Below are 57,671 nucleotides of genomic sequence, written 5' to 3'. Positions count from 1 at the left end.
GCGCCACGTTGGCGGGCATGGGCTTGAGCGCCTTCAGCATTTCCACGGTGCTGCCGAAGTAGTTGCTGGCCGGCGCCAAGGTGCCGAAGATGTACTTGAATTTGCGCGAGAAGATCTGGTCCGAGGCGCCGCCGCCCTGGACCATGGGCACTTTGTACTTTTCCGAAACCGCCGAATCGGCCAGCGCGAAATTGCTGGCGAAAGGGCCCAGCAGCAGATTGGCCTTGTCCTGCGTCACCAGTTGCGTGTACTGCCGCACGCTCAGGTTGACGTCCGACTGGTTGTCGTAGATCTTCAGCGCCAGCTTGTGGGTGGCGCCGCCGATCTTGACGCCGCCTGCGGCATTGATCTGGTCCACCGCCATCTGGTAGGCGTCGCGGTAGTAGCGGCCGGTATTGGCGACGGGGCCGGTCAGTTGAACGGATGCGCCCAGCAGGATATCGGGCGCGGGTGCCGCTGCCGAGGCGGCGCTGTGCAGGGCCAGCGCCAGGACGGGCAGGGCGAGCAATAGTCTCCGAGACATGATGATGTCTCCTGCAAGTTCTTATGCGGTCCATTCTCTGCCCCTGCGTTTACGTCTACCTGAACCGTGCCGCAGCCCGGTACTGGTTACATATTCTGACTAAGCTGATCAAATGAAACAGCGTTCCACGAACCCGTGATTTGGCTGTACATATTGTTGGCGGTCGCTTCGGGCGGCATGGCCCCCTCGAAGCCGGCAGGCAGATAGAAGACAGATAAATCCGAGGAGGAGTCAATGCGTACGTTCAATCGCAGGGCCGCCGCATGGCTGGCGAGCGGGCTGATTGCAGTGCTGGCAGGCTGCGCATCGCCCGGAGGCAAGAAAGAAACCGTAGACATGAAGGGGCTGTCCCAGCCCGTGGAGATCGTGCGCGACCGGCATGGGGTGTCGCACATCTACGCGCAGAACCAGGATGACCTGTTCTTCGCGCAGGGCTTCAGCGCGGCGCGCGACCGCCTCTGGCAGCTGGACCTGTGGCGCCGCCAGGGCGAGGGCAAGATGGCCGAACAGTTCGGCCCGCGCTTTGTCGAGCAGGACCGCGCGGCGCGCTTGTTCCTGTATCGCGGCGACATGCAGGCTGAATTTGCCAGCTACCATCCGCAGGGCAAGGCCATCCTCACGTCGTTCGCGGCGGGCATCAACGCCTATGTCGATTGGGTCAAGGCGAATCCCGAGCAGATGCCGCCGGAATTCAAACTGACCGGCACCGAACCCGGCTATTGGAGTCCCGAGACTTCGCTCATCCGCATCTACGGCCTGACGCGCAACCTCAGCGAAGAGGTCAGGATGGCGCAGCGGGTCGCCGCGCTGGGCCTGAACGCCGTGCAGGGACTCAGCACCTTCGAGCCGCCGCTGGCCCTGCAGGTGCCTGCCGGCCTGGACGTGCGCCAGATCGACAACACGGTCCTGGCCGACTACAACCTGGCGCGCAACGGCCAGAAGTTCGTCGCGGCCGACTTCCCGCGCAGCCCGCTGGCGGCCGCCGAGCGCGAGAAGCTCGCGCGCGAATTGTCGGCCAGCATGCTGGCCTCGCTGGACCCGGCTTTCGATCCTATGGCGACCCGTTATGAAAGCAATAACTGGACCATAGGCGGGCAGCACACGGCCACAGGCAAGCCCATCCTGGCGGGCGATCCGCACCGTTCCATCACGATGCCGTCGCTGCGCTACATGGTGCACCTGAACGCGCCCGGCTGGAACGTGATCGGCGCCGGCGAGCCGGCGCTGCCCGGCGTGTCCATGGGGCACAACGACCGCATCGCCTTCGGGCTGACCATCTTCGCCTTCGGCGACGAGGAAGACCTGTACGTCTACGACACCAATCCGGCCAGGCCCGACGAATACCGCTATAAGGGCCGCTGGGAGAAGATGCGGCAGGTCGACGAATCCATCCCGGTGCGCGGACAGAGCGCGGCGGTGCGCCAGCTGAAATTCACCCGCCACGGCCCGGTCATCCATGTGGATCCTGTACGCCACAAGGCCTATGCCTTGCGCGCGGCCTACCTGGAATTCCCTGGAACCGCGGCCTATCTGGCCAGCCTGCGGCTGAACCAGGCGCAGAACTGGAACGAGTTCGTCGCCGGCATGGAAAAGCACTACACGCCCAGCGAGAACATGGTCTACGCCGACGTCGACGGCAATATCGGCTGGTTCGGCGGCAGCATCGCGCCGATACGTCCGCGCGCCGACTGGTCCGGCATGCTGCCCGTGCCGGGCAACGGCGATTTCGAATGGCGCGGCGTCCTGCCCGGCAATGCGCTGCCGCGGGCCTACAACCCGCCGGAAGGCTACGTCGCCACCGCCAACGAGTACAACCTGCCGGCCGACTACCGCTATAAGGAAATGTCAGCGCGCACTTGGGCGGAACCGTATCGCGTGCAGCGCATACGCGAGGTGCTTGCCGACAGCAAGGGCCAGACGGTGCAGGCTTCGCAGGCGCTGCAATACGACAATCTGTCCATTCCGGCGCGCACCCTGACGGGCTACGCGAAATCGCTGAATTCGGCCGATCCTGGAACGTCGCAGGCCTTGAGCCTGCTGAAGGACTGGGATGCCCGGGTAGGCACCGAGTCGCGCGCGGCGACGGTCTATGAGTTCTGGCTGCCCGAGGTGGTCAAGCGCGTGACCGAGCTGTACGTGCCTGCCAACGGCCGCGCCGCGTTCGGCAATCTGTCCACCGCGAAAACGCTGGAGAAGCTGGCGACGCCGGACAGCGCCTTCGGCCCGCAGCCGCAGCAGGGCCGCGATGCCTTGCTGCTCCAGGCCTTGAACGACGGCATGCAGAAGCTGCGCGCCAAGCTGGGTCCGGACTCCTCGCAATGGCAGTGGGGCAAGCTGCACCACATCCAGTTCGAGCACAGCCTGGCCAGCTTCCTGCCGCCGGCGACCGCCAACGCCTACGGCACGCCGCGCTATCCGGTCAGCGGAGATAACGACACGGTGCATCGCGCCACCTTCCGCGCCAGCGACTTCCGCCAGATCAGCGGCTCGTCCTACCGCCAGGTGATCGACGTGGCCGACTGGGATAACTCGCGCGTGCAGAACGTGCCCGGGCAGTCGGCCGATCCGCGCAGCCCGTACTACCAGAACCTGCTCAAGGACTGGGCGACCGGCGAGTATTTCCCCATGGCGTTCAGCCGCGCCAAGGTGGATAGCGAGAAGGCCGATACCTTGAATCTGCGTCCAGCGCCGCGCTGATTCAGGCGAGACCGCCCCTGGTCGAATTGACAAGGGTGCTTACCGACGGTTGCGTGCGTGCATGGCCTGGCGCAGTTAAGGTTTCGGGGTCGCACGGAATTCCCGATCCAGGAGACTGAGGCCCCCATGCATTCCACGCAATCCTACAAAACCGTTGTTCCGCGCAAACCTGCAGCCAGCTCACCGATGGGCTGGCTGCGGGAGCGCACGCAGTTCGTGCGGGCGCTATTGTCCAATCCCGCCGCCATAGGGGCGGTGGCGCCGTCCGGCCCGGCGCTGGCCGCGGCCATTACCGCCTGCATTCCGCCCAGCGCGGGCAAAGTCCTGGAACTGGGCTGCGGCACGGGCGTTTTCACGCGTGAAATGCTGCGCCGCGGGGTGGACCCGGCCCGGCTGGTGCTGGTCGAGCAGGACTCGGCCATGAGTTCCAGCTTGCGGACGCAGTTTCCTGACGCAGCAGTGCTGCAGGTGGCGGCGCAGGATCTATCCCGCAAGAGCCATCCGGAGCTTGAAGGGATCGGCGCCGCGATTTGCGGCCTGCCGTTGCGCAACATGAGCCAGGCGCATCATCACCAATTGCTGGCCGCCGTGTTCGATGCCTTGCCTATCGAGGGATCGATGGCCCTGTTCACCTATGGCGTGCGCTGCCCGATATCCACGGGCGTGCTCGAGGCTTGCGGCCTGCGGGCGCGCAAGGTCGGTTTCGTGCCGCTGAATCTGCCGCCGGCCTCGGTGTACAGCCTGGCCCGGCAGGTCTAGAGGGCGGCCCGGCAGACTCGCGGCTTGCCCCAGCCAAATGAACTAGGGCCGCGTATTGCAAATAACTAATTGACACGAAAGGGTCGCTCAACCAACATCGCAGGCATAACTATTGGCGGCCTGGGACACGTGGGTGCGGGGTAAACAGCCACGTTGAAGCAGGCCGGCAGGGTTTGGGAACAACAACGATTCCCGACCCCAACGAGGAGACTGCGATGCGTTCATCCCTGATCGAGAGCGCGGCGCGCCGGCGCCTGTTGGCCGGCGGCGCGAGTGCCTTGGCCGCAGCAAGCTTGGGACGCGCGGCCTTGGCCGCGGAACAGAAGGCGGCCCCCGGCGCGGCTGCGCCACCGGCTCCGGCCTCCGCTGCCAAGCCATTGCCCGCCTACGCGGCGTGGAAGCAGCCCGACGCGATGATCGTGCACAGCGCCAACACCATAGAAACGCGTCGCGAGGCATTCGGCAGCGGGGTGGTCACGCCTTTGCGCCAACTCTATGTGCGCAACAACCTGCCGCCGCCGGACGAGGCGATCGTGGCCGATCGGGACGCGTGGACCATCGAGATCGCGGGAGTGGCCAAGCCCATGTCCCTGAGCGTGGGGCAACTGAAGACCATGGGCTTGCAGACGCTGGCGATGGTGCTGCAGTGTTCGGGCAACGGCCGCGGCTATTTCCCGAACAAGCCCAGCGGCACGCCTTGGCAGGTCGGCGCGGCCGGCTGCGTGATCTGGAGCGGCGTGCCGGTAAGCGTGCTGGTCGAGCATTGCGGCGGATTGGCGGCGGCAGCCGTGTACATGACCGGCACCGGCGGCGAAAAGCTGCCGGACGGCCTTGATCCGAACATGGTCATGGTCGAGCGTTCGGTGCCCAAGGAAGCGATGCGGGATGCGCTGCTGGCGTGGGAACTGAACGGCGAGCCGATTCCGCTGGCCCACGGCGGCCCTTTGCGCCTGATCGTGCCGGGCTACACCGGCGTGAACAGCGTCAAGTACATCAAGCGGCTGGCCTTCACCGAAAAGGAAAGCCCGGCCGCGATCCAGCAGACCGGCTACCGCCTTGCGCCGCCGGGCCAGAAGGGCGATCCCAGCCAGCCCTCGGTGTGGGCCATGGGCGTGAAGTCGTGGATCAATACGCCCAATCCGGCCGCTGCCACCCTGAAGGCCGGGCGCGTGGTGGTGCAGGGGGTGGCGTTTGGCGGCACCAACGGCATCAAGCAGGTCGAGGTTTCGACCGACGGCGGCAAGAACTGGCAGAAAGCGGAACTGGTCGGCCCGGACCTCGGGCGCTATGCCTGGCGCCAGTTCGCATTGCCGGTCGAATTGGCCGCCGGCGAACACGTGCTGGTCAGCCGGGCGACCGATACCGAGGGTAGGGTGCAGGACGAGGAACGGCCGCAGAATTCCGGCGGCTACATCAACAACGGCTGGCGCGATCACGCCGTGGCCGTGGCGGTCAAGGCATGACGGCGAAAGCCCTGGCATTGCCCTGGAAGCACGCGTTTTGCGCAGCATTGTTGGGCGCCAGCCTGCATGCCGGCGCGCAGGCGGCCGAACCCGACATGGAAGCGGGCCGCGCCTTGTTCGTCGGCGCGGCGCCAGCCTGTGCGCTTTGCCACACCTTGAATGACGCGCAATCCAGCGGGGCCATCGGCCCCAAGCTCGATGAGATCAAGCCCGACGCGGCGCGCGTGGAGACGGCCATCCGCAACGGTATTGGCCAGATGCCGGCATATACGACTCTGTCGGACAAGGAGATCGAGACGTTGGCGGCATACGTGGCCAAGGCTACCGGCGCGCAGCAGTGAGCCGACCCGGCCCGGCAGACCTAGAAATCGACCGACGCCGACAACATCACCGACCGCGGCGAACCCAGGCGCAGATATCCTTCGGACGCCGACGACCAATAGTCCTTGCCGAACACGTTATTGACGGTCGCGCGCAGGGTGACGGGATGGTCGAATGCGCGGGTGGCGTAGCGCATGCCCAGGTCCCAGCGCGTCCAGCCCGGAATGCGGCGGCTGTTTTCCAGGTTCTGGTACTGCCAGCTGGTCGACAGGGCGCGCGCGCTCAGGGTCAGTCCGGGCGCGAACGAGGGATCCCATTCCATGCCGATATTGGCCATCCAGCGCGGCACGCCGACGGCGCTGTTGCCATCGGTGTCGGGCTTGGCGCTGCGGATCATCGTGGGCTGGATGTAGGTGATGCCGCCCAGCAGACGCACGCCGTGCGCCAGTTCGCCGTAGACATTGAACTCCACGCCGCGGTTGCGCTGTTCGCCGCTCATGTCGTAGCGGGTCACGCCGTCACTGACCGTCGTCAGGCCGGAAGGCTGCTTGATCTGGAACAAGCCCAGCGTGGTCGTGACCGAGCCGAAATCGACCTTGACTCCGGCTTCGATCTGCTTGGTCTTGATGGGGGCGAAAATCTCGCCCGCGTTCGAGGTGCCGGCCGGAGCAATGGGGCCGGCGCTCAGGCCTTCTATATAGTTCGCGTACAGCGAGACATCGGTCCACGGCTTGACCACCAGGCCGAAGGCCGGCGTGACGGCCGATTTGTCGTAGCTGGAAGTCTCCTGGCCGGTGGTGTAGCTGTAGTTCGTCGCCTTCACCGTCTGGTAGCGCAGGCCCGCGGTGAACTGGATGCGATCATCGGCAAACGAGAGCGTGTCGGCCAGCGCGATGGTGGGCAGCTTCAGCAGGGAAGTGCGCGGCGGCGAGCTGGACAGCCCGTCGATCGAGGGTTCGGGGATCTGGGCCGGATCGTAGAGGTTGGACGGCGACATGCCGAAGATGTAGTAGTCGTAATAGCCGGCGCGCTGCTCGAAGGTGGAATAGCTCAGGCTGACTTCATGCTTGACCGGGCCGGTATTGAAATTGCCGCGCGCGCCCCAGACCGTGGAAACGTTCTGTTCATAGCTGGGCCAGTAGTACGGGCGCATCATCAGTTCGCCGTTCTGGCCGACCACGATGGGGTCGGCATACAGGTAGCGGTTGTTGCTGCGACGGTAGCCCACGCCGCCGAATACGGTCAGGTGCGGGGTGAGGTCGTACTCGGCGCGCAGCACGCCGTAGTTGTCGCGCGACTTGGCGTAGCCCCATTCCGGCGAATAGCCCTTGGACGCATCGGGCGCGCGCGGCACGGGCAGGCTGTCGCCGAAGATCAGCACGCCGGAATCGCCGGGCCCATCGATGTTGTTGGTCTGGTGGCCGGCATCCAGCGAAACGCGCAGCCGCTCGCCGCGATAGTCCAGCCCGACCACCGCCACGCCCAGCTGGTTCGATTGATGCTGGACCGCGGTATCGCCGTCGCGGTAAGAGCCATTGAAGCGGATGCCGAATTCCTTGTTCTCGCCGAAGCGCCGCCCGATGTCCACCATGCCGCCGAAGCGGGAATCGGATTGATAGGTCGCCGTCAGGCGTGTGAGCGGATCGTCGCCGGCACGCTTGGCGACGACGTTGATGCCGCCGCCCACGCTGCCGCGAGGGCTCATGCCGTTCAGCAGGGCCGTGGGACCCTTGAGCACTTCCACGCGTTCAACGCCGTCCAGCGCGATGGTGCGCAGCGGCAGCATGCCGTACAAGCCATTGAAGGACACGTCCTGGTTGCGCACCGGAAAGCCGCGGATCTGGAATTCGTCGCCGGTGCCTGCCACCGAGCCCTGGCCATCGTTGACCGTGCGCACCGAAGCGTCGTTCGCCAGCACGTCGGCGATGGAGTTGGCTTGCTGGTTCTGGATCAGTTCGGCGGTGTAGCTCGCAATGTTGAACGGCGTGTCCATCACGTCGCGTTCGCCCAGCAGGCCGACGCGGCCGCCGCGGGCCACCTGGCCGCCGGCGTAGGGTTCGGGCAACTGCGAATTTCCGGTCACCAGCACGGGCGCCAGTGTGGTCACGGCCGGCGTTTGGGCGGCGCCCGTCACGGCGTATCCGCCGCCGGGCGTGGCGGTGCTGGACAATCCGGATCCCTGCAGTAACCGCGACAGCGCTTCCCGCACTGTCATGCGGCCGGACACGGCCGGCGCCTGATGGGCGGCGATCTGGGCGCCGCCGGCCATGATGGGAGTGCTGGTCTGGCGCGACAGCATGTTCAGCGCCGTGTTCAGCGTTTGCGCGGGCAGGTCGATGGCATGAAGCTGTTCCGACGGCGTTTGAGCCTGGGCCAGTGCGGGTGCGGCGGCCAGCGGCAGGCCCATGACGCCCGAGAGCGCCAGACGCAGCGCGGAACGGCCCAGGAACGGCCGGCAAATACCGGATTGATGCATTTCAACTCCGTCTATCGAGAAATTCGCCGCCCGGTGGCGGCGCTATCGATACAGAAGACGGATGAGACGCGGAAACGGAGACACCTGACCGAAGAAAAATCAGCGCAGCCGTAATACGACATCGCCGTTCGCCTCCGATTCTGCGCGCAGCGGCAGAATCGCTTCGAGGAGAGCCGCCGCGTTGCCGGCATCGGCGCTGCGAAAGCGACCGGTCAGGCGCAGGGCGTTGACCTTCGGGTCGGCGGCCGTCAGCGGCTGCGCGCGAAAGGCGTTGATGGCCGGCAGGGCCTCGTCCAGGCGCTGGTTGTCGAACCACAGCCAGCCATTGCGCCAGGCCGCGACGCTGTCCGGATCGATGCGCCGGACGGGGTCGACTTCGCCATTGCGCCAACTGACGGCGGTATGGGCGTACAAATCCAGGGGAGGGCCGCCGCGCGCCCAGGTGTACCAGCGGGCGTCGCGCGGAGCAGGGCGGAAGCGCACATGGCCTTCCTCCACGGCGAGGGAGACGACGCCGCCGCGGTCGCTGACCGTGAACACCGTGCCGACAACCTCGACCTCGCCGCCGCGGGTACGGACCCGGAACGGCCGGCTGGCATCTCGGGCCACCGTGAACAGCGCCTCGCCATGGCTGAGTTCCACCACGCGTTCGTCGCGGTACAGGCTGACGGCAAGCCGCGTGCGGGCGGCAAGGTCGATCCGCGTTCCCAAGCCGCCGCCGTCCGGTTGATCTGGCACCTGAGCCTGGGATAGTTGGCTGGAACCCGTTTCATAGGACGCCTGATACAGCGGCCGCCGCCAGTACCAACCTGCGCCCAATGTGGTCGTACAGGCGCCTGCGGCCGCCCAGCCAAGCAGCGCGCGGCGCGACAGCCTGCGATCGCTGGTGGTGGCGATGTCCTGGTCGAACCGTGCGCGCATGTCAGGCGCTACGGCGGCAAGCAGCTGCCAGCGCCGCATGGCCTCGACGTAGGCGGCCTCGTGCTGCGGCGTGCGGGCGCGCCACGCGGTCAGCCGGGAGACTGCCTGGCGGGCGCCGCGCTCGGTGGCGATTTCAGCGGTGGCGATCAGCGTAAGCGCCTGATCGATGAGCGCCTCGTCGGGGGCTTGCTGCATGGGGTCAGTTGCCGCCGTCCGCGGCTGGCCCGCGACCAGGCTCCGGACGGTCCACGGCCGAATCGGAGTCCAGGTACAGATTGCGCAAGGCATGCGAACAATCCAGCGTCGCGCGCACCAGATGCTTGGCAACCGCGGCCTCCGTGATCCCCAACTGTTGCGCGATCTCGGCGCGGCTGTGGCCATATGCCCGGAACAGCAGGAAAACCTGCATCCGCCGCGCGGGCAGGGACGCCAGAACCGCCGCCACGCGTTCGACCATCTGGCGTTGCGACACGACTTGCTCGGCCGAAGGCGCCATGGCCTCGGCTTCTAGCGGTCCATGCAGGGCCAGCCAGTTCTGCGAGACCTTGCGTCGACGCGCCTCGTCGATGCAGAGGTTGTGAGCAACGCGGAACAGCAGGCCGCGCAATGATTCGATCGCCGGGCCGTTCTTGCGGGCGTTGTTCAGGCCATTGGCGTAAACGCGTTCGAAGCTCGCCTGGGCGATATCGGCGGCGTCATCCGGATTGCGCAATTGATAGCGGAGGTGCCGCTGCAGGTCGCGGTAGTGGCCGAGCAACTCGTCGACGAACTCGCGTATCGTCGTGGCGGCGGCGGACCGTTCGGCGGAACGAACTGGGGGGGATGCGGACATCGGGCAGGGAAAAACCGGCTTCGATCACGACAGCGCGGTTACGGGCATGGCTAATAATGATTCCCATTATTGTTAATAGGATGCCGGACTGCAAGCGATCGTTTACCCTGCGACTCAATGCGCATTCCTTGGGAGTTTGGGCTAGGAGCTCGCGTTGGCCGCCCCTTCCAGAAAGAGCTTCTGCACCATGGAAGTCATGCCGAGCGGCGCAATTTCCCCGCGCTGAGCGGCATCCATCGCCGCGTACAGCAGGGAGTCGTACGCCCTGACCAGCCACAGGGAAGGCACATCTATACGAAAGACGCCCGCCTTCTGACCGCTCAGGAAGAAGGTCTCCAAGGCATCCCCGTAGAACGAGGGTATCGGTGCGTTGACGTCCTCGTTTCTTGCATCTATCACGCGGACCCACTGGGCGTGATTCCAGAACAGGTAGTACTCCCGGCCCAGGACCATCGCTTCGGTCAGGCGCTGGAGCGCTGCCGCATGGGGCGGCGTCTCCAGGTCCGCGCGGACCAGCGCATCTTGCAGGTGTTGGGTGGCCCGCTCCATGAGCAGGTCGATGACCCCTTCGCGGGTGGGCGATATCCGGTACAGCGTCGCTTTGCTGATCCCGGCGCTGCGCGCCAGCTGTTGCAGGTTCGCCCTGGGCTGTTGGGAGACGGATAGGGCCAATGCGCGGGCGAGCTTGTCGTCGAGGGCTTCAGACATGGGGTTCTCCTGGCGACCGATATTGCTGAGTCTTTTTGAATTCATTTGTGGTTAAAAACAAACACATAAAGTCTACTACGAATCTAATGAGTCTATTAAAAATCTATTGAATCAATATTGACTCATTTAAATCCAATAAGTACTATCGGGTCCTCGATCGCCTCAGCCTGAGGCGGCATTTGGATGTCAGAGGACTAGATGACCCGATTCAGAGCCAGCGCCATGGCGCTATGCCTGCTCGCCGTTCTCGCCGGGTGTGGCGAGCAGGACCCGCAAGCGGCGCAGGTGCCGCCCGTCGAAGTGGAGCCCCTGGTGATTGCTCCCCGGCCCCAGGCGATCATGGTCGATCTGCCCGGGCGGATTTCCGCTGTGCGCGTGGCCGAAGTGCGCGCGCGGGTCGCGGGCATCGTCCAGAAGCGCCATTTCGAGGAAGGGGCCACGGTGAAGGAGGGCGATCTGCTTTTCACGATCGAGCCGGCGCCGCTGGAGGCCTCGCTAGCGCGTACCCAAGGCGCGCTGGCGCGGGCCCAGGCCCAGGTCAAGCAGGCCCAGGCGCTGGTCAGCCGGTATCAGCCCCTGGTCAAGATCGAGGCTGTCAGCCGTCAGGAATATGACGACGCGTTGGCCTCGCTTCAGACCGCGAAGGCCAATCAGCAGTCCGCCCAGGCGGACGTAAAGGCCGCGCAGCTGGACCTGGGCTACGCCAGCGTGCGGGCGCCCATCTCGGGCCGCATCGGCCGCGGCCTGGTGACCGAAGGCAGCCTGGTCGGGCAGGGCGAATCGACGCCCATGGCGCTGATCCAGCAGATCGATCCCATCTATGCGGATTTCCGGCAGCCTGTCAATGCGGTGCTGAAGCTGCGCGAGGCAGCCGCGGGCGGTCGGATGCAGACTGGCGGCCAGGCCGAATCGGCGGTGAGCGTCCGGGTGGATGGCTCGAACTACACGGCCCAGGGCAGGCTGCTGTTCTCCGACGTCTCCGTCGATCCGGGCACGGGCCAGGTGTTGCTGCGCGGCCAATTCAGCAATCCCGACGGGCTGCTCTTGCCCGGCATGTATGTGCGCGTCAACGCCGAACAGGGCGTGGACCAGAACGCGATTCTCATCCCTCAGCGCGCCATCATGCGCGGGGCGGACGGCCAAGCCAAGGTGCTGGTCGTGTCCGACGACAGCAAGGCGGAAGAGCGCGCGGTGCAGACCGGCGCGATGCAGGGTACGGAGTGGCAGATCACGCAGGGACTGGCGGCGGGCGACAAGGTCATCGTGGACGGCGTCGCCAAGATCCCCGCCGGCACGCCCTTGACCGTCAAACCAACTTGAGCCCAGGCGGTCACATCATGCCGAACTTCTTCATTCAGCGGCCCAACTTCGCGTTGGTCATTGCGATCTTCATTTCCCTGGCGGGCCTGCTCGCCATCTTTGCGCTGCCCGTGGCCCAGTACCCCAGCGTTGCGCCACCGCAGGTCATCATCAAGGCGACTTATCCCGGCGCATCCGCCGAAGTCATCAACAACAGCGTGATCAGCCTGATTGAGGAAGAACTCAACGGCGCCAAAGGCCTGCTCTACTATGAGTCGCAGAGCAATAGTTCGGGCGTGGCGGAAACCACGGTGACTTTTGAGCCGGGCACCAATCCCGATCTGGCGCAAGTCGACGTGCAGAACCGCATCAAGCGGGTGGAATCGCGACTGCCGCAGGCGGTCATCCAGCAGGGCCTGCAGCTCGAGCAAGCCAGTTCCAGCTTCCTGCTGATCTACGCGTTGACGTACAAGGATGCGGGCAAGGATCAGGTGGGCCTGGCTGACTACGCGGCCCGCAATATCAACAACGAAATCCGGCGCGTGCCGGGCGTGGGCCGGGTGCAGATGTTCGCGGCCGAACGGGCGCTTCGCATCTGGATCGATCCGGCCAAGCTGGTCGGCTACGGTTTGTCGGTCGATGAGGTCAACAAGGCCATCGCCGCGCAGAACGTCCAGGTTTCGGGTGGCTCCACGGGTGAACAGCCCAGCCCGTCGACCCAGGAAATCACAGCGACCATCATGGTCCAGGGCCAGCTCACAACGATTCCGGAATTCGAGGGCATTGTGTTGCGCGCCAACCCGGATGGTTCCACGGTTCGTCTTGGCGACGTGGCGCGCATCGAACTGGGCCGCCAGGACTATCGCTTGTCCAGCCGCCTGAACGGCCAACCGGCCGCGGCCATGGGCGTGCAGCTTGCACCCGGCGCCAACGCGCTGGAAACCGCCAAAGGCATCAAGGCGCGCCTGGCCGAGCTGTCCAAGAACTTCCCCGGCGATATGGCGTACAGCGTGCCGTTCGACACCTCGGTTTTCGTCGAGGTGGCCATCTCCAAGGTGTTGATGACGCTGGCCGAGGCCGTCGTCCTGGTGTTCCTGGTGATGCTGCTGTTTCTGCAGAACTTCCGCTACACCCTGATCCCGACCATCGTCGTGCCCATCTGCCTGTTGGGCACGCTGGCGGTCATGCTGCCGCTGGGGTTCTCCGTCAACATGATGACCATGTTCGGCATGGTGCTGGCGATCGGCATCCTGGTGGACGACGCGATCGTGGTGGTCGAGAACGTCGAACGGCTGATGGCCGAAGAGGGCTTGTCGCCGAAAGAGGCGACCATCAAGGCCATGGGGCAGATCAGCGGCGCGATCGTGGGCATCACGCTGGTGCTGGCCGCCGTGTTCCTGCCGCTGGCCTTCATGACGGGCTCCGTAGGCGTGATCTACCGCCAGTTCTCGGTGTCGCTGGCCGTGTCCATCCTGTTCTCGGGTTTCCTGGCGCTGACGTTGACGCCGGCGCTCAGCATCCTGCTGCTCAAGCCGATTGAAAAGGGGCATCACGAAAAGAAGGGCTTCTTCGGCTGGTTCAACCGGGTGTTTGCGCGCATGACCGAGCGCTATTCGGCGACCAACGCGCGCCTGCTTGCGCGCAGCGGCCGCATGATGGTGTTGTACGCCGTCCTTGTCGGCGGGTTGGGCTACGTCTACGCGAGCCTGCCGTCGGCCTTCCTGCCGACCGAGGACCAGGGCTACATGAACACGGACATACAGTTGCCGCCAGGCGCCACGCTGTCGCGCACGCTGGAAACGACCCAGCAGTTGGAACAGTACCTGGACACGCGCCCGGCCGTTTCGGACGTGCTCACGGTGCAAGGTTTCAGCTTCTCCGGGCAAGGCCAGAACGCGGGCCTGGGCTTCGTGATGTTCAAGGATTGGGCCCAGCGCGCAAAGAACGAGTCGGCCATGGCCGAGGCGGACCAGGCCAATCAGGACCTTGCGGGCGTTCCCGATGGCGTGCTGTTCTCGGTGGTGCCGCCTTCCGTGGAAGGCATGGGCAATTCCTCGGGCTTTGCGCTGCGCCTGCAGGACCGCGCCGGCCTGGGCCGGGAGGCCTTGCTGTCGGCCACCGAAACCCTGATGAAGAAGGTGTACGAGAACCCCAAGGTCTTCTCCTACATCCTGATCGAGGGGCTTTCCGACGCGCCGGAGCTGGACCTGCGCATCGACCGCAGCAAGGCCGAGGCCCTGGGCGTGTCGTTTGATGCCATCAACTCGGCGCTGTCCACCGCGTTCGGCTCGGCGCTGGTCAACGAGTTTCCCAACCAGGGCCGCATGCAGCGCGTGATCGTGCAAGCCCAGCCTGAAAGTCGCGACACGCCGGAATCGGTAGCCAAGCTGAATGTGCTCAATCGCGCGGGCGAACTGGTGCCGCTCGAATCCTTCAGCGAGATTGGCTGGAAGCATGGTCCGGTTCAATTGATCCGCTACAACGGCTATTCCAGCATCAAGCTGATCGGAGATGCTGCGGCCGGAGCCAGCACGGGCGAGGCGATGCAGGAAATCGAACGGCTGATCTCGGAATTGCCCCAGGGCATCGGCTTCGAGTGGACCGGCCTGTCGTTCCAGGAAAAGGCCACGGGTTCGCAAGCCCCCATGCTGCTGGCGCTGGCGCTGCTGGTGGTGTTCCTGGTGCTGGTCGCGCTGTACGAAAGCTGGAAGATCCCTGCGTCCGTGCTGCTGATCGTGCCGGTGGGCGCGCTGGGCGCGGTGGCCGCCGTGATCGTGGCCGGCTTGCCCAATGACGTGTATTTCAAGGTGGGGCTGGTGACCATCATTGGCCTCGCTGCCAAGAACGCCATCCTGATCATCGAGTTTGCCAAGGATCTGCATGAGCAGGGGCGTTCACTGAAGGAGGCCGCGATCGAGGCCGCCCGCCTGCGGTTCCGCCCCATCGTGATGACGTCGGTTGCCTTCATCCTGGGCGTGGTGCCGCTGGTCATCGCGACGGGGGCGGGCGCCACCAGCCAACGCGCCATAGGCACCGGCGTGCTGGGCGGCATGCTCAGCGCCACCATCCTGGGCGTGCTGTTCGTGCCCGTGTTCTTCGTCTGGACGTTATCTGTTTTCAAGCGCCCCAAGGCGCATGTCGCGCCCGGCAAGCTGGCGACCAATCAAGCAGGTGAGAAATGAAAGCGATGACCCTTACCCTCCAGCGGCTCAAGCCGCTGGCCGCGGCCGCAGCCGTCGTGGCAATGCTGGCGGGCTGCGCGCTGGCGCCGACCTATGAGCGCCCAGCGTCCCCTGTCGCTCAGCAGTGGGGAGTCGAAGGCCAGGCGGACTTCGCGTCCGGACCGGGCTCGGCCGCCGCCACGCTGGACTGGCGCGGTTTCGTGACCGACCCGTCGCTGCGCGGACTGATCGAAACCGCGCTGGCCAACAACCGGGATTTGCGCCGAGCCTTGCTCAACGTCGAAGCGGCGCGCGCGATGTACCGCGTGCAGCGTTCCGAGCAGTTGCCATCCATCGGCGCCCAGGCTGGCGGCACGCGGCAGCACAATCCGGCGGATCTGAATGCCAACGGCACGTCCGGCGTGCAGAGCGAGTGGCGCGCCGGCGTGGGCGTCACGGCCTTCGAGCTGGACCTGTTCGGCCGCGTGCGCAGCCTGTCGGAAGCGGCGCTACAAGAGTATCTGGCCACCGAGAACGGCGCGCGCAGCGCCCGCATCAGCCTGATCGCGGAGGTGATAGACGCCTACCTCACGCGCGAAGGCGCGCGCCAACGCGGGCTGCATACCGAGCGCACTTTGGCATCGCGCGAGCAGTCGCTGCAACTGATCGCCCGGCGCCGCGCCGAAGGCATCGGGAGTGCCTTGGACTATGAGCAGGCGAAGGGCCTGACGGACCAGGCGCGCGCCGATCTGGCGCGCATGGAACGGCAGTACCGGCAGTCGACCAATGCGTTGACGCTGCTGGCCGGAGTCAGTGATTTGAGCCCCTATCTGGCGCCCCATGACGGCGCCGTGCCCATGCTGGTGCAGCAACTGGCGGCGGGCACGCCGTCAGAGCTGCTGACCTACCGTCCAGACATCCTGGCCGCGGAACATCGGCTGCGGGCGCGCAACGCCGATATCGGCGCCGCGCGCGCGGCGTTCTTCCCGCGCATCTCCTTGACCGGCATGTTCGGCAGCGCCAGTTCGGACCTGTCGGATCTGTTCTCGGGCGGCCAGCGCGCCTGGTCCTTCGCGCCGCAGATCACGCTGCCCATCTTCGACGGCGGCCGCAACCAGGCCAACCTGGATCTGGCCCGGGTCCGCAAGGAAGCGGCGGTGGCCGAGTACGAACAGTCGATCCAGACCGCGTTCCGCGAGGTCATGGACGGGCTGGCGGCGACCGACACCTTGCGCAGGCAGGAGGACGCGCTGCGCGCGCAGACCGACAGCAGCCAGGCCGCGCTGCGCCTGTCCGAGGCGCGCTATCGCGGCGGCGTGGACAACTATCTGCGCTACCTGGATGCCCAGCGCAGCGACTTCGCCAATCAGATCGCGTTGATCGAAGTCCGGACCGAGCGCCAGATCGCGCTGGCCTCGTTGTTTCGCGCCCTGGGGGGAGGCTGGCGTGGCGACGGGGCAGCGGAAAAGTAGGGCGCCCATTGCGCGGCAGCCGGTCCAAATGACGGGCCTGGAAGTTTGCCCGGCCGTCCTGGACCAGAGGCGTAGGGAAGGGGAGTCATGCGTCCTGTTCCGAAGCCGTGGCCGAGCGTTTGGGCGGACGTGCTCGGGACAACTGCACGTTCATGCGCGGCATGGAAGGTTCCAGTCCGGCCTGGTCCAGCCGGCGCCGCAGGCGCATGTTGAAGGCGCGCTGGACTTCCCATTGCCGCAGCGGCGCGGTCTTGAAGCGAAAGCGCAGGATGGCCTGGCCGTTGTCGAAGCTCTCCACGCCTTGCTGTTCGATGGGCGACCACAGGAAGGGATAGATCGCCGGATCGGTGCGCAACTCCAGGGCCACTTCACGGACCAGCGCCACGGCGTCGTCGATCGGCATGGTGGCCGGCACCGGCCAGCGGAACATGGCGTAGCCAAACTCGCGCGAGTAGTTCTTGATAGTCTTGATTTCGCTGAACGGAATCGTGTGCACTACGCCATCCAGGTCTCTCAGGCGCACGGTGCGTATGGTCAGGCCTTCGACAAATCCAAGGTGGTTGCCCACGTCCACGTAGTCGTCGATGGAAAGGGAGTTCTCGATGATGATGAACAGGCCCGTGATCAGGTCGGCCACCAGCGATTGCGCGCCGAAGCCGATGGCCAGGCCGATGACGCCGGCGCCGGCCAGCAGCGGCGTGACGTTCATGCCCATGTTGGCCAGCGCGACGATCACGGCAATCACGAAAATAGTGGCAAGCAGGACGTTGCGGATCAGCGGCAGCATGGTCAGCGCGCGGACATTGGTCCGGTTCTTGCCGCTGGTGCCCAGGGTGTGCTGCAGCGCGGTGTCGGTCAGGATCCATATCAGCCAGGCTACCAGCAGGGTGCCGACGAAGCTTGCCACCTTGGGGCCGATCGCCGATCCGCTGCTTTCCATGAGCGCGATCAGAGACAGGCCCAGTACGCGCAAGCCGATTTCCAGGAACACCAGCAGGTTGGCGATCCAGAGCAGGGTGTAGCCGAAGTACCTGAGCTGTCCCAGGTAGGCCGTGCGCCGATTCGCGGCGCGGCTGGAACTGAGGTAGGCGCGGCGGATGATGCCGCTGACGGCCATGCCCGCGATTGCCACCAGCGCGCAAAGCAGGGCGCGGCGTATCACCTGATCGCTGTCGTTGGCCGTAGCCAGGGTGGTGAACAGCGAGATGCCCACCAAGATGAGGAACGGGACGAACCAAAGCGGCCCGATCAGCCGCAGCAGCTTGTGCAGCCCTTGGCGCTTGACCCGGCGCTCCTTGGGCTGGTTGCGGATCAGGTGCGTGACGGGGCGGCGGAACCGCAGGATGAACAGCGCGCTCAGCGTCGCGGCGGCTACGTTGGCGAGCAGGCCGGCGAACTGCGCGATGCCGAGTCCGAACACGCTGGTCACCTCGGGATCGTGCAAGGCGTCGCCCAGTGCGGCCAGGCTGCCTATCAGCCAAAGCGGCAGGGCGGCGCGGCGCTGCAGGATGTCCAGCGCCCGCCCGCGGTGCGCGCCGTCCAGCAGGGTCAGGGCGATCAGGCAGAGCGAAGAGAACAGCGCGCCGACGAGCAGCACGTAGGCCAGTACCAGGGCCCCGAGCCGGCCCACGGAGTCCGGCGTCAGGACGGAAAGGGAGAGCATGATCACGAAGGCGATGGCCCAGGGCGCCAACTGCCGCGCTGCCAGCCAGAGCAGCTGGCGGGTCTTCGGACGGACCGGCGCTGCGTCCGCCGGCGCCCGGCGCCGCTCGAGGCGCCGGCCTATCCAGCGCAGTGCCAGGGCCAGGCCGGCCCAGATCGCCAGGACGATCAGGAAATCGGCGATCAGCGTGGGCCATTCGCGCCATGCCGGCAAACCGGTGGCGAGTTCGGCACGCGCTTGCCGGTACAACATGCCCCAGCGGGTCAAGGCGCCTTCGGGGCCGTCCAGGCGTCTTTCCAGGCTTTCGGCGGTGTCGCGGATGAGGGCGAGGATGCCGTCCTTTTCGTTCTCCGCGCCTTGCTTGGTCGCGTCGCGCAGCTGCTTCAGCTGGTTCAGAAGATCAGCGCGTTGCTTGTCGTTTTCAAGCGTCTGGATGACCTGGTCCAGCGACTGGTTCAGTTGCGCATTGTCGACGGGTTTGCTGGAAGTCGATCCGGTCAGGCTGGGCAACGCTGCAGATGAGGTCGGGATGAAACCCAGGCTCAGCACAAGGAGTATCAACGGCAGGCATAGACGGATACCGCGCAGGGTTGAAACTCGCAAGATTGCCTCTCTGATGATGATATGGATACCTTTTAGAAGAGTCGCGGACGGGACGCAAGGTTTGGTTTTCAGGACCTCAGCAGAGCCAACTTACGGATAGTCACGTCAGGACACTGGCGAAGGCGGTTAAAGCGGTTTGCCGGTGTCCAGGGGTGTGCCTGGGTCCGGTGTTGGTGTTATACGCATAATGTATATTATGTAAAGTATAAGATTCACCCAAAGCCAGCTCTGCCGCCGGCATGTGCCGCTGTTGGCGGCGAAACTTTCTGGGGCTGTCTGGCTTCCCTATTCCCAGGCTTCCAATCCGAGGGACAGCCGCATGGGGAAAGGCAGGCACGCTGATACTGCTAAAGCGCGCCCAATCCAGCAACAAAGCATTGGAGGTCCTGTCTCGGGAGGTCCAGCTTTGCTGCCTGGCGTTCAGTCAAGTGGCTGGAAATTGGTTTTCTGAACGAATGCCTGGTAGCGCTCGGACGCAGTAGCCAGATCCTCACCGTACTGTTTGGCCTGCTTGAAGTCTGGCCGGTATTCAAGGATCCGCAAGGCGTTGAGGACACTGGCCTCTCCCATCGCCTTCTGCACGGCCTCCTGCATACGAAGAATGGTCTTCTCTGGCGTTCCCTTTCTAGCAACAATGCCGATGGATTCCTCGAAAATGAGATCGTCATAGCCCAATTCAGCAAGGGTTGGGACTTCGGGCGAGAATGGCGAACGCGTAGCAGTGCTCACAGCCAGGACCTTGACCTTGCCGGCCTTTGCAAGCTCGACAAAATTGCTCGACAGGTTGATCGCCACGTCCACTTCACCAGCAAGTACCGCCTGGGTCAGTTGGGGACCACCCCGGTACAGGATGGGCTCCAATCCTAAATCCTCGGCTTTCGAGAGCAAGTTGCCGACGAAGTCAGTCCCGCTCCCACGACTGGGTACACCGAAGGTGCCTCTCTTGGTCTCCTTGGCCCAGGCTACGAATTCCTTGAGCGTCGAGAACGGCGAATCGCTGCGCGTAACCACTGAGACGTGGTAGTCGCATATCTTGCAAACAGGAACGAAGTTGTTTGGATCGTAGGAGAGCTTCTTGTAGACATGAGGAAAGGACGCGAGCATGGCAGCCGGTGTCAGGCCAAAGGCTGATCCGTCGGCAGCCTGGTTGCCCAGCCAGTCCAGGGCAATTCTGCCTCCCGCGCCGGTCTTGTTTTGAACCACTATGGGTTGATTGAGTTCGCGCTGCCCCGCCTCGGCCAACGCCCGGGCCACCAGGTCAGGTCCACCGCCGGCGGGAAAGCCTACAACCAGGGTAATCGGTCCATTCGATTGCGCGTGCGCAGCGACCGGGCCAGTCAGCGCGGCGCCAACGCCAGCAAGGCGTACGGCAACGGCGCTGGCCCCGATCTTCGTCAAGAAATCGCGTCTTGTAGACATCTGTGTCTCCTCACAGTTAGTAGGTCACATGGGGGATGAGGCCGTTTTCAGGGCTCCACGACGTTGAAAAGCGGATCGAACGAGTCCAGTCCCGCCAGGAGAGAAAGAACAGGTCCGGCATTGCCGTCGATCCGGACGTCGCCGCTGTCGACGGCCCCTGAAAAGCCGGTTTCTGCCTGTAGCGCCTGAAATAGTCCCGCGCGCGTGGTCTGAAGCACGGCGTCGGCCGCGTCGCCGTGCGATCCCGGGCGATGGCTCAGCGCGCCATTGCTGAGTGTCACTTTGGTGCAGCTCTGCTCGTCGGTCATGTGCCAATCAAAACGGATGGTCTGCCCCTCGACCGCCTCGCCCACGACACGAATGGCGATGAAGTCAAAGAACAGTGGCATCGGCAGCTTGGACACCACGCCAGGACTGATGCGGTTGCCATCCTTCTCGCGCGGCCGCAGACCCTCGCGCAGCTCGCGCGCGCCGAGCAGATATGCGTTGCGCCAGGTGGCTGATTCCGCTTGATACCCCAATTGCTCGAAGGCATCGGCGCAGAGTTCGCGCGCTGCCCTGTTCGCCGGATCGGCAAACACCGCATGGTTCATGATCTGGGCCACCCAGCGGAATTCTCCGCGCTCAAAGTCTTCACGGGCGCGGGCAATGGCGCGCTCCGCGCCTCCGGCGTACTCAATGTATTTGGCCGCGGCGGCACTCGGCGGCAATGGGTTCAGGTTGACGGGATTTCCGTCGTAGGGACCCATGTAAAAGGCATAGATCGCCTGCACGTTGTGCACCACCGCGCCGTAGTACCCCCGGGTGTGCCATTGCTTGGACAAGTCGTTGGGCATCATGAGCTGCTCGGAGATTTCCCGAGGCGTCAGCCCGTGGCTCATCAATCGAAGCGTCTGATCGTGGATGTATCGGTACAGGTCACGCTGTTGGCTGAGATACCTGATGACCTTTTCCTGGCCCCAGGTAGGCCAATGGTGCTGAGCCAGACATACGTCTGCCTGGCCGGCGTAGAGCTCCACACTCTCGTCCAGGTAACTTGCCCAAGCCAGCGCATCGCGCACCTTTGCGCCGCGGAGGGGACAAAGATTGTGCATCGTGTGGCACGCATTCTCGGCCATGTTGAGCGCGCGCATCTGCGGGAAGTAGAAATTCATCTCTGCCGGCGCTTCCGTGCCCGGGGTCATCTGGAAGATCACCTCGACCCCATCGATCACCATGCGCTCATTGGTATGGGTGATCAGGCGCGTAGGCGGGATCAGACTGGAGGTTCCGGTGCCCATGCCCTTGCCCAACCCGCTGTCCACGTGAGCCTGCGGGCCGGGTTCCAGGTAGGTGCCGAACTGAAATTCGGCGCGTCGGCGCGATGGGATGCCGGCGAGCAGAGACTCCGACATGACCTCTTCCATGAAGCCTTCGGGGGCAATGATCTGCACCCGCCCTGCTGCCACATCTTCCTCGCTGACCACGCCCTTCACGCCGCCATAGTGGTCCCGATGACTGTGGCTATACATGACGGCCACTACTTTGCGCGGGCCGAGGTGCTTCTCGTACAACTCCAGGGCGGCGCGCGCCGGTTCTTCGAACGTCAGCGGATCGATGACGATGAGACCGGTGTCCCCTTCGATGAAAGTGATGTTGGCGAGGTCGAAGCCACGCACCTGGTAGATGCGGTCGCAGACCTTGAACAAGCCGTGGATCTTGTTGAGCCGGGACATGCGCCACAAGCTCGGATTCACGGTGAAGGGAACATATGCATTGTCGAGAAAGGAATACTCCTTTTGGCTCCAGACCACCCTGCCGCTGGCGTTGCGGACCGTTGCGTCTTCGATCGTGCCGATGAAACCCCGATTGGCATCGTCGAAATCATCGGCATCCGAAAAATCCAGCGATGAACGCAAGCGTTCCTGCATGGAGACCGTGCGCGGGTGCGCTTCCTTGTGCCGGCTGTTGGTTGTGTCGTGGTTCATGTTTGATCCGCCAATGGCATGGGTCAGGCGCTAGCCTGGGTGTGGGTGAAGTCCAGCACGGTCCGTCCGACACCGCGGTGCTGGTCCAGGTCTTGGAGAATGTTGCTGATTTCGCCAGGGGCTTTGACTGTGATCGGGGGGGCCTGCAGCTTGCCGGCCTTGGCAAGCTCGACTACGCCATGCAGGTCGCTCAAGGTCCCGACGAATGAACCGACGATGGCGATGGACCTCTGGGCCACGGGAGGCATGGGCAGAGCAACTTCGCCGCCGTGCAGTCCCACCAGTACGTATGTTCCGCCTTTGCGCAGGACGGAATAAGGCAGGTTGAAGGTCGAAGGCATGCCCACAAAATCAATGGCGGCAGCCAGACGTCCCTCCGTGGCTTGGTTCAGTGCGTCGCGCGCCTGCAGGTCGTCGCTGCGGACCGTTCGGGCAGCGCCCTGCACCTTCGCAGCATCCAGTTTTGCGTCGTCGATATCGCAGGCCACGATGTTCCGGAACCCCATGCCCTTCAACATGGAAATCGCAAGCAGCCCGAGACCGCCGCAGCCGACGACGGAGATCCAGTCGTCTGTGCGCATTTGCGGGATGGCTTTCGCAATGGCCGAATAGCAGGTGACACCGGAGCAGGCCAGGGTCGCGGCGAATGCGTGGTCAATGCCGGAGACGTCGACCAGATATTTCGGATCCGGCACGAGCAGGTGCGTGGCAAACGCGCCCGGCGTGGCGATGCCCACATTTTTAGGGGTGGCGCACAGCGTGGACTGGCCTTCATCGCAGGCCCAGCACTTGCCGCAGCCGATCCACGGGTAAACCACCCGCCTGTCTCCGACGGCCACTCCGCGAGCGTCCGGGCCAAGCGCCTCGACGATGCCCAGCGGCTCGTGTCCCAGCGTCAGCGGCGGATTCAGACCCCGGTCCTTGAGATAGGCGCGTTTGCCCTCCCCCAGATCGAAGTAGCCGTGCCACAGGTGGACGTCGGAGTGGCAGACGCCGGAATGCGTGATCCGGACCAGGATCTCGGTTCCAGAGGGTTTGGGCGTTTCGCGCAGGCGGACCTGCAAGGGTTTGCCGTGTTCGGTTACTTCATAGCTCAGCATGCTGTCTCCAATCTGTTGCGTCGTAAGGCGGCGCCATTCATAAATTCCAGTTTAAGTCACGTGACTTATAAAAATCAATCAGGTGACTTAAAAATGAAATGCGCCTTACAATCGCAACAGATCTGACACTGCGCTCCAGTCATGCCTACACCTGCCAAAGCAAGTCCGCCGACGACCAAGCATTCGTCTCGTGTGCCAGCATCGAGAGGGAAAGAGAGTGCCGCCGCCCTCATCGCTACAGCTCAACGCCTGTTTGCCGAGCGCGGCATCGATGCCGTTTCGTTCCGGGAGATCGCACGAGAAGCGGGGCAGAAAAATAATTCCGCCCTCGCCTACCATTTCGGATCCAAGGAGGCCCTGATTCAGGCCATCCTTGATGCAGGGATGCAAGAGGTCAACGTATTGCGCAATGACTACGTCGATCAGCTCTACACGTCCGGGAGATACACCGATTTGCGGGCGCTGGCCGAGGCGCTGGTGTGGCCGCTTGCGACCAAGCTCCTGACGGAGAAAAAAAAGACATACAACCGGTTTCTTGCTGCCGCGCAGTTGCATCCCGACATTGACTTGGGCGCCAGTTCCACAGAGGTGGACCGGGGCTTTCGACGGGTCTATGAACTGCTTGAGGCGGCACTGCCTAACGTTCCCGGACCGATCCTGAGACAACGTTGGCTCGCCAGCATCAGCTTCATGATGTTTGCTTTGGCCGACTATGAGCGTCTCAGCGCCAGGCGCAGCAAATCCGGGCAGTCATTCGACATTCATCGCGCTATCGAGAATCTCATCGACATGCTGACGGGAGCGTTGGCGGCGCCCGTCTCCGTGGAAGCTGCGAGTCGCCTCACGAGCCCGATTCCTCCGTCTGACAATCTGGCCGTCGACGGATAGCGCGCCTCCAACTAGGGAATTGGCGGATCGAACGCGGCCGCATAGATCGCCAAGGCGTCAGCCTGCGTAACTTCGCGCGGGTTATTCATCAGCAGGCGGGTTTGCAGCATGGCACCGCTGGCCATGCGGGCCAGGTCGTCCTGCTGTACGCCGACCTCTCGCAAGCTGCGCGGGATGCCCGTGTCGGCGACCAGCCTCTCAAAATAGCCGGCAAGCGCCGCTGTCTTGGCTTCGTCACTGCCGCTAGTGCCGGGCACGACTACCTCGGCGATCTGCGCATAGAGCTTACTGGCGGCCGGTGCGTTGAATTTCAACACGGGCGCAAGCACCAGTGAATTCGACAGTCCGTGCGGCACGTGGAAGATGCCACCGATAGGATATGCCAGGGCATGTACGGCGCCGACCGGCGAATTGGCGAAGGACTGGCCGGCAAACATTGCGCCCAACAGCATGGCTGCACGCGCTTCCCGATTCTTGCCGTCCTGGCATGCACTCAGGATGTTGCGGGACAACAGTTCCAGAGCCTTGATGGCCAGCATGTCCGATACGGGGTTCTTCAGGCGGGCTGAAGTGTAGGCTTCTATGGCGTGTACCATCGCGTCGATCCCGGTGTAGGCTGTGGCCGCGCCAGGCAGTCCGATGCTCAGCTCCGCGTCAAGGACTGCGAGATCTGCGTACAGCTGCGGCGCGACCACGCCCATCTTGGTGGTGCCTCCGGTCGTTACGATGGATACCGCCGTCACTTCCGAGCCGGTACCGGCGGTAGTCGGCATCTGCACCAACGGCAGGCGCGGGCCGGCCACCTTGCCCACGCCATACATGTCTTCCAGCGACTGCTGGCCTGGCAACAGCACGGCCAGCAGCTTTGCCACATCCATTGATGACCCGCCACCCAGTCCAAGCACCACTTCGATATCTGCCTTGCGGGCGCGCTTGGCGGCTTCGAGCACGATGTGCGCGGGGGGATCGGCGATCACATCATCGATCACGGTAACCTGCCAATGGTGCTTGGCCAGATCAGCCAGAGCCGGGGCCAGGAGACCGCTCTTGTGCAGGAAGCCATCAGTGACAACGCACAGCCGCAGCAAAGACGGATATTGCTTGCGCAGAATCGCGCCCAGCTGGCGCGCCCCGCCGAATTCGGAAATGATCGTGGGAACCGTCTGGAAGTGAAATGAGTTCATGGAACTGTGCATCAAGGTTGTTGTAGCGTTTCGCGCAGGAACGAGGCCGCCCGGATTGTCATGGTGCGCCCGGTGCCGATACGGCCCGCGGATGTGACGATGCCGTGCGCGTGCGCAGGCAGGTGGTGATGCTCGACACGCACGCCGGCGGCGATGGCTCGTGCGGCATAGGCCACTCCTTCGTCGGCCAGCGGATCAAGTCCGCAGCTGAGCAAGAACATCGGCGCTAGGGACAAGCGTGGGGCCAATAGCGGGGAAAGACGGGGATTGTCCCAGGCCGTGCCGGGCCTGACGTAGTGGTTGCGGAACCAGCGCATTGAACCAGCGGTCAGCGGGAAGCCGGAGACAATGCGGCGGTACGACGCCGTATCGCCTCGCAGATCGGTCACCGGATAGAACAGAACCTGCGCCCGCAAGCAGCAGCCTTGCGGCAACGGCTCGTCCGAGTTCGCCAGAACCGCGGCCAGGTTTCCGCCCGCGCTATCACCCGCAAGCGCCAGACGCAACGGGTCAATTCCGAGCGTCTTGGCATTCTCGACGAGCCAGCGCAACACCGCCGAACAATCTTCGAACGGCCCGGGAAACGGATGCTCGGGAGCCAGGCGGTAGTCGACGGCGTATACCGCGGCTTCGCTTTCCCTGGCCAGCAACCGGCAGACGGCGTCGTGCGTATCCAGGCTGCCGATCACCCAGCCTCCGCCATGCATGAAGAGTACCGGGGGCAGAATTTCGGCCGTGCTGCCGCGATATTCACGCACGCGTATCGTCCCCCCATGGACGGGGACTTCATGATCACGGATCACGGCGCATTCGGTACGCGGCAAGCCGTTGGCTTCACAGCCGCGCGCGTAGTTCTCGCGCGCAGTGGCCAAGGGGACATCCTGGAAGGATATCTCCCCGTTCTCGCGGTAGGCCCGGATCAGATCGCGCGCATCCGGGGCAATGGAGGACAAGGGGATATTTTCAGCGCGTTCCGCGAGGGGCTCGCTCATCTCGATGCCCCCTCACCCATCCATAGATAATCGTCCGCCTTCCAGCGTACGGCGGCCCGGTATTGATCCACTGTCCCGGACCAATTGTTGATGACTTTTCCCGCCTTGTTCTTGTACCAGCTGGAGCAATCGGATGAAAACGCCGACGTGGCCATATCCGCCTGCAGCTTGCTATTGAAGTCGTGAAATACCGGAGGTTTCACGGCCAGCGCCGCGCCCTTGAGTTCGGCAGCCCGTAATGCTTCGATGATGTAGTTCTGCTGGATTTCCAGCATGGTGATGATGGAGTTGTGGTTCAGATTGGTGTTGGGTCCATAGACCAGGAACATGTTCGGGAAGTCCGGAACAGCCATGCCGAGATAGGCTGCCGCGCCCTCTTCCCAGGCGTGCGACAGGTTGGAGCCAGCTGCGCCGCGTATCGTAAGGTCACCGTGAAACGCCTGGCTGGCGAAGCCCGTACCGAAAATAACGGTGTCGAAAGGCAATTCGTCGCCGTCGGCAGTCACTATCCCCTGCGCGTAGAAGCCCTTGATCGGGCGCGTTTCGAGCGTTACGTTGGGCCGGGCGAGCGCTGGATAGAAATCGTCGGAACGCAGGATGCGTTTGCAGCCCAATTCGTAGTCCGGAGTCAGTTTGGCGCGCAGCTGCGGATCGGCGACCTGGGCGGCCAGGTGTTGCCTGGCGATGCTGACGCCCTCTTGTTGGTCGTGGGTGCCGATTTGCGTGCGCCGGAACCCCCTCTCGCGAAAGTCGTGCAGTTGCTTGCGCGAGGCCTCGAATGTGCTGGGGTCGGCCTCGTAGGCGTCCAGCTGTTCTTCCGTAAAGACCTGCTGATTGCGCGGCATGATCCAGTTTGCCGAACGCTGGAAGACAGTCAGATGCGCAACTTCGGGAGCAATCTCGGGTACGTACTGCACGGCCGATGCGGCGTTCCCGATGGACGCCACGCGCTTGCCCCGCAGGGCTGCGCCTTCGTCCCAACGCGCCGAGTGGAAAAACTTGCCCCGGTATACGTCCAAGCCTTCAAAAGCGGGAATGGAAGGCTGGTTCAGCTGACCCCAGGCCGGCACAAAGAACGTCGCCGTGCAGCGCTCGCCGTCAGCCATCTCGAAGCGCCACACGCCGTTCTCCGTATCCCAGCGCGCCTCGGCAACCTCGCGATTCAGACGCAAATGGGCGCGCAGGCCAAAGGCGTCTGTCAGCCGGTTCATATAGCCCAGCAGTTCTTCGCGGCCAGCGTACATACGGCTGACCCGCAGGTGCGGGAAAAACGAATAGCAATAGAGATGCGCCTCGGTGTCGCAGGCGGCACCCGGATAGTTGTTATCCAGCCAGACTCCGCCAATATCACTGGAGCGCTCAAGGATGACAAAGTCTTCGTCGCCATTGCGGACCAGCTGGGCCCCCATGCCCAGGCCGCCGAAGCCGGCGCCGAGTATCAGGGTACGAAAATGCGGAATGCGTTCGCTCATGATGGTTCTACTCCAATTGAATCAGGCGCCGTGGCGCTCCAGGTGGGCGCGGTCCACCTCGTGCAGGGAAATGTTCCTGGTTTCCGACAGCAAGCCGAGCGCCAACAGCGACACCACGACGGTTCCGGCCAGGTAGACAACGATGGGACCGGTGCTGCCGAAGTCGCGCAGCAAGACGGTTGCGACCAGCGGCGCGATGGAGCCCGCGACTATCGTCGCTATCTGGTAGCAGAAGGACGCGCCCGCATATCGCATCGAGGTCGGGAAAATTTCCGAGAAATAGGCCGCCTGGGGGCCATAGCACAGCGCCTGGAAAAAGAGTCCCAGGCAAATGACGCCGAGTATCTGGATGTTGGAGCCGGAATCCAGCCCGGGAAAATACAAGAACGCCCAGACCAGCAGGCCTGCATAGCCCAGCCCGATGCACGCCTTGCGTCCGATGCGGTCAGACAGATAGCCGCCGAACAACATGGAGAAGAATTGCAGGATGTTCGCGACGAACATGATGAACATCACTGTCTGCGCAGGCAGCTTGGCATGGACGGTGAGATAGGTGATCGAGAACACGACAATGATGTAGTAGACCGTGTTTTCGCCCACGCGCAGAAGGATGCTGAAGATGGACTTTCCGGGATAGGCGGCCAATGCGTCCTTGAGCGAGGCCGCTTTCTTTTTGGCCGCCTTTTGCCGGAGATAGGTCTCCACAAAAATCGGCGCGTCTTCCACGGACCGGCGGATGTAATAGCCGACAAACACGATGATTCCGGAGAGCCAGAACGCCACGCGCCAGCCCCAGTCGAGGAATGCCTCCTTGGACAACAGGGACGAGAGGCTGAACAGCACGATCGACGCCAGAACGTTGCCTATGCACGCCGCCGATTGCGGATAGCTCGCCCAATAGCCACGCCGGTCAGGAGGCGAATGCTCGGAGATCAACAGCACCGCCCCACCCCATTCGCCGCCGACGGCAAAGCCCTGGATGAATCGCAGCAATACCAGCAGTGCTGGCGCCGCGAAGCCGATGGCCTGGAACCCGGGCAGGCATCCCATCAGAAAAGTGGAAGATCCAACCAGCAGCAGGCTGAACTGCAGCAGCTTCTTTCTTCCCAGCCTGTCACCGAAATGGCCAAAGACGATGCCCCCCAGCGGCCTGGCGACGAAGCCGACCGCGTAGGTCGCGAACGCTGCGATGATGGCGCTGAGCGGGCTGTCGACGTTTGGGAAGAACAAGGGGCCAAAAACAAGTGTGCTGGCCACGCCGTAGATGAAGAACTCATACCATTCCGCGACCGTGCCGGCCATCGAGGCCGCCACCACTTTCTTGATCCCGCTGGTCTCTGCTTTTTCTGGTGGATTTCCGTCTATGGGAGCGACGATCCCGCTGCTGCTGATGGCCATGCCTATCTCCTCCTGGTAACCGCATTTCTATGTGTTTGGGTTGAGGCGCGATCGTCCTTCTTGATCGTGCTCAAATGAATATGGAATAAAATCCATGCAGGAGAAGGAAGCGTATCGCCGGCCCAAACGCGGCGTCTTGCACCAAAGCGCAAGTGACTTGCTCCAGGCTGCAAAGAGATTCCCCCAGGAGAGACACATGCAGTTGGTTTTCGATGCTCGGCAACACGAGCTTCCGCAGCGTCGCGATCTATGGCAGGAAGCGCTATGCAGCGCCTACATAGCACTGGATGCCGAACTGCCGGGTACAAATGGTTATCAAGGCAGTTTGTGCAAGGCGGATTTCGGCCCGGTATCCATCACCGACATCCAGCTGTCTCCACATAGGATCCGGCGGCGCAAGCAGCATCTTGCTCGGCTCGACAAGGACTGCTACTACTTGCAGATACTCCAGAAAGGCCGCGCACAGCTCGCCCAAGGCGGTCACGAGCTGCCGTCAAACCCCGCGGTCGCGGCATTGTTCTATTCTGGCGAACCCTATGACCTGCAATGCCTCGCCGAGATGCGCGCGCTTTATCTGGAAATTCCAAGGGAAAGCCTGAAAAGCCGCATGGCGCGCCAGGATCTGCCGATTGCAGGCAATGTCAGTATCGGTAACGGTATTGGCAAGCTCGCCGCACAGTTGTGCGCGAACTTGGTCGCGGAAAGCCTGGCCATCGCCGCTACCGACAAGCCGCGGCTCGGTGCGGAATTGCTGAACATCGTCGCTCTCGTGCTGGATCGAGACCCGGTTCCGGACACCGATGGCGACCCGCACCGGTTAGCCCGGTTGAGCTTGATTCAATCCTGGATCGAACAGCATTTGTCGGACCCGGGCCTGTCGCTGGAAGCAATCGCCAAGCATCACCACATCTCGGTGCGGTTGCTGCATCATCTGTTCCGCGAAGTGGGCGCCTCCCCCGCGGATTGGATCTGGAGCCGGCGGCTTCAGAAGTGCCATGACCTGATCTGTTCTCAACAGGAATTGCACCGCTCGATCACGGACATTGCGTACTCGCTGGGCTTTAGCAGCTCCTCGCATTTCAGCAATGCGTTCAAGGCGAAGTTCGGCATGCGCCCCAGCGAAGCGCGGCGCAAGTAAGCCGCGGCCGCTGATCGGCTTGGGGCGCCCTAGACGCCATGGCGGTTCAACTTCAGCGCGGCCCCAACACTTCGGCCAGTTGCTCGCCCTGCGGCATGCCGTTGAACTTCTTTATCGAGCCGTCGTTCTCCCGGACCACGATGCCAGGCGTGCCGCGGAAGCCGGTCGATATCATCAGCATGTGGTTGTCTTCGAGTATCCGGAGAATCTCGTCGGGGACGCTGGCGGCGGGCTTGATGCCGCCCTGGTCAAACTTGTGTTCGTTCTCAGTCAACGCGGCCGATGGATCGGACGCGCCAAGGATCGCCGCCGCCTTGGCTGGGCTGTCTGCACGGATTACGCCTACGAGCAGATGGCGAAGTTGGACTTTGCCTGCCTGCACCCAGGGACGAGCGGCTTCCCAGAACTGGTGGCAATAGGGACAATTCGCATCGGAGAAGGTATAGATAATGCGGGGCGCGTCGGATTTTCCATCCTGCACCCAGGTAGCGGACTCCAATTGGGCCCAAGTCTTCTCGCCCATGGGCTTTTCAACCAACTCGCGAAGCTTCGCCCTGTCGATCGGCTTGCCATTGGCGTCCAGGCGCGTACCCACGATAGCGTTGCCATCGCTGGTGACATAGATCGCAACGGGGCGATCTTCTGCCGCGCCCGCGAACGCACGCAAGCCGCCTTCCACCTCGAATTCTGCGATGACGGCGAGGCCTTGCGCTTCCAATGCATGGATGGCTGGCGGCCGGTTCCCGTTCTGCGCCTGGCTGTAGCCGGCCGCCAGCATGAGCGGGATGGCTGCGATCGACGAAAAACGCATACGCAATGCAAACATGGTCATTCCTTATTTGGGTAAGTCTTGAGCGCCGTTCGAGGGAAGATCGAAACGGCGTGACATCTTGTCCTTGAGACTGGCCATGGTGATCTCGCCTAGATGCGAATCCACCAGACGTCCCTCCGCGTCAAAGAACAGGGTCGTGGGCAAGCCGCGCGAGTTCATTGCCTGCATCGACGCGGATGCCGGGTCGAGCAGGACGTCGTGCAATGCCAGGCCTGCGCTGTCGAGAAAGGCCCGCGCCAGTTGCGCGCTCTCCCCCTGATTGACCAGGACGATACCGACACCGGGGAACTCAGACTGCGCTTTTTCCAGCACGGGCATCTCACGGCGGCAAGGCGGGCACCAGCTTGCCCAAAGGTTGACGACCATCGGCTTGCCCTCGTACGACCTCAGCGAGATTGGCTTGCCATCCAGTGTCACCAACTGCACGTCAGGCAGGCGCGGCGACTCGTAGAGCAGTGAAAACACGGCGCCGCCTGCGAACCAGGCGACTACCCCGGCCAATACACCGACGTAAATGAGGCGGCGCTGCACAGACATGGACCGGGTTCGCCACCAGACGAACGCAATCGTCGCCGGCACCCCAACCCACCAGTAATATCCACCATCGCCGATTGCAATCATCGACATGGGCGCCGCGAAATAGTCTTCCCACCAGAAGGCGATGTATCCCAGGCGGGCTGCCACGACGCCCCAAAAGACCGCGTCGAGCAGTACGGCGCCGGCAAGCCGATGAGAGGCTTCCGGCAAGCGCTTGGCCAGTACGCGGGTCACCAGCCAGGAAAGCAGTACAGCCGCGACGACACCAATGCTCTGAATGGAGAACGGACCGATACCTATCATGGCGTGCCCGCCTGGTTCAGATGCCCCAGGAAGTCAGCGGCGCTGACCTCACCCACCACACGCAGGTCTCTGCGCTCCGTGCCGTCAGGCCCCACCAGGATAAGCGTGGGCGGTCCCATGACGCCCCAGTGCTTGAGCAGGGCCTGATCGGTGGCGTCGTTGCGCGTCACGTCGGGCCGCAGTACCTGCATGCGCGCCAGCCGCTGCGCCACAGCCGGGTCGCCAAACACATTGCGCTCGATCACGTGGCAACTGATGCACCAGTCGGCGTAGAAATCGATCAAGGTCCATTGGCCCTGCGCAGCCGCTTGCGCCAGGCGCTTATCGACGTCCTCGACAGACTTGGCCTGGACGTAGGCCGGTTTGGCGGTCGCTGACGCGGCCGCCGAAGATGCGGCGCGCAGATGCGCCAACGGCTGCGACGCCGACTCGCCTCCCGCGGCGGCGCCCACAAGCATGAAGATGGACCATAGGCCGGCAATGGCTCCCAGTGTGCGCAAGGCCCACATCAGACGCGGCCTTTGCGCCACCGCTTGCGCCCAGGCCAGCAGGCCGATGGCGATAGACAGTATCCAAGCCCCCCACAGCACCAGGCTTACGGTAGCTGGCAGGAAGCGGTCGAGCATCATCACCGCCATTCCGACCATGACGTAGCCGAAGGCGACGCGTACGCTATCCATCCAGGCCCCGGGCTTGGGCAGTATGCGGGCGCCGCAGACGGCGATCGCCAGCAGCGGCAGACCCATGCCCAGGCCCAGGGAAAACAGCGCCAGGCCGCCATACAGCGCGCTGCCCGTCTGACTGATATAGAGCAGCGCTCCCGCCAAGGGCGCGGTCATGCAGGGGCCGACCAGCAATGCCGACAAGAAGCCCAGCGCCGCAGCGCCGACCACGCTGCCACCAGAACGTCCCTGGTTGGCGGATCCGAGTCGGTTCAACAACGCGGACGGCAAGCGCAGCTCGAACATTCCGAACAAGGAACTGGCGAGAATCAGGAACAAGGCCGCAAACGCTCCCAGCAGCCAGGGCGATTGCAGGGTCGCCTGGAGATTGGCGCCTGCCAAGCCTGCCGCGACACCCACGGCAGCATAGGTGCCGGCCATGGCCAAGACATAGAACAGGGATGTGATGAAGGCGCGTCGCGGCTTGGCCTGATTGCCGACGACCATGCTGGAAATGATGGGAATCATCGGCAAGGTGCAAGGCGTGAAAGCCAGCAGCAGCCCGAAGCCGAAGAACAGCAAGATGCCTGCGACCGGCCCCAGCGTCGCAAGACGTTGTGCGGCAGCCTGGTCCTCGGCGACGTTGGCGCCGCCGCTTGCGCCCGCCTCCCGTGGACGGGCGCTTGCCGGAGGTGGGACAGCAGGAACGGCGGCGGCTGCAGAGGCTCCTGCCGCCGTCACGGGCAAATTCACGGCCATGGTCTGGGGGGGATAACAGATACCCCCTTCCGCACACCCTTGCCAATGCAGCGTCAACGGACCTCTCACGGATGCAGGAAAACGCAGGCGCAGCGCATCTCCGAGATAGATTTCCGTATCGCCAAAGAACTCATCATTCTTTGGCGTGCCTGGAGGAAGATCCAGGCGGACCTCCTCGCCCTGCCCGGAAACCAGCTTCAACGAGTGACGATAAACATAGTAGTTATCGGCAATGCGCCCTTGCGCCGCCAGTTCCCTCCCCTGCTGCTGCACTTGCGCCAGTTTGAATACATCGACCGGATCCAGGAATTCGGCTTCCTCCTTCCAGGAAAACAGTCCGGTACTCGCCCACGCACTGCCGATGGCGAGCAAATACAGAAAGACAATGGCCAGTACTCGCCGATATACAAACAACCTGATTCCTCCGGGCAATAGTCGGCCCCCAACCACCCTCATGCGGCGGTGAAAGGGAGCATATCCAGCGATGATGGAGGAGGTCGATTAACTGAGACTAAAGAAGGGAACGCAGGCGCGGAGAGCCCGGAAATCCGGGAGCCGACCCGCCTGGGCCAACAATTTCTGGCCTAACATATGGATCCTTGGCTGCAGCGGATTGGGATGCAAATGCGGGTATTGCTGGTAGAAGACGACGAACTGATCGGCAAGGGAATTGTGGCTGGCTTGCGCGCGCACGGCATCATGGTGCAGCACGTTTGCACGGCAGTTGAGGCTGAAGCCGCCCAAACGGAGAACTCCTTCAATGCCCTGGTCCTCGACCTGGGGCTTCCCGACCGTGACGGCATGGAGTTGCTCTCCGTTGTGCGCGCGATAGAACCGTGTTTGCCCGTGCTGATACTGTCCGCCCGGGATGCCATAGAGCACAGGATCGCGGGCCTGCACCAGGGTGCCGACGACTACATGACCAAGCCGTTTGATCTGCGGGAATTGGCAGCGCGATTGCATGCGCTGGTCAGACGCACACAGGGGCGCGCAGCCCAGATCATTGCGGCGGGACCGTTGCGCCTGGAACCCGAAAGCGGGCTTGCCTGGCTGGAAGGCCAAGCCATCTCGCTATCGCGTCGCGAGGTGGATCTGCTGGCTCATCTGGCCACTGCCGATGCGAGATGGATTTCTCCTGATCTGCTCAGTGAACGCCTGTACGGGTTGGGCGAAGAAGTAAGCAGCAACGCGCTCAATGTCCATATTCACAATCTGCGCCGCAAGCTTGGAGCTGAAGTGATTGAGACTTCGCGTGGATTGGGATACAGGCTGGGTTGGAGGCTCAACGCATGAGCTTGCGTCTGCGCGCGGTCCTGATCGCAGGAATTTCTCTGATGGTTTTATGGGCGGCGGCAGCCGCCTGGATGATGCTGGGTGTGCGTGCCGACGTTGCTCGTACACTCGACGGCCGGCTGGCCATGTCGGCTCGCATGGTCTCTGGCCTGCTTGCAGGCTCGGCCATAGATCCCAACGCCAAGCCGACGGATTTCGCGCAAGCGGTTCGTGTCAATGGCAGCGAAGGAATCGCTTGCGAGATTCGCGCGCTTCGCGGCGAAGTTTTGGCGCGCACCAACGGCAGCCCGGCCTCGGACTTCGAAAGGCTGCCTGGCGGTTACAGCACGCGCATGATAGCGGGGCAGGAATGGCGGATCTATGTGCTTCGTGACGACAGCTACCAGATAACGACAGCGGATCGTGTCGATCAAAGGAACTCGCTGATCAATGAGTTGCTGTTTGCGGCAGGCGTGCCATTCCTGATCGCGCTTCTTGGCGGACTGGCTGCTCTCTGGATCGGTATTGGGCAAGGCCTTGCGCCGCTGCAAGCCTTGCGCATGCAGTTGCGGGCCAAGGAGACGGACGACACCACGCCTATTGCCGTCGCGAGGCCGCCAACGGAGCTTCGTCCGGTCCTGGATGCGATGAACGGACTGTTGGGACGGCTGGCCCAGGCACTCTCAAGCCAGCGGGCGTTTACGGATGCGGCAGCGCATGAATTGCGTACCCCACTGACCGTGATCGACACTCACCTGCAAGTGGCCAGGCTGACTGAAGGCGAAGAAGCCGCGTCTTCACTTTGTAGCGCCGAAGAAGGCGTAAAGCGCCTGCGGCGCACCCTGGACCAAATGATGGTTCTTGCTCGTGCCGAGGCATCGATCAACCCGGAAGACAGGTGCGCATCCATCCAGGAAGTCATCTCCAGCGTCATCAATGCAACAACGGTCGAGGCACAGGTGCGCTTGGCGCTTTCCATCCATGGGTCCGATAGCGGCAGCTCGATTCCCCGCGGGATGCTGGAGGCTGCCGTCCGCAACCTTGTAGACAATGCAATCCGCTACTCCCCCGAAAACATGACTGTCGAAGTCGCGGCGCACTTCGAGTCCCCGACCCGACAATGCCGAGTCATCGTGACCGACCGCGGGCCAGGGCTCAGTGAGGATCAAGTAGCCAAAATTGGGCGCCGCTTCTGGCGCGGAGACCAAGGCCGAAGTCGCAACGACGGCGCTGGTCTTGGCATCTCGATCGTGCATGCCATTGCCGAGCGATTCGGGGGGACGCTGAATCTGAAGCCCCGGGCAGGCGGGGGTCTGATTGCGGAACTTGTGCTTCCATGTTTCCCGCAGGTTCAGTGAATTTCCATGGAGGATCGACGCTCTCTCCCCTACTCTCCGGATCCCGCCGATGGCGCGCCCGAAGCGATCAGACGGAAAGATCGACCTTGCCGGACACCAACGCGGCGACATCGTCTATGAAAGCGCGGGCGACCGGCGACAGTGACCGCCCTGCTCTCGTGACTACGCCGATGGGCCGGGTCATGACCGGCCCCACTAGGGATACCGTTGTGAGGTCCTGCGCATCGAGCAAGTTCAGGCTCAGTTGCGGGATGGCCGTTATGCCCAGTCCCGCCCGTACCATGGCGGCCACGGCGGGTATGCTCGGGTACTCCAATCCATCCGGAACTGTCTGCCGGCGGCGCAGAAAGGCTGCGTCCGTAATGGGCCGGATGCTACTGCTGCTCGCGGCTGAAAGAAACGGTTCCGCCGCGAAGGCCGACCAGTGCACTTTCTTCCTGTTGGCCAGCGGATGGTCTTTGCGGCACAAGGCGATGAACGGGTCATCCAGCAAGTGTGTGTAGCGATACGGCTCTTGCTGCTTCGGACGCATGGTGACTGCGAAGTCGGCCCGCCCTTCCATCAGGGCGGCTCGCAAGGCCTGGTCCGGACCTTCCAGCATGGTGAACCCGACCTGCGGAAACTTCTTGCGGAAAGTGGCAATCGCTGGAACCAGCCACGCGACGCCAACTGAAGGAAGCGTCACGACCGTTATATGCCCCCGGCGCCCTTCCAGAAACTGGCCGAGCTCGCTGAACCCGCTGTCGAAATCCTGCAGAATTCGCTGCGCGATGGGCAGCAGTTCGCGGCCCGAAGGCGTGAGATCGACATGGCGCGTGTCCCGGTCAAAGAGGCGCGTATCAAGCGCTTCTTCAGCGAGGCGTATCGTGCGGCTGAGCGCCGGTTGTGAAACATGTAGATTCACGGCGGCTTCGCGGAAGTTCGCCGTCCGTGCGACCTCCACGAATGCTTCCAGCTGCTGAAGCGAGAGAGGAACCCTCATGCCTGTTTGATCCACAAAGTTGATCAGAGATATCAAAATATTCTAATTCTAAAATCAACGCGCCATTCCTAGAATTTCCTCAAGAGACTACAGGTGATGGCATGAACAAGGTACTTGAAGGCATACGCGTCCTCGAATTGGGTCAGGTCCTGGCAGGTCCGTTCGCGGGGGCCATACTCGCCGATCTGGGCGCAGAGGTCGTCAAACTCGAACGGGCGAAATTCGGCGACGACGCGCGCCATATGGGCGCGGCGTTTCGCAATGACGCGGCCTTGAATTTCCATATCTTCAATCGCGGCAAGCGGTCGGTGGTCATAGACCTGAAGTCGCCGTCGGGCTTGGCGGAGTTCGAGCGGCTTGCCCAAGATACCGACATCCTGGTTCACAACCTGCGCCCGGGCGTCACGGAGCAGTTGGGCATAGACGGTGCAAGCATGTGCGCGCGGCACCCCAAGCTCATCTATTGCGGGATTTCGGCGTTCGGCCATGTCGGACCCATGGCCTTGCAGCCGGGCTACGAACCGCTGGTGCAAGCATTCAGCGGAATGTCCAGTACCAACGGCGGGCCAGACGATCCGCCCATGCGCAGCGCAACCTCGCTGTGCGATCAAGGGACCGGCATGTGGGCGGTGATCGCGGCATTGGCTTTGCTTGAACGCCGCCATCGCACGGGGCGCGGCGGAGTCGTCCACGCCTCGTTACTGGAAACGGCTTTGGCCTGGAACGCCCAAAAGACGGACGCATACCGCAACGAGGGACGTCTGCCGGACAGGCACCGGTCCGGTCATCCGGGCTTCGCACCCTATGAATCGTTTGAAACGGCAGACCATCCCATCCTGATCTGCTGCGGCAATGATCGTCTCTTTGCCAGGTTCGCCCACGAACTGGGACAAGCGCAGTGGCTGCAAGACGAGCGTTTTTCATCAAACCGCGCACGTCTGCGGCACAAGGCGGAACTCTTCAGTGAACTTGAACCCTTGCTTAGGCGGCAGTCACGCGATCACTGGCTGCGGCACTTCGAGCACGCCAGCGTTCCTTGCGCGCCGGTTCACACGATACCCGAGGCGCTGGCGCACTCGCAGGTACAGGCATTGGAGATCTATCAACCCATCGCCGGAGAGGATTTTGGCCTGACCGCCCTCCCCGTTTCGATCGATGGCGAACGGCCCCGCCTGGCGGCCATGGGGCCAAGGCTCGGCGAGCACAATGCCGACTACGGACTTGCGCCGGCGGAGGGTGTTACTTATGAATGACCTGCCAAAAAGCGTCCACATCAGCGAGGAAGGCCCGCGTGAGGGCTTTCAGTTTGAGCCGGGGCCTATCGCGACGTCCGACAAGGTGCGATTCATCGAGGCGCTTGCCGAGACCGGCCTGAAGGAAATCCAGTGTGTCTCATTTGTCGACCCCAGGAGAGTTCCGTCCATGGCCGATGCCGACGAGGTCGCTCACGCGATCCGGCGCAAGGAGGGAGTGCATTACACCGGCCTCTGGTTGAACAAGCGGGGCCTGCTTCGCGCCCGCACGACGCCGCTGGGTCTTAACGCATGGGTGGGTCTGAATGCCTCCGAGGCGTTTTCCGTGCGGAACCAAGGCAAGACCACGGCGGAACTGATCGACGCGCAACGCGAGGTATTGACTTACCTGGTCGAACATGAAATTCCGCTTGAGTTCGGGATCGTGATGACTGCCTTCGGCTGCAATCTCGAAGGGGAAATACCCATAGGCCGAGTATTGAAGCGTATCGACGCCATGCAGCGGCTCGTAGGCGAATTCGGCCTGACTCTTCCGGTATTGAAGCTCGCTGACACGGTTGGCTGGGGGAACCCCGCAAGCGTGGCCCTGCTCGTGGGCTCGATTCGGGACCGTTGGCCCGATCAACGTCTCGGCCTGCATCTGCACGACACCCGCGGCACCGCCATGGCCAATGCGGTTGCAGGCTTGCTGCTGGGGGTCGATTGGTTCGACAGTTCCTGTGCCGGCTTGGGCGGCTGCCCTTTCGCGGGGCACGCCGGGGCCGCTGGGAACATTTGCACCGAAGACTTCGCATTCATGTGCGAAGAGATGGGCATATCGACGGGACTGGATCTCGACGCTCTTGCCGACTGCGCGCAACTGGCCGAAGAGATAGTCGGCCACGCCCTGCCTGGCAAGCTGCAACGGGGCGGCACCCTGAAGCGATACCGGTCCTAGAGCCGTACCAATACTGAAAACAGAGAAAAGTTAAGGAGACGAAGGTATGTCAAGGACAATCAAATCCGCAATAGCGAGCATGTTTTCAATCGCGCTTAGCGGCGGCGCGTCCCCAGCCATCGCCGCGGACTACCCCAGCAAGCCGATCACCATCGTCGTTCCGTTCGCGGCCGGGAGTGGAACGGACCAGCAGGCGCGCATCTTCGCCAACGCGATCACCGGTGAATACGGCATCCCGGTAGTTGTCGACAACCGTGCGGGCGCCAGCGGGATCATCGCGGCCCAGTATGTGGCCAGAGCCGCTCCAGACGGGTACACCTTGCTGATGACGACGAATACCACCCATGCAGCCAATGAGTTTCTTTTCAAGCAACTGCCTTACCACCCGGTAAAGGATTTCACGCCCATCACTCTGCTCGGGAAGGGGCAGATGATGCTGGTGGTGTCGCCGGGCTCGTCCATCAAGTCCTTGCCCGATCTGCTCGCCGCGGCCAAGAAGCGTCCAGGGGAAATGAACTTTGGCAGCGGCAGTTCTTCGAGCCGCGTCGCGGGCGAAATGCTCAAGCAGCTGGCAGGCATGGACGTGGTGAATATTCCGTACAAGAGCAATCCGATGGCGTTGACGGATCTCATGGGTGGGCAAGTGGACTTTATGTTTGCTGATGGGCCTACCGCCATTCCCCTGGTAGAGGCAAAGAAACTGCGTGCGCTGGCCGCCAGCGGCTCCCAGCGTATTGCGCTGGCGCCCGACGTTCCGACGGTGCAGGAAGCCGGAGTCCAGGATTACGACATGACGTATTGGACCGCGGTGTACCTCCCCGCAGGGGCGCCAGCGGACATTGCGAAACGGCTGAACGACATGTTCGTGAAAATCGCTCACGGCCAGGCGTGGCGCAAGTTCCAGGAGTCCACGGCCGGCGAAGTCGTTACGACGACGCCTGAGGGGTTGGCGAGCTTTCAAGCCGCCGAATCCCAAAAATGGGGAAGAACGATCAAGGCTGCCGGCATCGTGCCTGAATAGGCGCAACGCGCTTTCGACCGCATGGACTGATGCCATTCATCGATAAGTAGAAGGAAGAGGAATGCCGAAACTATGGAAGGAAATGCGCCGGCCCCTGATTGCTGCGGTTCTGGCGTACGCCTTGATCGGTCACTTGACTGGTTGCGCATCGGTCAGGAACGTGGAGGCGGAACGGCCGGAGTGGTTGACGGTCGTTTCAGTCAAAAAAATGGATGGCCGCTCGGACGACTTGTTGACCGCCGGAATGGGCATGGGGCCACTGTTGGGGGAAAGCCCCGGCCCCACTTACGCGGATTCGCTGCAACCGTCCGCGAGCGAGCTGCGTCGCGCCGCGATCTACTCCCTGGGCGGGTCTGCCGCAGGTGGCTTCGGCCGCCTTTTTGGACCCAATATCGATCCCGTCACGAGAGTACAGGTAGCGGACGCCCGTATCGCCGGCGAAGAAGTGCTGGCGTTCACGCGTGATGCAGGCGTGAATCATGTGAGCTCAGCATTGCTGTTGCAGATTCCTTCTGGCTTTGAACCCAAGTCACCATGCATTCTCGCTGTTCCAACGACGGGATCCTCTCGCATATATACGGATCTGCTGCGTGTCGGAGGCTGGGGATTGCGGCGCAATTGCGCCGTCGTCTATACGGACAAGGGACAGGGCAATGGCGTGCATGACCTGGCGTCGGATACCGTGAATCTGGTCGACGGAAGACGAGCCGACGCTCAAGCTGCCGGGGCGGCATCGCACTTCACGGCGCCCATGAGTCAGGATATGCAAGAAGCGTATTTGCGCCAGTACCCCAATCGAGTGGCGTTCAAGCATGCCCACTCCCGCCAAAACCCCGATGCAAGCTGGGGCCGCGAAGTCCTTCGTTCGATACAGTTTGCGTTCTACGAGCTGAACATTCGCTACGCGGCAACAGGCCAAGCCCTCACTCGTGCCAATACGCTGGTCATTGCCACCGGCAACTCTAATGGAGGAGCCGCCGCCCTGCTCGGCGGCGAAGCGGACCGTGAAGGCTGGATTGACGGCATCGTCGCGGCCCAGCCCGCGATTCAGCCTCAATCTTCCGACGACGTGGCGATTGAACGCCTGGGGCGCGAATGGCGCGGGGGTGGACGTGCCCTGCTTGACCACGTTACCGAAACGATCCTCTATCAGCCGTGCGCGGCGATGGCGACCCCTGCCGCCTGGCGGACCGACGAAGTCATCCATGGCGGCAATCGCTGTACTTCACTGAAGGAAAAAGGATTGCTCCGCGGCGCTACCCTGGCGGAACAGGCGCGGGAGGCCCGGCAGCATCTGCACGACATGGGATTCGAGCCGGACGGGGATGATCAGAATGCCCATCACTTTCTGATCGCGCCCGCGGCCACCGCAAACAAGTATGCAAACAGCCTGGGTCGCTTCGGCATTGAAGACGGCCTTTGCGGATACAGCACGGGACCCATGGATGCCCAGGGGCGTCCCATGGCAGCTTCCGCGCAAGCATTGGCCGCCATTTTCGTCACGGCGCCTGGGGGCGTACCGGCAGGACCTATCGATCTGATCAACGATCGGGATCCGCGCGGGCCGGTGCATGACATGTTGTCCATATCGCCATCCACCGGACGCCAGGACTACAACCTCGATGGCTCGCTATGCCTGCGATCGCTAGTCACCGGCGACACGGCGCAGGCCAGGCGCGTGCAAGCCGGTATTGCGCAAGTGCGCGCAAATGGCGATCTGCACGGCAAACCCGCCCTGGTCCTGCATGGCCGCGAAGATGCCCGCGTGCCAGCGACCTTCACTTCGCGTCCGTATGCGGGTCTCAATTCATTGCGTGAAGGGCCGCGGGCGCAACTGCGGTACATCGAAATAACCCATATCTCTCATTTTGGCGTACCGGGGAAGTTCGATGCCAAGTATGTGCCTTTGGCCTACTACGAGGAACAGGCTTTGAATCTGATGTGGGACCACCTTAGCCATGGGAAACCTTTGCCTCCCAACCAGTTGGTGCGAACCGTCTCGCGTGGTGGAGAGCCGGGCAAGGCGCCTCCCTTGCAGATTGAGAATCTCCCTGCGATCTCTGAAACGCCCAGGCCGGCGGATCGGATTCAGGTCTCCGCGGGCAGGGTCGTCTTGCCGGATTGACGTGGGAGCTTTCGTGTTGCGGCGGCGAGGACGACATCAGGATTGTTGAATACCTCGCTGCCCAGGCCTTGACGGGGCATGCCGTCTCAACGACCTCCTGCGCCACCAGAGCCACACCCCGCTGATGCCCAATGTTCCCAGGCCCAGGCCCAGCAATGCCACGACGATTTCGCCCGCAACGCCGCCCAACTCCCCCGTGTGCAGCGGATAAAGCACGGAATTGATCCGCGCGCCCGGATCGAGTTCGTTCCAGCGCTGCGCCGCCAGCACCTTGCCGTCGCGCGGGTCGAGCCAGACGGTGGACCGTCCGTTGGGATGCGGATCGTCCGGCACGCTCATGCGGATGGCCAAGGGCCGGTCGGTGCGCGGGGTGTAAAGAAAGTAGCCTATCGAGCCGTCCGGAAATGCCGCCTGGGCGGCGGCGGCCAGTTCGTCCAGGGACCGAGGCTGGATGGCGCCTGCGGGCTGCGTCGGCAGCTTGGGTGCGACGACCGCGGTCTGGCCGCTGGCCAGCGTGATCCAGCCGCCTATCGGACGCCAGGCCATGTAGGCGCCGCTGGCCATGCACACGGCTAACGCAAGCGCCAGGATGGCGCCGCCGTTGCGGTGCAGGTCGAACAAGGCGCGCAACGTGCCCTTATCGAACGCCATGCGCAAGGACGGCGGCCATTTGCGCGGCCACCAGACGATCAGGCCGGATACCGTCAGGACCAGATAGGCCAGCGCCGTCCAGGCCAGTATGGCTTTGCCGGTCTGTTCCAGCATCAGGGCGCTGTGCAGCTTATAGACCAGGGCGACGATGCCTTCGTCGTCAGCCCTTCTGCCCTGCTCCCGGCCGCTGGTCGGATCCAGATAGACCGTGCCGTCCCAGGCGCCAGCCGCCCTCACCCTGACCTGCATGGTTTCGCCCGGATCGCGCGGCGGACGGAAGGTGAAGGAGGCTTGCGGCCCGAACCCGGCGGCCAGATTGCGGCGCAAGGATTCGAACGATGCCGGCTGGCCGGCGCCTGCGCTTTCGGCCCGGAACAATTCCGGATGCAGCAGTTTGTCCAGCGGCCGGGCAGCCACCAGAAAGGCGCCGCTGAACCCGGAGAGGATCAGGATCCCGCCCAGGCTCAGCGCGACCCAGCGATGGCATAGCAGCCAGATGCGCTTGGGCATCAGTACGCCAGGCGCGCCTGCAGGTAGACCATGCGCGGCGCGCCGACCATGCGGCCGCCGTTGGTGTCGACGTTGCGGGTGTAGTAGCGCCGGTCAAACAGATTGTTCACGCCGACGGCCAGTTCGCTGCCCTTCCATTGCGGCAGTTTGTAGCTGAGCTGCGTGTTCCAGACGCTGAAGCCCGGCACCCGGCCTTCGCTCGCGTCGGCGCTTTCGTCTTCGGTGTTGGCCGTGTCCGAATATTGGCCGCTCTGCGCGGTGGTGTAGAGGTTGAAGGTCCAGTTGTTGCGGGTGTAGCGGCCGCCCAGCGTGCCGGTCTGGCGCGAATAGAACGGCACGTCGTTGCCTTCGAACTCGCCGGATTTCTGGATGGCGCGTACGTAGGTGTAGTTGGCGTAGAGATTCAGGCCGGCGAGCGGTCCGGACTTGTCGAAGTCGTAGTCGATGGCGAATTCGACGCCGTTGTGGGTGGTGGCGCCCAGATTGCGGAACACGGCCGGATTGGTGCCGGGGATCGACAGGATCTGGTTGTCGAAGCGCAGATCGAAGACCGTGAATTCGGTGTGGGTCTGTTCGCCGGAGTAGCGCAGGCCGGCTTCGATGGTCTTGGCGACTTCGGGGCTGAGCGGGTTGGACGCCGACATCGAGTTCAGCTGCGTGTACTGCACCGCGCCGAACGAGGTGTTGTAGTTGGTATAGAGCGTCAGCGCGTCGTCGACCAGGTAGGCCACGTTCAGTGACGGCAGGCCGCGGCTGTTGCGCAGGTCGAACGGTGTGTCGTTGGCGGTGCCGCTGGGCTGGCGGTTGGTGCGGATGTGTTCATAGCGCACGCCGGGCGTCACGCGCCATTTGCCGTAGGCGATGCGGTCGTCCAGGTAGATGGAGTGCGCTTCGGTCTTGTTGTCGAAGACCTGGGCGACGCCGACGCGCTGGCCGGTAGCCAGCGACTCCGAATAGCGCCGGTCCTGGCCGGTTTCGTGGATGTAGCGATAGCCGATGGTCACGTCGTGCGTGGTCGGGCCCCATTCCAGGCGCTGCGTGTAGCGCGGCTCTATGCCCAGCACCTGGTTGTTGCGCGGCTGGTAGTCGTTGCGTCCCGCCGTGGTGTTGATCAGCGAACTCTGGCGCGAGCTGTCGTAGTGATAGACGCGGGCCTCGAACTCCTGGGTGTCCGAGATGGAGTTCAGGTAGCCGATGTCGACCTGGTCGCGCTGGCCTTTCCAGTAGTCGGTGGGATGGGTGTTCTGGAACGGATCATCGCGGTACTGCGCCACGGTCAGGCCGCCGGGCGTCATGGACTTGACGTCGTAGTGCGCGAACTTGCCGTAGATTTCCGAGGTCGGCGTCAGCTCATAGCGCCACTTCAGCGCCACGTCGTTGTAGCGGTCGTGGCTGGCATCGCGCCATTGTTCGCCGTCCATGCCGGAGTACATCAGCGCCACGCCCAGGCCGTTCTCGAACTGCGTGCCCATGAAGCCGGTGTACTGGGTGTTGGTGCCGCCCTGACTGAAGATGTTGTAGCGGGCGGAAGCCTCGGCGGTGAGTCCGGGGGTAGTCGGAATCGAGCGGGTCTTGAAGTTGATCACGCCGCCCACGTTCTGCGGGCCATAGCGCACCGCCCCGCCGCCGCGCACCACGTCGATGGCCTCGATATTGCCCAGGCTGGTCGGCGACATCACCAGGTTCGGCTGGCCGTAAGGGGCCATGGCCATGGGGATGCCGTCCAGCAGCATGGTGGTGCGAAACGAATTGCGCGGATTCAGGCCGCGGATGCCGACATGCAGGCCTACCGAACTGCCGCTGGCGCTGGTGCTGCCGCTGATCTGCACGCCGGGCACGCGGCGCAGCACGTCGGCCACGCTGGTGGCGCCGCTGTTCTGGATTTCGTCGCGCTTGACCAGCGTGCGGGCGCCGCCGAAGGTCTGCACGCTGTTTTCCAGGCCGGTGCCCAGCCAGTCGCCGCTGACCTGGATCGACTCCAGTGTGTTGGCGTTGCCTGCTGGTATGGCCTTGGCCGCGGGGGCCGGCGCGCGCACCACGTACCCCTGGCCGCCCTGCTCCACCGCCACCAGGCCGGTGCCGGACAGCAGCTGGGCCAACCCGGACTCCACGCCGTAGCTGCCATCCAGGCCCTGGGTCCGCAGCCCGCCGGTGTCCTCGGGCCGGAAGGAAAGCGTGATGCCGCCCGCCTTGGCGAAGGCGGAAAGCGCCTGGTCCAAGGGACCTGCCGGGATGCGATAGTCATGCATTGCGGACGGAGCCGCGCTTTGGGCTGCCGCGGGCGGCGCCGCGGCGAACGCGGCCGCCAGGCTCAGCGTCAATCCGGCTAGCCGCAGGACGCGGGTTTGGGTTTGGTCTTCGACTGCCACTTGGTCACATCCCTACAGGTCATCAATGCGCGGTATGCCGGATGAGGCCGGGGGAAAGGGACAACCACGATGCGGCAAAGTTGTAAATAAGTGAAACCTGGACGGACTGGCGACGCGTCAGCGCGTCAGCGTGACCCAGTAGGACGTGCGCGCCACGACGCGCAGGTCCAGCGTCTTGGCCACAACGGCGAGTAGCGCGTCGGTGTCTTGCAGGCGGAACACACCGGACACCCGCAGGCTGCCCACCGCCGGATCGCAACGCACCATGCCGCGCCGGTAGCGCGATACCTCGGCCAGCAGCATGTCCAGTCGCATGTTGTCGGCTTCGATGACGCCGCGCGTCCATCCGGGCGACTCCGATCCGGCGGGCGCGCTGGGCAGGAAGGCATCGGAGGTGAAGCGGACCGACTCGCCGGCGTTGAAGATCCGTTCCGGACTGCCGTTCCTGAGGTTCACGGCGACGCGGTGCTCCAGTACGGCCAGTTCGGTCAGGGCGTCGCCGTCATCCAGTTGCCGCACCACAAAGCGGGTACCCAAGGCGCGCAAGCGGCCCTGGGGCGTCTCCACGATAAAGGGCCGCGCCCTGCCCGACGGGTCGGCGGCCGTGCGCACATAGACTTCGCCGCCGCGCAACTGCAGCAGGCGTGTTTCGTCGGAATAGCGCACGTCCATGGCCGTGTCGGTATTCAGGTGAACCTGGCTGCCGTCGGCCAGGTGCAGATCCTGGCTTTCGCCCACCGCCGTGTGATAGGCGCCCGCCGGCTGCGTATTCATGCGATAGGCCAGCAAGGCGGCGGGCGGCAGCGTCAGCCCCAGCGCTGCCAGGGTGCGCAGCACCGTGCGCCGGCTGACTTGCGGCGCACGCGTCAAGAGCGGCACGCCTACCGAGGCCGGCACGGCGTCGAATTGCTGCATCAGGCGCTGCGCCCGCTGCCAGGCAAGCTCGCGCTCGGGATTGCCATGGCGCCAGCGTTCAAAGGCTGCATGATCGGCCGGCCCGGCCTCGCCGGAGTGCAGGCGCACCAGCCAGCGGGCGGCTTCCCGAATGACCGAGGCATCGATCGGCTTGGATCCTGTCGCGTCCATTTGTCAGGAGTCCAGCATGGTCAGGCAGATTTCGAAGCCTTGGGCCATGTAGCGCTTTACCGTACGGTCGCTCAGGCCGGTGCGCGCGGCGATCTCGACGTAGGTGAGACCTTCCAGCTGCGACAGGACGAACACCTCGCGCGCCTGCGGCGCAAGGTTACCGAGCATGCGGTCCAGCTGTTGCAGCGCCTGCTGCACGCCCAGCAGCATCTCGGGCGTAGCCTCCAATTCCGGCGGCAGCGCGGCCATGGCCTCGAGCCAGGCGCGTTCCAGCGAGCGGCGGCGCCAGTGATCGTTGAGCAGCCCCCGGGCGATGGTCGTCAGATAGGCCCTGGGCTGGCGCAGCGTGCGGACTTCTTCCGGATTGCGCAGCACGCGCAGAAAGGTGTCGTGCGCGAAGTCGGATGCCTCATCGCCATGGCCGAGGCGATGCCGCCACCATTGGCAGAGCCATTCGTAATGGTTTTCGCAGAGTAGCTGTAGCGGCTGTAGGGGGTTGGACATGCTCGAACGCCCCGATAGGCAGCGCGATGACACGGAACGGCGGCCTGCCGGGCGATAGCGCCGGCGGCCAATTGGCCTAAATGATACCAAGAACCGTTCGCAGTATCGAACTGGCGGCAGCGAGCACTCAAGCTTCTTGAAGTCTGCCGCCTTATGCCCTCAGAACGGCACCATCACCTTCAAGGTGCCGCGGTGGCTTTGTATGTGGGACGAAAAGTCGCCGTCGTACTGCAGCCGGAAGTCGATGCCGCCCGCGTTCGACACCTGCAGCCCCGCGCCGACGCGGCCGATGACGTCGTCCATGGGCACCGAGGTCTCGAAGGCGCCCGAGCCGGCCGGCGCGCCCTGCAATTGCGCCTTGACCGTGTATTCGTCCTTGGACAGGAACGACACGCCGCCATACATGTAGGGGCGCATGGTGGCGCCGTTCTTCAGCGCCACTTTGCCGCCCAGCTCCAGCGTCGGCGACAGGGCCATGACGAACTGGTTGCTGCTTTCCACGTCCAGATGCAGGGCGTTGCGGGATTCGCTGTAGCCGGGCATGTGGGTGTAGGACGCGTCCAGGTCCACATAGGGTTTCAGATAAACGTGTTCCGCGGCGTAGGTGCGGGCGATGCGCAGGCGCAAGGCCGCGCCATAGACGTCCAGGTCCGAGTTGGCCGTGCTCTGCATGCCGGGGATGCGGATGCTGCGGTCGATGTCGTACTGGCCATAGCCGCCGCCCAGGGCCGCGGACAAGGTCCAGGGTCCGGTTTCGCGCTTGAGCACCACGCCGGCGTAGCCGCTGTCGCCCTTGCCGCTGACCCGTCCGTCGTCGCCGCTCAGGTGGCTGTTCTGATAGGCGACGGAGCCGCCCAGGAACCAGCCCGGCTTTACCTGGCGCTGGCCGCCGAACTGATAGGTGACGCCATCGAACGAAAAGCCGGAGACCCCGCCGTCGCCATCCTGGTTGGTATTGATGCCGGACACCTGGCCCCAGAGGCAATCCTGCTCGCCGGTCAGCGCGTCGCCGCCCTGGAACGCCGGGCACGACATCATGGCACCGGTAAAACGCGCCATGCTGGCCTGCATCTGTGCGGCGGGCGCCACGGTGACGCCCGCCGACAGGTCCGACAGCCGGTTCGAATAGGTGTCGGCGCTTTCCCTGGAGGCCATGTCCAGCGCCGCGAACAAGGACGCCATGGCGGCATTGCCGCCCAGGTTCCAGGCGCCCTGCATATGCCGCGCCACCGAGCGCTGGTTGGCCGCCAGCTGCATGGACGGCGCGGCGAAGTCGGCCTGCACCGCGCGCACGCGCACGTCCTTGCCGTCCAGCCTGGCGTCGTAGTCGATCACCGGACTGTCTTTGGCCGCGGGGCTGCCCTGGACGTCGCCTTGCAGCGTCGCCACGGTGACTTCGTAATCGGGCAGCAGCGTGATCGGCTGCACATTTACCTGGCCGTCCAGGCGGGTATCGCCCTGCACCACCATGCGCGGGGATTTGAGGTTGGCGAAGTCCACGTCCGCCTGCAGGATGCCGCCGGCTTGCAGATTGAAGTTTCCCGCCACCGTCAGGTTGTCGAACGCGCCGGACCGGCCGATGGCCACCAGGCCCGCGTTGTCGATGTTGGCCTGATAGAGCGTGGCGTCGCTCAGGGTGCCGGTGGCAGCGTTCCAGACATTGCAGGCGATGCCGCCCGCGCCGCTGCCGCATTCGATGTTGCCGAGGACGGTCCCCGCATTGTTGATGGCGAGGTTGGCGCCGGAGGGGCTGGCGAGGAAGCTTGCGGTCTTTGCTTGCTGCAAGGACGCGCCGTCATAGCGCACCGCGCTGCCGCCGGAGCCGGCCGTGATCGTGCCCGCCGTGCCCACGGTCAGCGTGTTCTGCTTGTCTCCCACGATCCAGACGCCATAGGCGCCCGCGCCGCTGCCGCCGCTGACGGCACCGTTGACGGTGACCGCGACCTGCCCCGAGCCCTGCGGCCCCGCGCTTTGCGCAAAGATGCCGGTGGCGCCGGCGCCGGTGGCGGCGATGCTGCCGCTCTGCGTCACCGTGACGTTCCCGCCCGAACCCGTGCTGCCAGCTCCCGCCGTGCTGCCCGCGAAACCGCCGGCGGCGTTGCCGCCGAGCCCGCCCCCGCCGCCGATGGATTGGGCGATCACGCCGTAGGCGTAGTCGCCTTGGGTCGTGATGTTACTGGCGACATTGAGGTTGAGCGTGCCGCCGCTGCCGCTGCCGCCCGTCTGGCCGCTGCCCGGGGTCCAAGCGCCCGAGCCCAGTTGCAGCCCCTTGCTGATGTCGCCCGCGATACCTCCGCCGCCGCCGATGGACTGCGCGATCACGCCATGCGAGCCCGCGCCGCTGGTGCTGATGTGGCCGCCGGCATTCAAGGTCAAGGTCACGGCCCCGCCGTCGCCGGCTGCGCCGCCGCGCCCGCCCAGCGACACGCCGGTCAGGTTGCTGGCGTCGCCCGCGCCGCCCAGGCCGCCGCCGCCGCCGATCGATTGCGCCAGCACGCCATAGGCGCGCGCGCCTTGCGTGGTGGCGGCGATGCCGGTGGCGACGTTAATGGCGCCGCCCGAACCGGCCAAGCCGCCGCTGCCGCCCACCGAGACGCTCATGGAATGGCTGTTTTGCTGCAGCTTGGAGCTGCTGTTGCCCGCGCCCGCCGTGCCACCGCCGCCGCCGATGGACTGCATCGCCAGCGCCGGCGCGTCGTCGCCCGAGGTCTGGACGTTCAGCCATCCGCCCCCGCCGGAGGTCAGGATGCTGCCGCCGTTGCCGGCCACGCCGCCGGTGCCGCCAAACGAGGCGCCGACGGTGATGGTGCCCTGTGCCTGGTCCGAGCCGTCGCCGCCCTGCCCGCCGCCTCCGCCTATGGATTGCAGCAGCACGCCATAGGCGTTGTAGCCCGCAGTCGAAATGCTGTTGCCATGGTCGTCGTCGAAGGAGACGCTCAGGTTGCCGCCGTCGCCGCCGGCGCCGCCGCTGCCGCCCACGCCGATGATGGCGTTGGCCTTGATCTTGCTGCCCGAGGCGCTGGAGGATCCGCCTACCCCGCCGCCCCCGCCTATCGATTGGGCCACCAGACCGTCGGCCCAGTCGCCGGCGGTGGCGATCTTGCCCGCGTAGTTAACGCTGACATTGCCGCCATGGCCGCCCGTGCCGCCGGTACCGCCCACGTCCACGCCGAATTGGTAGGTGCTGTTTTCGTCGTCGAGCCGTTCCTTGTTGTCGCTGTGGTTGCCGATCCGGTCCAGGATGGGATAGGACGAGGCGTCGGCGCCCAACGACCCGCCCAGTCCGCCACCGCCGCCGATCGATTGCAGCAGGACGCCATCGGCGTCGCCGCCTTCGGTGCGGATCGCGCCTTGCAAAGTTGCATTGATGTCGCCGCCCGTGGCGCCCGAGCCCCCGGTGGCGCCCAGGCCCACCTGCAAGCGGGCGGATGGCCGGTCTTCGGCGCTGCCGGCCACGTTCAGCGTGCCACCCTGCGAGGCTCCGCCGCCGCCGCCGATGGACTGCGCCACAATGCCGCGCGAACCCGAGCCCAGCGTGCGGATGGTGTAGTTGGGGTTCAGCGTCACGTCCACCTTGCCGCCGGTCCCGCCTGCCCCGCTAGTGCCGCCCAGGGCCAGGGTCAGCTTGACGTTGGTGGGGCCGCCATGCGTGTAGGCGTTGCTGCTGCCCACCCCGCCATTGCCGCCGCCCCCGCCTATGGATTGCGCCAGCACGCCATTGGCGTAATCGCCATAGGTCACGATGGTGGACACCGGCGGCACGCGTACGCCCGGCGGCGTCAACAGCGATGGGGGCAAGCCGGCATAGGCGCCGTTGGCGTCGCCCAGGCCCACGCTGACCGCGCCGCCGTTGCCGCCGCCGGAGCCGGAGCCGCCCAAGGTCATGCCGGCGGACAGCGAGATCGTGGTTTCATCGCCCAGCACCGTGGACAGCACGGATGAATCGCCGCCGTTGCCGCCGCCTCCGCCTACCGACTGTGCCATCACCGCATGGGAGCCGTCGCCCAGCGTGACGACCGTGGAGCCGTTGCTGAGGTTGACCTGCGTGACGCAGGCTGCATCTCCGGGCGGGCAGGCGTCGCTGCCCGCCCCGCCGCTGCCGCCCACCGCGGCTTCGAAGTTGAACGCCAGCGACGCGCCCTCGCCGGTGGGCACCGCCAGCACCAGATCGCTGGCGCTGGAGCTGCCGCCGTTGCCGCCGCCGCCTCCTATGGTCTGCGCCAGGATGCCGAACGAATCGTTGGGCGCGTAGGTGTCCGGGGCGATGCCCGGGCTGGCGTAGTCCATACCCGTGGCGACATGGGAGCTGCTGAGGTTCACGATGGAGGAATAGCCGGTGCCGCCCGAACCGCCGCTGCCGCCCAGCACCACGGCCGCGTTGAAGCCCACGGTGACGTCGTAGTAGCTGGCATCGCCGCCGTTGCCGCCGCCTCCGCCTATCGATTGGGCCAGGATGCCGGCCGAGTGGGCGCCGCCGGTGCTGATGTTGAGGTTGCTGTAGCCCACCTTGACCTCGGCGGCCTTGCCCCCGCCGCCGCCGCTGCCGCCCAGTTGCAGCGCGGCGAACGAGGCCACGCTGGCGTTCTTGACGCTGCCGCCGGTGCCGCCGCCGCCGCCGACGCTCTGCGCGATGATGCCCGGCGCATAGTTGCCGTGAGTGGCGATGTTCGATGTCGAATACGTCAACGTGCCGTCGCAGCCGCCCTGATTGCTCATGCAGACCGAGCCGCCGTCGCCGCCGCCGCTGGCGCTGCCGCCGATCGCCACCGACACCCCGACCGATGCGGTGAAGGTGTCGCCGCCGTTGCCGCCGCCCCCGCCCACCGACTGGGCCAGCACGCCTGCGCCGAATTGGCCGGCCGTCTGGATAGAACCCAGATCCTGGATGATCACGTTGCCGCCCGCGCCGCCGCCGGCGCCGCCGCCGCCCACGCCCAACACGCCGATACTGTCGCCGCCGCTGCCGCCGCCGCCGCCGATGGACTGGGCCACCATGCCGATGGCGGCGTTGCCGGCCGTCGTGATGGAGCCGGTGTTGCCGAGCACCACCGTGCTGCCGGATGAACCGGTGGCCCCGGCCGAACTGCCGCCCACGCTGAGCAGGCCAGTGGCGCTGCCGGAGGCCCCGCCGCCGCCGCCGATGGACTGGCCGATCATGCCGTGCGAGTTGTAGCCCGACGTGGCGATGGAGCCCGTGTTGTTCAGGGTGACCTGGCTGGCCGCGCCGCCGCCCGCGCCGTCTCCGCCCAGCGAAACCAGTTCGGCCGTGTCCGCGCCGCCCGCGCCGCCGCTGCCGGCGATGGACTGGGCCAGCACGCCGTAGGCGTGGTCGCCGCTGGTCGTGATGGTTCCGCCGGTCGTGGCGGTCACCGTGCCGGCGTTGCCGCCATTACCGCCGTTGCCGCCCTGGCCTCCCAGCACCGAGACGAAGTCGCTGCCGGTGCCGCCGCCGCCGCCGATCGATTGCGCCACGATGCCTGTCGCAAAACTGCCTGTGGTGCTGATGGCGCTGCCGCTCGCGGCTACGACGTTGACAGCGCTGGCGTTGCCGCCAAACCCGCCGCCGCCGCCCTGCCCGGCCAGCGCGGTGCTGTCGGTGCCATCGCCGCCCTGTCCGCCCAGGCTTTGCGCCGCCAGGCCGGGCAGGTTGTCGCCGCGGGTGGCGACGCTGGCGCCCTGATAGAGATTGATGGCGACGCTTCCGCCCGCGCCGCCATTGCCGCCCGAGTGGTCCTTGTCGGGACCCATGCCGCCTTTGCCGCCTATGGCGCGGGCAGCGACGCCCGCGCCTTCGATGGTAGCGCCAGCGGCCGAACCGGCCACATCCAGCAGCACCGAGCCATTGACGTCCACCGTCACCTTCTGGGTCCAGCTGTCCGACGTGCCGCCGCCGTTGCCGCCGTTGTCGCTGTTGTCGGTCGAGGCCGTGCCGTCGCCGCCGATGCTCTGCGCATAGATGCCAAAGACCGTGGCGCTGTCGTAGACCTGCCAGTAGCTGTAGGCCTGGCCCTGGTGCGTCACCTGCACCGTGCCGCCGGTGCCGGCATTGCCGTTGTTGTAGCCGCCCATGCCGCCCACGGAATTCGCGTAGATGGCGGCGCCGTTGGCATAGGTGCGCAGGCGCGCCGCGCTGCTGCCCAGGTTGATGGCGCCGGTATTGCTGACCGTGACCGTGCTGGCGTTGCCGCCATTGCCGCCCACCTGCTCGCCGTATTCCAGCGTCGGGTCGTTCTGGTCGCCGCCCGCCCCGCCCAAGGCGCGGGCATTGATGCCGTATAGGCCCTGGCGCGGCGTGGGCAAGGAACCCGACATCGTCAGGTTGCCGGAGTTGGTCACGGTGACGGTCTGGCCCAGGCCCCCGTGGCCGCCGTTGGAGTCGTTGTTGTCGTTGGCGGGGTCGCCGATCCCGCCGGACGATACCGCCATGATCAGGCTGTTGAAGTTGCTGAGCGCCGTGCCGTTGAGCGCGACGTCGCCGCTGCTGGACACGGTGACGTTGCCGCCGTCACCCGCGGTGCCTTCGTCCACGCCGTCGCCGCCGCGCGATAGGGCCGTGACCACGCCAAGCGGGTTCAGCCGGGTCTGATTCGCGTCGGTGTTGTAACTGCCCGATGAGGTGACGGACACGTCGGGCCCGTTCTGGCCGTCCTTCTCGTCGTTGTGGTCCACCCCGCTATCGCCTTCGCAGATGGCCTGGGCGCTTGGGTAGTTTCCCGACGACACATTCAGCGAAGGGCCGCCGGCACAGGCGTAGCCGGCCTGCGCGCTGCCCGTCGCGCCCCAGGCGCAGGCGCCCAGCGCCGACACCACGGCCAATCGCAGGGTGTTCTGGCGCAGCAGAGGGAAAGGCAGGCCGGGGTTGCGCACGGGGAAAGAGATGGGCTTCATCGATTCGCGGATTCTGTTGGCCTGAGCGCGAAGGCCGCCCGGATGCCCGGGGGCGCGCTCAGTAGTAACTGGCAAAGTTTCGCCACTAGAATCCGCAGGGTGCGCGCTGGGTGCAACTTTTTTTCGACGAATCAGTGGTTTTTTTCGACGAAATCCGCAAAAAAAACCACATCGTTACATTGGGTCCAGGCTTAGGTGTAAGTGAAAGTTAGGCCCCCTGGAGGCGCCGCCGCCCCGCATATCAGGAACGGGTGGAGCCGCTGGCCGACGCCAGCAGCGTCCGCCCTTTCTGCGTCAGGATGACGACCGGTTCGGTATGCGCTTCTTCCCGGTCCCGGGACATGTCGACCAGCCCATTGGCGGTTGCGTCTTCCCAGGCGGACAGACGCGGGCAAGAACTGCGCCAGGCGTCCATGGTCTGCGCATAGGTGCGCGGCCGCTCGGCGATCCAGGCCAGGAATTGCAGCAAGTTGCCGAGCTGGGAGGTGCCGGGCTCGAGTGCTAGGTTGTCGTGCATGATGTGCTCCCGCCATGGCGGCTGTCCATGAACAATACTCCGGCGGGCTCGCCGGAGTCATTCCGCCTGGAGCCGTGCCGGCCTAGACCGCCAGCCTGCGCATCGTCAGCGCGACGACCGCCGTGGCGACGAGCTGCATGCCGGCCACAACGTACAGCCCGGCGGCGACGCCGCCCGTCCATTCCTTGAGCCAGCCCATCATGAAAGGCGTGGCGAAGCCCGCCAGGTTGCCCACCGAATTGATGAAGGCGATGCCGCCGGCCGCGGCGGTGCCGGTCAGGAATGCTGCCGGGATGGCCCAGAACACCGGGAAGGCGCCCAGCACGCCGATGGCGGCGATGCTCAAGGATGCCATCGCCAATACCGGACTGCCGATATAGGCGCCGGTCAAGGACAGGCCCAGCGCGCCGACCAGGGTGGCGCCCGCGCAATGCAGCCGGCGTTCGCGGGTGGAATCGGAATGCATGCCGTTGATCACCATCGCGGCGGTGCCCAGTATGAAGGGAATGGCCGACAGCAACCCGATGTTCAGGGTGCCTTGCACGCCCAGTTCGCGCACGATCGAGGGCATCCAGAACGCCAGCGTCGCGTTGCCGCCGACGATGCAGAAGTAGGCGGCGGTACACAGCCACAACGCCGGCAAGCGCAAGGCCTGAGCGAAGCTGGCGTGCTTGGCGGGATCCAGGCGCTCGCTGTCCAGTTCAGCCGTGAGCGCGGCCTTTTCCGCCGCGCTGAGCCAGCGCGCCTGCTGGGGGCGGTCCGGCAGATACGCCAGCACCACCATCCCGGCGATCACGGACGGAATGCCTTCCAACACGAACAGCCATTGCCAGTTGCGCAGCGGGGCCACGCCGTCCATGCCGCTCATGATGAGACCCGCTATCGGCCCGCCCACGATGCCGGCCAGCCCGAACGACGTCATGAACCAGCCATTGATGCGCCCTCGCCGGCTGGCGGGAATCCAGTACGTCAGATAGAGCATCACCCCGGGGAAAAAGCCGGCTTCGAAGGCGCCGAGCAGAAAGCGCAAGACGTAGAAGGAAGTCGGCGTGGTGACGAATGCCATCGCCATCGACGTCAGGCCCCACATTATGGTGATGCGGGCCAGGGTCTTGCGCGCGCCGATGCGCTGCAGCAGCAGGTTGCTGGGCACCTCGAAGATGAAGTAGCCGATAAAGAAGATGCCCGCCCCCAGGCCGTACACGGCCTCGCTGAAGCGCAGGTCCTGCAGCATCTGCAACTTGGCGAAGCCGACATTGACGCGGTCGATCCATGCCAGCAGGAACAGGAATATCAGGAAAGGGATGAGTCGCCAGGCGACCTTGCGGTGCATCAGGCCTGGATCGGCGGCGGCCGACGCGGCGTCTTGTGGCGGTGCGGAGAGGGGTTGCGGTGAAACAGCATCCATAGCGGGTTCCTCGGTGGAGCGGATCAGGGGTGCGCCCTAGCCCGCCGATACCGGGGCAAGGTCACGCGAGCAGATGTTTTCGGCTGCTATAAATATATTTTGCCATTTTGAAAAAATACAATAATGAGGATTTACCCGCATTGTCCGTGCGCGGGACGAGTCTTGTCCTGATGCCGGATCGTCACGCCAGCAGGTTCTTGGGCAATGCGGCAACAAAGGAAGCAAAGCTGATCGACCCTTGCCCGGGGCTCATGTGCAGCGTCATGATCGCGGCCGCGCGGGCCGAGTCCTGCGCCTGGATCGCCTCGAGCAACTGGCCGTGCTGCTCCCACGACGACGCAAGGCGGCCGAAGGCGGAGAAGGCGTGGAGCCGGTAGGCGCCCGTGCGCGAGCGCATGCGCAGGATCTCCTGGCGTAGATAGGGATTGCGGGCGCCCATGTACAACGCATCGTGAAACCGCCGGTTGTGCTCCTGCCAGGCGTCGGTGTCCTCGCGCCGCACCACCGCGGCGGCGCGCTCATGGATGACCGCCAGTTCATCGCGTTCCGCGGGCGTCATGCGTTCGCAAGCCAGGCGCGCGCCGATCCCCTCCAGTTCGGCCAATAGCTCCCACATGGCCATCAGCTGAGCCACATCCATCTTGGCCACCACCATGCCGCCGCGCGGCAGGCTGGCCACCAGCCCCTGCGCCTGCAGTTGCAGCAGCGCCTCGCGCACCGGCGTGCGCGAGACATCGTAGGTCTGCATCAGCATCTGTTCGTCGACGGGGTCTCCCGGCAACAGGCTGCCGTCGCGGATCGACTCTTCGACGGACAGGCGGATGCGCTCAGCGGCTTTCATGGCGGACTCCGGTCAGGGGATAAAGAAAATTCATCCACAGCATAGTATTTTCTTGACTTATATAAATATATTTATGAGACTAGACTTTTATTTTACCGAGCAAAGTGCGGCAGGAGGTAATGAGCATGGAAGACTCGTCCAAGCAGGCGTGGCAGGCCTGGGTGGCCCTGGTGTGCAGTACCCATGGCCTGACGGTGCCCGCCGAAACCCAAGCGGCGGTCGCGCGCGGCTTGCTGCGCCTCTCCGTTATCGAGGCGGATATCGCGAATTGCGGGGATGAGGATGCCTGACCTCCGCGCTCATCTTTCCATCGGCGACATGCGCAGGCGCTATGAGCAGGCCACGCCGGGCGAGCGCGCCGAGCTGGTTTCGGCGCAGGCCGCCACGTTCGAGCGCAGCG

At 64.4% G+C, this 57,671-nt stretch carries 43 protein-coding genes (2 of these 43 running past the window's edge); 17 read left to right on the top strand and 26 right to left on the bottom strand.

Annotated elements, in window-relative coordinates; all coding sequences use genetic code 11:
- Both AC6LKD_RS04645 and AC6LKD_RS04640 read right to left on the bottom strand, forming a co-directional pair.
- Positions 1-523 carry the beginning of an amino acid ABC transporter substrate-binding protein gene (locus AC6LKD_RS04645; protein WP_207464778.1) on the bottom strand. The gene continues 686 nt to the left of window position 1, outside the view, so the window shows 523 of its 1,209 coding nt (coding positions 1-523); it begins with the start codon at positions 521-523; its stop codon lies off the left edge, out of view.
- Positions 524-609: 86 nt separating this feature from the next.
- A complete protein-coding gene (locus AC6LKD_RS04640; protein WP_498115358.1) occupies positions 610-861 on the bottom strand; it encodes a hypothetical protein in 252 nt (83 codons plus the stop codon).
- Between AC6LKD_RS04640 and AC6LKD_RS04635 the strand changes: the two genes are divergently transcribed.
- The 4 genes from AC6LKD_RS04635 (at position 758) to sorU (ending at position 5,783) form a co-directional block, all read left to right on the top strand.
- Positions 758-3,220 (top strand): penicillin acylase family protein, encoded by a 2,463-nt coding sequence (locus AC6LKD_RS04635; RefSeq protein WP_498115318.1) that lies wholly within the window; start codon positions 758-760, stop codon positions 3,218-3,220. The genes AC6LKD_RS04640 and AC6LKD_RS04635 overlap by 104 nt on opposite strands.
- 126 nt (positions 3,221-3,346) lie before the next feature.
- Positions 3,347-3,979, top strand: a complete 633-nt coding sequence (locus tag AC6LKD_RS04630; protein WP_498115316.1) for a class I SAM-dependent methyltransferase — start codon at positions 3,347-3,349, stop codon at positions 3,977-3,979.
- Positions 3,980-4,194: 215 nt separating this feature from the next.
- Positions 4,195-5,442 (top strand): SorT family sulfite dehydrogenase catalytic subunit, encoded by a 1,248-nt coding sequence (gene sorT, locus AC6LKD_RS04625; RefSeq protein ID WP_207464783.1) that lies wholly within the window; start codon positions 4,195-4,197, stop codon positions 5,440-5,442.
- Positions 5,439-5,783, top strand: coding sequence for a SorU family sulfite dehydrogenase c-type cytochrome subunit (sorU, locus tag AC6LKD_RS04620; protein WP_498115314.1), 345 nt, complete (start codon positions 5,439-5,441; stop codon positions 5,781-5,783). Before sorT ends, sorU begins: the two co-directional genes overlap by 4 nt.
- Positions 5,784-5,803: 20 nt before the next feature.
- Here the strand turns inward: sorU and AC6LKD_RS04615 are convergent, their stop codons facing one another.
- From AC6LKD_RS04615 to AC6LKD_RS04600, 4 genes are all read right to left on the bottom strand, one after another.
- Complete coding sequence (locus AC6LKD_RS04615) at positions 5,804-8,239, bottom strand: TonB-dependent siderophore receptor (protein ID WP_498115312.1); 2,436 nt, start codon at positions 8,237-8,239, stop codon at positions 5,804-5,806.
- A gap of 99 nt (positions 8,240-8,338) precedes the next feature.
- Positions 8,339-9,355: a FecR family protein gene (locus AC6LKD_RS04610; RefSeq protein WP_498115310.1), complete on the bottom strand. Its 1,017-nt coding sequence runs from the start codon at positions 9,353-9,355 to the stop codon at positions 8,339-8,341.
- A 4-nt stretch (positions 9,356-9,359) separates the two neighbouring features.
- Positions 9,360-9,992 (bottom strand): RNA polymerase sigma factor, encoded by a 633-nt coding sequence (locus AC6LKD_RS04605; RefSeq protein ID WP_013393778.1) that lies wholly within the window; start codon positions 9,990-9,992, stop codon positions 9,360-9,362.
- A gap of 141 nt (positions 9,993-10,133) precedes the next feature.
- A complete protein-coding gene (locus tag AC6LKD_RS04600) occupies positions 10,134-10,700 on the bottom strand; it encodes a TetR/AcrR family transcriptional regulator (protein WP_013393779.1) in 567 nt (188 codons plus the stop codon).
- A gap of 198 nt (positions 10,701-10,898) precedes the next feature.
- On the opposite strand from AC6LKD_RS04600, the gene AC6LKD_RS04595 reads away from it, so the two are divergent.
- The 3 genes from AC6LKD_RS04595 to AC6LKD_RS04585 are packed head-to-tail and all read left to right on the top strand — an operon-like array spanning position 10,899 to position 16,632.
- Positions 10,899-12,020: an efflux RND transporter periplasmic adaptor subunit gene (locus tag AC6LKD_RS04595; protein ID WP_498115308.1), complete on the top strand. Its 1,122-nt coding sequence runs from the start codon at positions 10,899-10,901 to the stop codon at positions 12,018-12,020.
- A 17-nt stretch (positions 12,021-12,037) separates the two neighbouring features.
- Positions 12,038-15,181: a multidrug efflux RND transporter permease subunit gene (locus AC6LKD_RS04590; protein ID WP_498115306.1), complete on the top strand. Its 3,144-nt coding sequence runs from the start codon at positions 12,038-12,040 to the stop codon at positions 15,179-15,181.
- A 5-nt stretch (positions 15,182-15,186) separates the two neighbouring features.
- Positions 15,187-16,632, top strand: a complete 1,446-nt coding sequence (locus tag AC6LKD_RS04585; protein ID WP_492275113.1) for an efflux transporter outer membrane subunit — start codon at positions 15,187-15,189, stop codon at positions 16,630-16,632.
- 85 nt (positions 16,633-16,717) lie between these two features.
- Here AC6LKD_RS04585 and AC6LKD_RS04580 read toward each other — a convergent pair whose 3' ends face one another.
- The 4 genes from AC6LKD_RS04580 to AC6LKD_RS04565 all read right to left on the bottom strand — a co-directional run bounded on the left by AC6LKD_RS04580 (position 16,718) and on the right by AC6LKD_RS04565 (position 23,384).
- Positions 16,718-18,898, bottom strand: a complete 2,181-nt coding sequence (locus AC6LKD_RS04580; protein ID WP_148260609.1) for a mechanosensitive ion channel family protein — start codon at positions 18,896-18,898, stop codon at positions 16,718-16,720.
- A gap of 420 nt (positions 18,899-19,318) precedes the next feature.
- On the bottom strand, positions 19,319-20,317 hold the full coding sequence (locus AC6LKD_RS04575; protein ID WP_498115304.1) for a Bug family tripartite tricarboxylate transporter substrate binding protein: 999 nt from the start codon (positions 20,315-20,317) through the stop codon (positions 19,319-19,321).
- 47 nt (positions 20,318-20,364) lie between these two features.
- Positions 20,365-22,284: an alkyl/aryl-sulfatase gene (locus tag AC6LKD_RS04570; RefSeq protein WP_498115302.1), complete on the bottom strand. Its 1,920-nt coding sequence runs from the start codon at positions 22,282-22,284 to the stop codon at positions 20,365-20,367.
- A gap of 23 nt (positions 22,285-22,307) precedes the next feature.
- The gene (locus tag AC6LKD_RS04565; RefSeq protein ID WP_207464824.1) at positions 22,308-23,384 is read right to left on the bottom strand and encodes an alcohol dehydrogenase; all 1,077 of its coding nucleotides are present in this window, start codon (positions 23,382-23,384) and stop codon (positions 22,308-22,310) included.
- A 141-nt stretch (positions 23,385-23,525) separates the two neighbouring features.
- Between AC6LKD_RS04565 and AC6LKD_RS04560 the strand changes: the two genes are divergently transcribed.
- The gene (locus AC6LKD_RS04560; RefSeq protein WP_207464825.1) at positions 23,526-24,272 is read left to right on the top strand and encodes a TetR/AcrR family transcriptional regulator; all 747 of its coding nucleotides are present in this window, start codon (positions 23,526-23,528) and stop codon (positions 24,270-24,272) included.
- An 11-nt stretch (positions 24,273-24,283) separates the two neighbouring features.
- On the opposite strand, the gene AC6LKD_RS04555 is transcribed toward AC6LKD_RS04560, so the two are convergent.
- Genes AC6LKD_RS04555 through AC6LKD_RS04540 form a run of 4 tightly spaced genes read right to left on the bottom strand, consistent with a single transcriptional unit; the run spans position 24,284 to position 29,318 of the window.
- Positions 24,284-25,456 carry an iron-containing alcohol dehydrogenase gene (locus AC6LKD_RS04555; RefSeq protein WP_498115300.1) on the bottom strand — a complete coding sequence of 391 codons (1,173 nt, stop codon included), beginning with the start codon at positions 25,454-25,456 and terminating at the stop codon, positions 24,284-24,286.
- Between the two features lie 11 nt (positions 25,457-25,467).
- Entirely contained in the window at positions 25,468-26,448 is a 981-nt protein-coding gene (locus AC6LKD_RS04550; RefSeq protein ID WP_498115298.1) for an alpha/beta hydrolase, read from the bottom strand.
- Entirely contained in the window at positions 26,445-27,920 is a 1,476-nt protein-coding gene (locus AC6LKD_RS04545; protein ID WP_498115296.1) for a flavin-containing monooxygenase, read from the bottom strand. Before AC6LKD_RS04545 ends, AC6LKD_RS04550 begins: the two co-directional genes overlap by 4 nt.
- Positions 27,921-27,941: 21 nt before the next feature.
- Positions 27,942-29,318 carry an MFS transporter gene (locus tag AC6LKD_RS04540; protein ID WP_207464831.1) on the bottom strand — a complete coding sequence of 459 codons (1,377 nt, stop codon included), beginning with the start codon at positions 29,316-29,318 and terminating at the stop codon, positions 27,942-27,944.
- A gap of 196 nt (positions 29,319-29,514) precedes the next feature.
- Between AC6LKD_RS04540 and AC6LKD_RS04535 the strand changes: the two genes are divergently transcribed.
- Positions 29,515-30,456 carry an AraC-like ligand-binding domain-containing protein gene (locus tag AC6LKD_RS04535; protein ID WP_498115294.1) on the top strand — a complete coding sequence of 314 codons (942 nt, stop codon included), beginning with the start codon at positions 29,515-29,517 and terminating at the stop codon, positions 30,454-30,456.
- Positions 30,457-30,508: 52 nt separating this feature from the next.
- Here the strand turns inward: AC6LKD_RS04535 and dsbG are convergent, their stop codons facing one another.
- From dsbG to dsbD, 3 genes are read right to left on the bottom strand one after another with little or no spacing between them, the layout of a single operon-like run.
- Positions 30,509-31,282 carry a thiol:disulfide interchange protein DsbG gene (dsbG, locus tag AC6LKD_RS04530; RefSeq protein WP_207464835.1) on the bottom strand — a complete coding sequence of 258 codons (774 nt, stop codon included), beginning with the start codon at positions 31,280-31,282 and terminating at the stop codon, positions 30,509-30,511.
- A gap of 9 nt (positions 31,283-31,291) precedes the next feature.
- Positions 31,292-32,128, bottom strand: a complete 837-nt coding sequence (locus AC6LKD_RS04525) for a prolipoprotein diacylglyceryl transferase family protein (protein WP_498115292.1) — start codon at positions 32,126-32,128, stop codon at positions 31,292-31,294.
- Positions 32,125-34,005 carry a protein-disulfide reductase DsbD gene (gene dsbD, locus AC6LKD_RS04520; RefSeq protein ID WP_498115290.1) on the bottom strand — a complete coding sequence of 627 codons (1,881 nt, stop codon included), beginning with the start codon at positions 34,003-34,005 and terminating at the stop codon, positions 32,125-32,127. Before dsbD ends, AC6LKD_RS04525 begins: the two co-directional genes overlap by 4 nt.
- Before the next feature lie 168 nt (positions 34,006-34,173).
- Here dsbD and AC6LKD_RS04515 point away from each other — a divergent pair, with 168 nt between their 5' ends.
- Together AC6LKD_RS04515 and AC6LKD_RS04510 are read left to right on the top strand one after the other, a co-directional pair.
- Entirely contained in the window at positions 34,174-34,842 is a 669-nt protein-coding gene (locus tag AC6LKD_RS04515; protein WP_498115352.1) for a response regulator, read from the top strand.
- Positions 34,839-36,179, top strand: coding sequence for an ATP-binding protein (locus AC6LKD_RS04510; protein ID WP_498115289.1), 1,341 nt, complete (start codon positions 34,839-34,841; stop codon positions 36,177-36,179). Before AC6LKD_RS04515 ends, AC6LKD_RS04510 begins: the two co-directional genes overlap by 4 nt.
- Before the next feature lie 67 nt (positions 36,180-36,246).
- Here AC6LKD_RS04510 and AC6LKD_RS04505 read toward each other — a convergent pair whose 3' ends face one another.
- The gene (locus tag AC6LKD_RS04505; protein WP_498115287.1) at positions 36,247-37,161 is read right to left on the bottom strand and encodes a LysR family transcriptional regulator; all 915 of its coding nucleotides are present in this window, start codon (positions 37,159-37,161) and stop codon (positions 36,247-36,249) included.
- A 101-nt stretch (positions 37,162-37,262) separates the two neighbouring features.
- Between AC6LKD_RS04505 and AC6LKD_RS04500 the strand changes: the two genes are divergently transcribed.
- The 4 genes from AC6LKD_RS04500 (at position 37,263) to AC6LKD_RS04485 (ending at position 42,497) form a co-directional block, all read left to right on the top strand.
- On the top strand, positions 37,263-38,414 hold the full coding sequence (locus AC6LKD_RS04500; protein WP_498115285.1) for a CaiB/BaiF CoA transferase family protein: 1,152 nt from the start codon (positions 37,263-37,265) through the stop codon (positions 38,412-38,414).
- The gene (locus AC6LKD_RS04495) at positions 38,407-39,351 is read left to right on the top strand and encodes a hydroxymethylglutaryl-CoA lyase (RefSeq protein WP_498115284.1); all 945 of its coding nucleotides are present in this window, start codon (positions 38,407-38,409) and stop codon (positions 39,349-39,351) included. The genes AC6LKD_RS04500 and AC6LKD_RS04495 overlap by 8 nt, the downstream gene beginning before the upstream one ends.
- A 79-nt stretch (positions 39,352-39,430) precedes the next feature.
- Complete coding sequence (locus AC6LKD_RS04490) at positions 39,431-40,372, top strand: Bug family tripartite tricarboxylate transporter substrate binding protein (RefSeq protein ID WP_498115282.1); 942 nt, start codon at positions 39,431-39,433, stop codon at positions 40,370-40,372.
- Positions 40,373-40,433: 61 nt separating this feature from the next.
- The gene (locus AC6LKD_RS04485; RefSeq protein ID WP_498115280.1) at positions 40,434-42,497 is read left to right on the top strand and encodes a 3-hydroxybutyrate oligomer hydrolase family protein; all 2,064 of its coding nucleotides are present in this window, start codon (positions 40,434-40,436) and stop codon (positions 42,495-42,497) included.
- A 36-nt stretch (positions 42,498-42,533) separates the two neighbouring features.
- Here the strand turns inward: AC6LKD_RS04485 and AC6LKD_RS04480 are convergent, their stop codons facing one another.
- From AC6LKD_RS04480 to AC6LKD_RS04445, 8 genes are all read right to left on the bottom strand, one after another.
- Positions 42,534-43,658 carry a PepSY-associated TM helix domain-containing protein gene (locus tag AC6LKD_RS04480; RefSeq protein ID WP_498115278.1) on the bottom strand — a complete coding sequence of 375 codons (1,125 nt, stop codon included), beginning with the start codon at positions 43,656-43,658 and terminating at the stop codon, positions 42,534-42,536.
- Positions 43,658-46,027, bottom strand: a complete 2,370-nt coding sequence (locus AC6LKD_RS04475; protein WP_498115276.1) for a TonB-dependent siderophore receptor — start codon at positions 46,025-46,027, stop codon at positions 43,658-43,660. Before AC6LKD_RS04475 ends, AC6LKD_RS04480 begins: the two co-directional genes overlap by 1 nt.
- A gap of 117 nt (positions 46,028-46,144) precedes the next feature.
- Positions 46,145-47,113, bottom strand: a complete 969-nt coding sequence (locus AC6LKD_RS04470) for a FecR domain-containing protein (protein ID WP_492275122.1) — start codon at positions 47,111-47,113, stop codon at positions 46,145-46,147.
- Between the two features lie 3 nt (positions 47,114-47,116).
- Positions 47,117-47,617, bottom strand: coding sequence for a sigma-70 family RNA polymerase sigma factor (locus tag AC6LKD_RS04465; protein WP_013393794.1), 501 nt, complete (start codon positions 47,615-47,617; stop codon positions 47,117-47,119).
- A 159-nt stretch (positions 47,618-47,776) separates the two neighbouring features.
- The gene (locus AC6LKD_RS04460) at positions 47,777-54,505 is read right to left on the bottom strand and encodes an autotransporter outer membrane beta-barrel domain-containing protein (RefSeq protein WP_498115274.1); all 6,729 of its coding nucleotides are present in this window, start codon (positions 54,503-54,505) and stop codon (positions 47,777-47,779) included.
- A 241-nt stretch (positions 54,506-54,746) separates the two neighbouring features.
- The gene (locus AC6LKD_RS04455) at positions 54,747-55,022 is read right to left on the bottom strand and encodes a hypothetical protein (RefSeq protein ID WP_498115272.1); all 276 of its coding nucleotides are present in this window, start codon (positions 55,020-55,022) and stop codon (positions 54,747-54,749) included.
- 82 nt (positions 55,023-55,104) lie between these two features.
- Positions 55,105-56,430 carry an MFS transporter gene (locus AC6LKD_RS04450; protein ID WP_013393797.1) on the bottom strand — a complete coding sequence of 442 codons (1,326 nt, stop codon included), beginning with the start codon at positions 56,428-56,430 and terminating at the stop codon, positions 55,105-55,107.
- A gap of 181 nt (positions 56,431-56,611) precedes the next feature.
- The gene (locus AC6LKD_RS04445) at positions 56,612-57,271 is read right to left on the bottom strand and encodes a GntR family transcriptional regulator (RefSeq protein WP_498115270.1); all 660 of its coding nucleotides are present in this window, start codon (positions 57,269-57,271) and stop codon (positions 56,612-56,614) included.
- 125 nt (positions 57,272-57,396) lie between these two features.
- On the opposite strand from AC6LKD_RS04445, the gene AC6LKD_RS04440 reads away from it, so the two are divergent.
- Both AC6LKD_RS04440 and AC6LKD_RS04435 read left to right on the top strand, forming a co-directional pair.
- Complete coding sequence (locus tag AC6LKD_RS04440) at positions 57,397-57,561, top strand: hypothetical protein (protein WP_013393799.1); 165 nt, start codon at positions 57,397-57,399, stop codon at positions 57,559-57,561.
- Positions 57,554-57,671 carry the beginning of an amidase gene (locus AC6LKD_RS04435; protein WP_498115268.1) on the top strand. Its footprint extends 1,238 nt past the window's final position, so the window shows 118 of its 1,356 coding nt (coding positions 1-118); its start codon is at positions 57,554-57,556; its stop codon lies beyond the right edge, outside the window. Before AC6LKD_RS04440 ends, AC6LKD_RS04435 begins: the two co-directional genes overlap by 8 nt.

This window comes from Achromobacter sp. D7-1, assembly GCF_059760445.1.
This window is presented reverse-complemented; position numbering and strand designations above follow the sequence as displayed.

Bases quoted from the DNA above. Each gene is read 5' to 3' on its own strand.
- AC6LKD_RS04635 (WP_498115318.1), top strand. From the start codon at position 758: ATGCGTACGTTCAATCGCAGGGCCGCCGCATGGCTGGCGAGCGGGCTG.
- AC6LKD_RS04640 (WP_498115358.1), bottom strand. From the start codon at position 861: ATGTCTACGGTTTCTTTCTTGCCTCCGGGCGATGCGCAGCCTGCCAGC.
- AC6LKD_RS04630 (WP_498115316.1), top strand. From the start codon at position 3,347: ATGCATTCCACGCAATCCTACAAAACCGTTGTTCCGCGCAAACCTGCA.
- sorT (WP_207464783.1), top strand. From the start codon at position 4,195: ATGCGTTCATCCCTGATCGAGAGCGCGGCGCGCCGGCGCCTGTTGGCC.
- sorU (WP_498115314.1), top strand. From the start codon at position 5,439: ATGACGGCGAAAGCCCTGGCATTGCCCTGGAAGCACGCGTTTTGCGCA.
- AC6LKD_RS04615 (WP_498115312.1), bottom strand. From the start codon at position 8,239: ATGCATCAATCCGGTATTTGCCGGCCGTTCCTGGGCCGTTCCGCGCTG.
- AC6LKD_RS04610 (WP_498115310.1), bottom strand. From the start codon at position 9,355: ATGCAGCAAGCCCCCGACGAGGCGCTCATCGATCAGGCGCTTACGCTG.
- AC6LKD_RS04605 (WP_013393778.1), bottom strand. From the start codon at position 9,992: ATGTCCGCATCCCCCCCAGTTCGTTCCGCCGAACGGTCCGCCGCCGCC.
- AC6LKD_RS04600 (WP_013393779.1), bottom strand. From the start codon at position 10,700: ATGTCTGAAGCCCTCGACGACAAGCTCGCCCGCGCATTGGCCCTATCC.
- AC6LKD_RS04595 (WP_498115308.1), top strand. From the start codon at position 10,899: ATGACCCGATTCAGAGCCAGCGCCATGGCGCTATGCCTGCTCGCCGTT.
- AC6LKD_RS04590 (WP_498115306.1), top strand. From the start codon at position 12,038: ATGCCGAACTTCTTCATTCAGCGGCCCAACTTCGCGTTGGTCATTGCG.
- AC6LKD_RS04585 (WP_492275113.1), top strand. From the start codon at position 15,187: ATGACCCTTACCCTCCAGCGGCTCAAGCCGCTGGCCGCGGCCGCAGCC.
- AC6LKD_RS04575 (WP_498115304.1), bottom strand. From the start codon at position 20,317: ATGTCTACAAGACGCGATTTCTTGACGAAGATCGGGGCCAGCGCCGTT.
- AC6LKD_RS04570 (WP_498115302.1), bottom strand. From the start codon at position 22,284: ATGAACCACGACACAACCAACAGCCGGCACAAGGAAGCGCACCCGCGC.
- AC6LKD_RS04565 (WP_207464824.1), bottom strand. From the start codon at position 23,384: ATGCTGAGCTATGAAGTAACCGAACACGGCAAACCCTTGCAGGTCCGC.
- AC6LKD_RS04560 (WP_207464825.1), top strand. From the start codon at position 23,526: ATGCCTACACCTGCCAAAGCAAGTCCGCCGACGACCAAGCATTCGTCT.
- AC6LKD_RS04555 (WP_498115300.1), bottom strand. From the start codon at position 25,456: ATGAACTCATTTCACTTCCAGACGGTTCCCACGATCATTTCCGAATTC.
- AC6LKD_RS04550 (WP_498115298.1), bottom strand. From the start codon at position 26,448: ATGAGCGAGCCCCTCGCGGAACGCGCTGAAAATATCCCCTTGTCCTCC.
- AC6LKD_RS04545 (WP_498115296.1), bottom strand. From the start codon at position 27,920: ATGAGCGAACGCATTCCGCATTTTCGTACCCTGATACTCGGCGCCGGC.
- AC6LKD_RS04540 (WP_207464831.1), bottom strand. From the start codon at position 29,318: ATGGCCATCAGCAGCAGCGGGATCGTCGCTCCCATAGACGGAAATCCA.
- AC6LKD_RS04535 (WP_498115294.1), top strand. From the start codon at position 29,515: ATGCAGTTGGTTTTCGATGCTCGGCAACACGAGCTTCCGCAGCGTCGC.
- dsbG (WP_207464835.1), bottom strand. From the start codon at position 31,282: ATGTTTGCATTGCGTATGCGTTTTTCGTCGATCGCAGCCATCCCGCTC.
- AC6LKD_RS04525 (WP_498115292.1), bottom strand. From the start codon at position 32,128: ATGATAGGTATCGGTCCGTTCTCCATTCAGAGCATTGGTGTCGTCGCG.
- dsbD (WP_498115290.1), bottom strand. From the start codon at position 34,005: ATGAGGGTGGTTGGGGGCCGACTATTGCCCGGAGGAATCAGGTTGTTT.
- AC6LKD_RS04515 (WP_498115352.1), top strand. From the start codon at position 34,174: ATGCGGGTATTGCTGGTAGAAGACGACGAACTGATCGGCAAGGGAATT.
- AC6LKD_RS04510 (WP_498115289.1), top strand. From the start codon at position 34,839: ATGAGCTTGCGTCTGCGCGCGGTCCTGATCGCAGGAATTTCTCTGATG.
- AC6LKD_RS04505 (WP_498115287.1), bottom strand. From the start codon at position 37,161: ATGAGGGTTCCTCTCTCGCTTCAGCAGCTGGAAGCATTCGTGGAGGTC.
- AC6LKD_RS04500 (WP_498115285.1), top strand. From the start codon at position 37,263: ATGAACAAGGTACTTGAAGGCATACGCGTCCTCGAATTGGGTCAGGTC.
- AC6LKD_RS04495 (WP_498115284.1), top strand. From the start codon at position 38,407: ATGAATGACCTGCCAAAAAGCGTCCACATCAGCGAGGAAGGCCCGCGT.
- AC6LKD_RS04490 (WP_498115282.1), top strand. From the start codon at position 39,431: ATGTTTTCAATCGCGCTTAGCGGCGGCGCGTCCCCAGCCATCGCCGCG.
- AC6LKD_RS04485 (WP_498115280.1), top strand. From the start codon at position 40,434: ATGCCGAAACTATGGAAGGAAATGCGCCGGCCCCTGATTGCTGCGGTT.
- AC6LKD_RS04480 (WP_498115278.1), bottom strand. From the start codon at position 43,658: ATGCCCAAGCGCATCTGGCTGCTATGCCATCGCTGGGTCGCGCTGAGC.
- AC6LKD_RS04470 (WP_492275122.1), bottom strand. From the start codon at position 47,113: ATGGACGCGACAGGATCCAAGCCGATCGATGCCTCGGTCATTCGGGAA.
- AC6LKD_RS04465 (WP_013393794.1), bottom strand. From the start codon at position 47,617: ATGTCCAACCCCCTACAGCCGCTACAGCTACTCTGCGAAAACCATTAC.
- AC6LKD_RS04460 (WP_498115274.1), bottom strand. From the start codon at position 54,505: ATGAAGCCCATCTCTTTCCCCGTGCGCAACCCCGGCCTGCCTTTCCCT.
- AC6LKD_RS04455 (WP_498115272.1), bottom strand. From the start codon at position 55,022: ATGCACGACAACCTAGCACTCGAGCCCGGCACCTCCCAGCTCGGCAAC.
- AC6LKD_RS04450 (WP_013393797.1), bottom strand. From the start codon at position 56,430: ATGGATGCTGTTTCACCGCAACCCCTCTCCGCACCGCCACAAGACGCC.
- AC6LKD_RS04445 (WP_498115270.1), bottom strand. From the start codon at position 57,271: ATGAAAGCCGCTGAGCGCATCCGCCTGTCCGTCGAAGAGTCGATCCGC.
- AC6LKD_RS04440 (WP_013393799.1), top strand. From the start codon at position 57,397: ATGGAAGACTCGTCCAAGCAGGCGTGGCAGGCCTGGGTGGCCCTGGTG.